The 57671-nt window shown below is 53.7% G+C and carries 48 protein-coding genes and 3 tRNA genes (2 of these 51 running past the window's edge); 20 read left to right on the top strand and 31 right to left on the bottom strand.

All coding sequences use genetic code 11. The annotated features are described in order from the left end of the window. Positions 1–846 carry the 5' portion of a beta-ketoacyl-ACP synthase I gene (fabB, locus tag O9K67_RS07555; RefSeq protein ID WP_061493879.1) on the bottom strand. Its footprint begins 369 nt before the window's first position, so 846 of the gene's 1215 nt are visible here — the first part of the coding sequence; its start codon is at positions 844–846; its stop codon lies beyond the left edge, outside the window. Between the two features lie 155 nt (positions 847–1001). On the opposite strand from fabB, the gene mnmC reads away from it, so the two are divergent. Beyond that, entirely contained in the window at positions 1002–3002 is a 2001-nt protein-coding gene (gene mnmC / locus O9K67_RS07550) for a bifunctional tRNA (5-methylaminomethyl-2-thiouridine)(34)-methyltransferase MnmD/FAD-dependent 5-carboxymethylaminomethyl-2-thiouridine(34) oxidoreductase MnmC (protein ID WP_061493878.1), read from the top strand. Between the two features lie 3 nt (positions 3003–3005). Here mnmC and O9K67_RS07545 read toward each other — a convergent pair whose 3' ends face one another. From O9K67_RS07545 to prmB, 7 genes are all read right to left on the bottom strand, one after another. After that, on the bottom strand, positions 3006–5075 hold the full coding sequence (locus O9K67_RS07545) for an ATP-binding protein (protein ID WP_071889919.1): 2070 nt from the start codon (positions 5073–5075) through the stop codon (positions 3006–3008). Between the two features lie 262 nt (positions 5076–5337). Further along, on the bottom strand, positions 5338–5616 hold the full coding sequence (locus O9K67_RS07540) for a YfcL family protein (RefSeq protein WP_061493876.1): 279 nt from the start codon (positions 5614–5616) through the stop codon (positions 5338–5340). A 27-nt stretch (positions 5617–5643) separates the two neighbouring features. Next, on the bottom strand, positions 5644–6183 hold the full coding sequence (locus O9K67_RS07535; protein ID WP_061493875.1) for an elongation factor P hydroxylase: 540 nt from the start codon (positions 6181–6183) through the stop codon (positions 5644–5646). Then, the gene (locus tag O9K67_RS07530; protein ID WP_061493874.1) at positions 6180–6992 is read right to left on the bottom strand and encodes a sulfite exporter TauE/SafE family protein; all 813 of its coding nucleotides are present in this window, start codon (positions 6990–6992) and stop codon (positions 6180–6182) included. Before O9K67_RS07530 ends, O9K67_RS07535 begins: the two co-directional genes overlap by 4 nt. Continuing rightward, positions 6992–7816 carry a penicillin-insensitive murein endopeptidase gene (mepA, locus tag O9K67_RS07525; protein WP_061493873.1) on the bottom strand — a complete coding sequence of 275 codons (825 nt, stop codon included), beginning with the start codon at positions 7814–7816 and terminating at the stop codon, positions 6992–6994. The genes O9K67_RS07530 and mepA overlap by 1 nt, the downstream gene beginning before the upstream one ends. 3 nt (positions 7817–7819) lie before the next feature. Beyond that, positions 7820–8905: a chorismate synthase gene (aroC, locus tag O9K67_RS07520; RefSeq protein WP_061493872.1), complete on the bottom strand. Its 1086-nt coding sequence runs from the start codon at positions 8903–8905 to the stop codon at positions 7820–7822. Positions 8906–8944: 39 nt separating this feature from the next. Further along, complete coding sequence (gene prmB / locus O9K67_RS07515; RefSeq protein WP_061499838.1) at positions 8945–9877, bottom strand: 50S ribosomal protein L3 N(5)-glutamine methyltransferase; 933 nt, start codon at positions 9875–9877, stop codon at positions 8945–8947. 164 nt (positions 9878–10041) lie between these two features. Between prmB and smrB the strand changes: the two genes are divergently transcribed. Then, positions 10042–10593, top strand: coding sequence for an endonuclease SmrB (gene smrB / locus O9K67_RS07510; protein ID WP_061493871.1), 552 nt, complete (start codon positions 10042–10044; stop codon positions 10591–10593). A gap of 56 nt (positions 10594–10649) precedes the next feature. Here the strand turns inward: smrB and sixA are convergent, their stop codons facing one another. The 4 genes from sixA to O9K67_RS07490 all read right to left on the bottom strand — a co-directional run bounded on the left by sixA (position 10650) and on the right by O9K67_RS07490 (position 15249). Further along, positions 10650–11135, bottom strand: coding sequence for a phosphohistidine phosphatase SixA (gene sixA / locus O9K67_RS07505; RefSeq protein WP_061493870.1), 486 nt, complete (start codon positions 11133–11135; stop codon positions 10650–10652). A 209-nt stretch (positions 11136–11344) separates the two neighbouring features. After that, positions 11345–13492, bottom strand: a complete 2148-nt coding sequence (fadJ, locus tag O9K67_RS07500) for a fatty acid oxidation complex subunit alpha FadJ (RefSeq protein ID WP_061493869.1) — start codon at positions 13490–13492, stop codon at positions 11345–11347. Then, positions 13492–14802, bottom strand: a complete 1311-nt coding sequence (fadI, locus tag O9K67_RS07495) for an acetyl-CoA C-acyltransferase FadI (protein WP_061493868.1) — start codon at positions 14800–14802, stop codon at positions 13492–13494. The genes fadJ and fadI overlap by 1 nt, the downstream gene beginning before the upstream one ends. 162 nt (positions 14803–14964) lie before the next feature. Next, positions 14965–15249, bottom strand: coding sequence for a YfcZ/YiiS family protein (locus O9K67_RS07490; RefSeq protein WP_061493867.1), 285 nt, complete (start codon positions 15247–15249; stop codon positions 14965–14967). 377 nt (positions 15250–15626) lie between these two features. On the opposite strand from O9K67_RS07490, the gene fadL reads away from it, so the two are divergent. Continuing rightward, a complete protein-coding gene (gene fadL / locus O9K67_RS07485) occupies positions 15627–16949 on the top strand; it encodes a long-chain fatty acid transporter FadL (RefSeq protein ID WP_061493866.1) in 1323 nt (440 codons plus the stop codon). 58 nt (positions 16950–17007) lie between these two features. Here fadL and mlaA read toward each other — a convergent pair whose 3' ends face one another. Further along, positions 17008–17766 (bottom strand): phospholipid-binding lipoprotein MlaA, encoded by a 759-nt coding sequence (gene mlaA / locus O9K67_RS07480; RefSeq protein WP_061493865.1) that lies wholly within the window; start codon positions 17764–17766, stop codon positions 17008–17010. 311 nt (positions 17767–18077) lie between these two features. Between mlaA and O9K67_RS07475 the strand changes: the two genes are divergently transcribed. Together O9K67_RS07475 and O9K67_RS07470 are read left to right on the top strand one after the other, a co-directional pair. Then, a complete protein-coding gene (locus O9K67_RS07475; protein WP_061493864.1) occupies positions 18078–19013 on the top strand; it encodes a formate/nitrite transporter family protein in 936 nt (311 codons plus the stop codon). Positions 19014–19094: 81 nt separating this feature from the next. Then, positions 19095–19169, top strand: a tRNA-Arg gene (locus O9K67_RS07470). A gap of 64 nt (positions 19170–19233) precedes the next feature. On the opposite strand, the gene O9K67_RS07465 is transcribed toward O9K67_RS07470, so the two are convergent. After that, positions 19234–25056: a hypothetical protein gene (locus O9K67_RS07465; RefSeq protein WP_148654697.1), complete on the bottom strand. Its 5823-nt coding sequence runs from the start codon at positions 25054–25056 to the stop codon at positions 19234–19236. A gap of 184 nt (positions 25057–25240) precedes the next feature. Then, positions 25241–26773: a histidine ammonia-lyase gene (gene hutH / locus O9K67_RS07460; RefSeq protein ID WP_061493862.1), complete on the bottom strand. Its 1533-nt coding sequence runs from the start codon at positions 26771–26773 to the stop codon at positions 25241–25243. 634 nt (positions 26774–27407) lie between these two features. Between hutH and ypdK the strand changes: the two genes are divergently transcribed. Further along, positions 27408–27479, top strand: a complete 72-nt coding sequence (gene ypdK, locus O9K67_RS07455) for a membrane protein YpdK (protein WP_134318594.1) — start codon at positions 27408–27410, stop codon at positions 27477–27479. 63 nt (positions 27480–27542) lie between these two features. On the opposite strand, the gene alaC is transcribed toward ypdK, so the two are convergent. Then, positions 27543–28784, bottom strand: a complete 1242-nt coding sequence (alaC, locus tag O9K67_RS07450; protein ID WP_061493860.1) for an alanine transaminase — start codon at positions 28782–28784, stop codon at positions 27543–27545. Positions 28785–29173: 389 nt separating this feature from the next. Between alaC and O9K67_RS07445 the strand changes: the two genes are divergently transcribed. Together O9K67_RS07445 and O9K67_RS07440 are read left to right on the top strand one after the other, a co-directional pair. Continuing rightward, positions 29174–30871 carry a sensor histidine kinase gene (locus O9K67_RS07445; RefSeq protein WP_071889917.1) on the top strand — a complete coding sequence of 566 codons (1698 nt, stop codon included), beginning with the start codon at positions 29174–29176 and terminating at the stop codon, positions 30869–30871. A 12-nt stretch (positions 30872–30883) separates the two neighbouring features. Beyond that, complete coding sequence (locus O9K67_RS07440; protein WP_061493858.1) at positions 30884–31612, top strand: LytR/AlgR family response regulator transcription factor; 729 nt, start codon at positions 30884–30886, stop codon at positions 31610–31612. Here O9K67_RS07440 and glk read toward each other — a convergent pair. Further along, positions 31609–32574, bottom strand: coding sequence for a glucokinase (gene glk / locus O9K67_RS07435; RefSeq protein ID WP_061493857.1), 966 nt, complete (start codon positions 32572–32574; stop codon positions 31609–31611). The genes O9K67_RS07440 and glk overlap by 4 nt on opposite strands. A 180-nt stretch (positions 32575–32754) precedes the next feature. On the opposite strand from glk, the gene O9K67_RS07430 reads away from it, so the two are divergent. Then, positions 32755–33990 (top strand): ion channel protein, encoded by a 1236-nt coding sequence (locus O9K67_RS07430; RefSeq protein ID WP_061493856.1) that lies wholly within the window; start codon positions 32755–32757, stop codon positions 33988–33990. Here O9K67_RS07430 and O9K67_RS07425 read toward each other — a convergent pair whose 3' ends face one another. Continuing rightward, positions 33991–35649, bottom strand: a complete 1659-nt coding sequence (locus O9K67_RS07425; RefSeq protein ID WP_061493855.1) for an alpha-keto acid decarboxylase family protein — start codon at positions 35647–35649, stop codon at positions 33991–33993. Positions 35650–35830: 181 nt separating this feature from the next. On the opposite strand from O9K67_RS07425, the gene mgrA reads away from it, so the two are divergent. Together mgrA and O9K67_RS07415 are read left to right on the top strand one after the other, a co-directional pair. Next, positions 35831–36829 carry an L-glyceraldehyde 3-phosphate reductase gene (gene mgrA, locus O9K67_RS07420; RefSeq protein WP_061493854.1) on the top strand — a complete coding sequence of 333 codons (999 nt, stop codon included), beginning with the start codon at positions 35831–35833 and terminating at the stop codon, positions 36827–36829. A gap of 123 nt (positions 36830–36952) precedes the next feature. Beyond that, positions 36953–37279: a DUF2502 domain-containing protein gene (locus O9K67_RS07415; RefSeq protein ID WP_061493853.1), complete on the top strand. Its 327-nt coding sequence runs from the start codon at positions 36953–36955 to the stop codon at positions 37277–37279. A 54-nt stretch (positions 37280–37333) separates the two neighbouring features. Here O9K67_RS07415 and O9K67_RS07410 read toward each other — a convergent pair whose 3' ends face one another. Then, the gene (locus O9K67_RS07410; protein WP_071889914.1) at positions 37334–38572 is read right to left on the bottom strand and encodes an Nramp family divalent metal transporter; all 1239 of its coding nucleotides are present in this window, start codon (positions 38570–38572) and stop codon (positions 37334–37336) included. Positions 38573–38925: 353 nt separating this feature from the next. Between O9K67_RS07410 and O9K67_RS07405 the strand changes: the two genes are divergently transcribed. Further along, on the top strand, positions 38926–40113 hold the full coding sequence (locus O9K67_RS07405) for a NupC/NupG family nucleoside CNT transporter (RefSeq protein WP_061493851.1): 1188 nt from the start codon (positions 38926–38928) through the stop codon (positions 40111–40113). A gap of 48 nt (positions 40114–40161) precedes the next feature. Here O9K67_RS07405 and O9K67_RS07400 read toward each other — a convergent pair whose 3' ends face one another. From O9K67_RS07400 to O9K67_RS07390, 3 genes are all read right to left on the bottom strand, one after another. After that, complete coding sequence (locus O9K67_RS07400; RefSeq protein ID WP_061493850.1) at positions 40162–42348, bottom strand: EAL domain-containing protein; 2187 nt, start codon at positions 42346–42348, stop codon at positions 40162–40164. Positions 42349–42555: 207 nt separating this feature from the next. Then, positions 42556–42631 (bottom strand) — tRNA-Ala (locus O9K67_RS07395). 41 nt (positions 42632–42672) lie between these two features. Next, positions 42673–42748: transfer RNA gene (locus O9K67_RS07390), tRNA-Ala, on the bottom strand. A 219-nt stretch (positions 42749–42967) separates the two neighbouring features. On the opposite strand from O9K67_RS07390, the gene O9K67_RS07385 reads away from it, so the two are divergent. Both O9K67_RS07385 and O9K67_RS07380 read left to right on the top strand, forming a co-directional pair. Further along, positions 42968–43327, top strand: a complete 360-nt coding sequence (locus O9K67_RS07385) for a YfeC-like transcriptional regulator (protein ID WP_061493849.1) — start codon at positions 42968–42970, stop codon at positions 43325–43327. A gap of 1 nt (position 43328) precedes the next feature. After that, a complete protein-coding gene (locus O9K67_RS07380; protein WP_061493848.1) occupies positions 43329–43724 on the top strand; it encodes a YfeC-like transcriptional regulator in 396 nt (131 codons plus the stop codon). Between the two features lie 42 nt (positions 43725–43766). Here the strand turns inward: O9K67_RS07380 and O9K67_RS07375 are convergent, their stop codons facing one another. Together O9K67_RS07375 and O9K67_RS07370 are read right to left on the bottom strand one after the other, a co-directional pair. Then, positions 43767–44108, bottom strand: coding sequence for a RamA family antibiotic efflux transcriptional regulator (locus O9K67_RS07375; RefSeq protein WP_061493847.1), 342 nt, complete (start codon positions 44106–44108; stop codon positions 43767–43769). A gap of 38 nt (positions 44109–44146) precedes the next feature. Next, the gene (locus tag O9K67_RS07370) at positions 44147–45262 is read right to left on the bottom strand and encodes an MBL fold metallo-hydrolase (RefSeq protein ID WP_271044649.1); all 1116 of its coding nucleotides are present in this window, start codon (positions 45260–45262) and stop codon (positions 44147–44149) included. 177 nt (positions 45263–45439) lie between these two features. Here O9K67_RS07370 and O9K67_RS07365 point away from each other — a divergent pair, with 177 nt between their 5' ends. After that, positions 45440–46030: a TetR/AcrR family transcriptional regulator gene (locus tag O9K67_RS07365; RefSeq protein ID WP_061493845.1), complete on the top strand. Its 591-nt coding sequence runs from the start codon at positions 45440–45442 to the stop codon at positions 46028–46030. Next, positions 46020–46385: an MmcQ/YjbR family DNA-binding protein gene (locus tag O9K67_RS07360; protein WP_061493844.1), complete on the top strand. Its 366-nt coding sequence runs from the start codon at positions 46020–46022 to the stop codon at positions 46383–46385. Before O9K67_RS07365 ends, O9K67_RS07360 begins: the two co-directional genes overlap by 11 nt. Here O9K67_RS07360 and O9K67_RS07355 read toward each other — a convergent pair. Then, the gene (locus tag O9K67_RS07355) at positions 46382–47254 is read right to left on the bottom strand and encodes a helix-turn-helix transcriptional regulator (protein ID WP_061499836.1); all 873 of its coding nucleotides are present in this window, start codon (positions 47252–47254) and stop codon (positions 46382–46384) included. The two genes, O9K67_RS07360 and O9K67_RS07355, sit on opposite strands and share 4 nt — an antisense overlap. 108 nt (positions 47255–47362) lie before the next feature. Between O9K67_RS07355 and O9K67_RS07350 the strand changes: the two genes are divergently transcribed. After that, on the top strand, positions 47363–48787 hold the full coding sequence (locus tag O9K67_RS07350) for an MFS transporter (RefSeq protein ID WP_061493843.1): 1425 nt from the start codon (positions 47363–47365) through the stop codon (positions 48785–48787). Positions 48788–48846: 59 nt separating this feature from the next. Continuing rightward, entirely contained in the window at positions 48847–49644 is a 798-nt protein-coding gene (locus O9K67_RS07345; RefSeq protein ID WP_061493842.1) for a PhzF family phenazine biosynthesis protein, read from the top strand. On the opposite strand, the gene O9K67_RS07340 is transcribed toward O9K67_RS07345, so the two are convergent. Beyond that, on the bottom strand, positions 49633–50502 hold the full coding sequence (locus tag O9K67_RS07340; RefSeq protein ID WP_061493841.1) for a DMT family transporter: 870 nt from the start codon (positions 50500–50502) through the stop codon (positions 49633–49635). The two genes, O9K67_RS07345 and O9K67_RS07340, sit on opposite strands and share 12 nt — an antisense overlap. Before the next feature lie 126 nt (positions 50503–50628). Further along, a complete protein-coding gene (pheP, locus tag O9K67_RS07335) occupies positions 50629–52026 on the bottom strand; it encodes a phenylalanine transporter (RefSeq protein ID WP_061493840.1) in 1398 nt (465 codons plus the stop codon). Between the two features lie 285 nt (positions 52027–52311). Here pheP and O9K67_RS07330 point away from each other — a divergent pair, with 285 nt between their 5' ends. Further along, the gene (locus tag O9K67_RS07330; RefSeq protein WP_061499834.1) at positions 52312–52698 is read left to right on the top strand and encodes a VOC family protein; all 387 of its coding nucleotides are present in this window, start codon (positions 52312–52314) and stop codon (positions 52696–52698) included. 42 nt (positions 52699–52740) lie between these two features. Here O9K67_RS07330 and O9K67_RS07325 read toward each other — a convergent pair whose 3' ends face one another. The 3 genes from O9K67_RS07325 to O9K67_RS07315 all read right to left on the bottom strand — a co-directional run bounded on the left by O9K67_RS07325 (position 52741) and on the right by O9K67_RS07315 (position 56088). Then, the gene (locus O9K67_RS07325) at positions 52741–54681 is read right to left on the bottom strand and encodes a methyl-accepting chemotaxis protein (protein ID WP_061493839.1); all 1941 of its coding nucleotides are present in this window, start codon (positions 54679–54681) and stop codon (positions 52741–52743) included. Between the two features lie 302 nt (positions 54682–54983). Beyond that, positions 54984–55244, bottom strand: a complete 261-nt coding sequence (locus O9K67_RS07320; protein WP_061493838.1) for a DUF2534 family protein — start codon at positions 55242–55244, stop codon at positions 54984–54986. A gap of 319 nt (positions 55245–55563) precedes the next feature. Further along, the gene (locus O9K67_RS07315) at positions 55564–56088 is read right to left on the bottom strand and encodes a GNAT family N-acetyltransferase (protein ID WP_061493837.1); all 525 of its coding nucleotides are present in this window, start codon (positions 56086–56088) and stop codon (positions 55564–55566) included. A gap of 96 nt (positions 56089–56184) precedes the next feature. Between O9K67_RS07315 and O9K67_RS07310 the strand changes: the two genes are divergently transcribed. Next, positions 56185–57039 carry a LysR family transcriptional regulator gene (locus tag O9K67_RS07310; protein ID WP_061493836.1) on the top strand — a complete coding sequence of 285 codons (855 nt, stop codon included), beginning with the start codon at positions 56185–56187 and terminating at the stop codon, positions 57037–57039. Positions 57040–57110: 71 nt separating this feature from the next. On the opposite strand, the gene O9K67_RS07305 is transcribed toward O9K67_RS07310, so the two are convergent. Continuing rightward, on the bottom strand, positions 57111–57671 hold the 3' portion of the coding sequence (locus O9K67_RS07305; protein ID WP_082794145.1) for a TonB-dependent siderophore receptor. The gene runs 1650 nt beyond the window's last position; the window shows 561 of its 2211 coding nt (coding positions 1651–2211); the start codon falls outside the window, past its right edge; it ends in the stop codon at positions 57111–57113.

Below are 57671 nucleotides of genomic sequence, written 5' to 3'. Positions count from 1 at the left end.
CATCTTCATGCAGCGTACTGCGCCTTCGCCTGACGGAGCCACCATGTCAGCACCATCGGACGTTGCGCCGTAACCGACGATCTCCGCATAGATATGCGCGCCGCGCGCCAGTGCGTGCTCCAGCTCTTCAACCACAACCATACCGCCGCCGCCTGCGATAACGAAACCATCGCGGTGTGCGTCATAAGTACGGGAAGCTTTGTCCGGCGTCTCGTTGTATTTTGTGGAGAGTGCGCCCATCGCGTCGAACTCACAGGCCATTTCCCAGCACAGCTCTTCACCACCGCCAGCAAAAACGATGTCCTGTTTGCCCAGTTGAATCTGCTCTACCGCATTACCAATGCAGTGCGCAGAAGTAGCACATGCAGAACTGATGGAGTAGTTCACACCGTGAATTTTAAACGGCGTTGCGAGACAAGCGGATACCGCAGACGCCATCGCTTTGGTCACCACATACGGACCGACCGCTTTCAGACCACGCGGGCTACGCATTGCGTCAGCGCCAAAGACCTGAGATTTAGAAGAACCGCCAGAACCGGCAATCAGGCCCACGCGCGGATTGTTCTGATAAACCTCTTCTTTCAGGCCAGCATCTTCAATCGCCTGCTGCATGGAGAGATAGGAATAGATAGAGGCATCGTTCATGAAACGAACCACTTTACGGTCAATCAAACCGGTCGTGTCCAGTTTAATGTTGCCCCATACGTGGCTGCGCATGCCGGAATCTTTGAATTCCTGAGAGAATGTGATCCCTGAGCGCCCTTCACGCAGAGATGCCAGGACTTCCTGCTGGTTGTTACCAATGCTGGAAACGATGCCCAGGCCAGTAATCACTGCACGTTTCATTCAATACCCCTAAGTCGCACTAATTAAGTTTCGTGTCGCAAGATAGCGTACACTTGTACGCCGAACAAGTCCGATCAGACAATTTGTGAGGAAATTTGCGCCTTTCCTTGACGACCGTTAAGATCGTGCCACTGCCTGATGGACGAGTAACTTACGTGAAACAAACCGCTATACAATCCGCCAACCTCGAATTCAACGCTGAGGGTACACCTGTTTCCCGAGATTTCGACGATGTCTACTTCTCTAATGATAACGGGCTGGAAGAGACGCGTTATGTCTTTCTCGGCGGTAACCAACTTGAACAGCGTTTTCCGGCGCATTCCCGTCCGCTGTTTATCGTGGCGGAGAGCGGGTTTGGCACCGGGCTGAATTTCCTGACCTTGTGGCAGGCATTCGCGGCCTTTCGCGTAGCACATCCCGACGCTACCCTGGAAAGATTACATTTCATCAGTTTTGAAAAATTTCCGCTGACCGCAGACGATCTGTGTAAAGCCCATGCCCACTGGCCGGAGCTTGCCCCTTGGGCAGAGCAGTTGCAAGCGCAGTGGCCGCTGCCATTTGCGGGCTGCCACCGTGTATTACTTGATGAAGGGCGCGTTACGCTGGATCTCTGGTTCGGCGATATCAACACGCTGACGGAGAAGCTGGACGATTCGTTAAACCAGCGCGTGGATGCCTGGTTCCTCGACGGTTTCGCGCCGGCGAAAAATCCGGATATGTGGACTCCGGCGCTGTTTCAGGCCATGGCGCGCCTCGCCAGACCTGGCGGCACGCTGGCGACCTTTACCTCTGCGGGTTTTGTGCGCCGCGGATTGCAAGATGCCGGGTTTACCATGCACAAGCGCAAGGGATTTGGCCGTAAACGCGAAATGTTGACCGGAGTGATGGAACAAACGCTCGCCCCCACGCCCCGCGCGCCGTGGTTTGCCCGAAGCGCTGCCCGTGCGCGCGAAGTGGCACTGATTGGCGGCGGTGTAGCCAGCGCCCTGCTCTCTCTGGCGTTGTTGCGCCGTGGCTGGCAGGTGACGCTCTACTGCGCCGACAGTGCTCCGGCAGAAGGGGCATCCGGCAACCGCCAGGGGGCGCTTTATCCGCTCCTCAGCGCGCATGACCCGGCGCTGGCACACTTCTTCCCTGCTGCTTTTACCTTTGCCCGCCGGCTTTACGACGCGTTACCACTGGCGTTTGATCACCAATGGTGCGGTGTGACGCAACTGGGTTGGGATGGAAAAAGTCAGCAGAAGATTGCGCAGATGCTGACGCTGGAATTACCGGGTGCGCTGGCCCACGGAGTGGATGCGCTAACCGTTCAGACCCTGACCGGCGTTAATACCGGCTGTGGCGGCATCACCTATCCGGCGGGCGGCTGGCTCTGCCCGGCACAGCTGACGGCAGCAGCCATCGCGCTGGCCTGTGAACAGGGTTTGCAGGTGCACTACGGGCATGACGTACAGCAGCTCACGCCTGCGGATAATGGCTGGCAACTGCATTTTCACCACGGCGAAGCACAGCAACATGCGGTGGTGGTACTGGCTAACGGGCACCGCATCAACCAGTTTGCACAGACGGAACACCTGCCTGTCTACCCGGTTGCCGGGCAGGTCAGTCATATCCCGACCACACCCGCGCTGGCTGAATTGCGTCAGGTACTCTGTTACGACGGTTATCTGACACCGCAAAATCCACTTAATCATCATCACTGTATCGGCGCCAGTTACCATCGCGGGCAGGCGCAGGCAGCGTATAGCGAAGCGGATCAACAACAGAATCGCCAGCGCTTGCTGGACTGCTTGCCACAAGCTGAGTGGGCTAAAGAGGTGGATATCTGCGCGGGTGAAGCCCGTTGCGGCGTGCGTTGCGCCACGCGTGATCATCTGCCCATGGTGGGCAATGTTGCGGATTATGAGGCAACGCTGGTGGCATACACGCAGCATACCACTGAGGCAGGAAATACCGTCAGCGCGCCCGTTTATGAGGGGCTGTTCATGTTAGGCGCACTCGGTTCGCGCGGTTTATGCAGCGCCCCGCTGGCGGCGGAAATTCTGGCATCGCAGATGAGCGATGAGCCTATCCCGCTGGACGGCGAAACGCTGGCAGCGATGAATCCGAACCGGTTATGGGTGAGAAAGTTATTAAAGGGCAAAGCGGTAAAATAAGGATTAAAGGGGCAATCGCCCCAATTTATTGAGCTCACGCCGAATGGCATGATCGATATGATGTAGCTGTATCTTATCGCTCTGTTCATCTGCAGCAAGCACAGCGGCCAGTAACGCCACATTGCAGATGCTTGCCCCCGTCAGATTGCCCCGAATAGCCAGCTCGGCAAAATCCACATCTTCAGCAAGTGCCAGTGTGGCTGGCCATATAGCCTGCCACATTTGCGTGCGCAGCGTCACATCCGGGTAGGTAAAGTGCGTGATAAAGGTGAACCGCCGACTAAAAGCCGTGTCGAGGTGCCCACGATGGTTGGTCGCAAGGATCACTAACCCAGGATAGTTTTCCAGTCGTTGCAGAAGGTAAGAGACTTCAATATTGGCATACCGATCATGGGCGTCTTTACTTTCACTGCGTTTACCGAACAACGCATCCGCCTCATCAAAGAATAATATTCCACTGTCTGTTTCTGCGAGATCAAAAACCAGCGACAGGTTTTTTTCCGTTTCCCCCACGTATTTACTGACCACCGCGGAGAGATCCACCTTTATAAGATCTGTATCGAGATGCTGCGCCAATACTTCCGCTGCCAGCGTTTTCCCGGTTCCGGGCTCGCCATAAAACAAAGCGCTTAACCCCTTTTTTCCGCCGGTTTTATGGGCAAAATGTTTGATAGTCACCCGTTCCCTCAGCCTGATGGCCGCCAGAATTTCCTCCATTTGTTTTTTAACAGACGGCGAAAGCACAATATCGTCGAACGTCCGAACAGGCGTTATACGGTGGGCCAGATTGCCGAAATTCTTACGTGACCGGTACAGCAACGTTTTTTGCAGATCGCCTGCGCCTAATAACGCATCTTTACCCCTTACCTGCCGGTAATAATTCGCTTCGGCAAGCAACAAGGAGATATCGGCTGGGCTAAAGGCGTAACGCTCTGCCAGCGTCTGCAACCGTTGGTTTTCGCTAACACTTTGCCGGGGCCACGCCATCTGCAATAACTTGCTTTTCGCCATCGCATCCGGACACGGCAAAGAAAGATGAATGCTGGGTAGAACGCGGAATAAAGGGCTTTCAGCTGTCGAATCCGTTAGTACAAAGAAAGGCAAGCGGACCTGAGGCAATAGTCGTTCAAGCACACTGATAACACTTTTTTTTGCCACCCCGGCATCAGCCCAGTGCACGCAAACCACCCCAGCATTATCCATCAGCGCGTCACGGATGATTTCCGCAACCGCCTGTTGTTGCTGTGGCTCGGCCACATTATCCAGATCGCGGATATCCAGACGCCATAACGCACGTTGGTGTTGCCACAGAATGTTGGCAAGCCCATTTTCACGCCCATCCAGCGCGCACCCGTCCAAAACAATGACCGGCGGTGTTTCTCCCACCGGTTCCAGGCATAAACAACTTATTTGTTCACTGAGAGTCACCGGGTACAACGTCATCGCATCGGTTACAACAGGCTGCGGATAAGGATAACGATACTTCGCCATCGATCCATTGCCGCAAAGAAAATGCCACACCGATTCGCTGCACATATAAAATGTGGTAGGTATTTTATTTTCATTAATTGTTGTTTTAAATAATAAAGAGAACTGGAATAGCGGTGATGATGGGTGTAATGCTGAAAGTAATAATTGATATTCCGTTTGCGCGGATGAAAACAGTTGCATGAGTAACTTATCGCTTACCCCTTCTTTTATTCCACTGTCCGGCAATGCACTATAATGCGCACTCAAACGCGGTAACAAACAGACGAGAAGAATGTCTCGCTCAAATAATGTTAAATCAAATTGTTCAATCAGTCTGTTAAGCCGCGTCGTTAAGGCCTCTCGCGAGTCCGGGAGAGGGTGAAATGCTAACCAGACAGGAACGTCGTATAGATCGTTGGAATACGCATTCTGCGCCCTGGCAGGCAAGAAAAATGGCGAAAAATATGCAGGAACCACTTCATTTCGCTGTAAATATGCCTGCTGAAAAAGCAGATCTATTCGTGACAGGCAGCGATAGAAGTCACTCTCATCGTTATTATCATCGTGTTGAGAAAATACATCAATTCCGGAATACAGAGACATAATTTCCCCTATTGGCTATCGGTGCAGGAGGCGTTTACCCTCCTGCAAAGATGACATCCGGAATAATGGATACCCGTTTCATGCGAAAAAGTACGCAAGGATAAAAAAGACTCTAGGCCCGGCCAATGATGAGTTCAACGTTGGCAACAGGAATTTAGGATATTTCATGACCGCAAAGAGGCCGACATGAAATCAACGATACGGGAGTAAACGCTGTTGTTGTAAAAAGAGGATCCCTCTCCTGCAGGAGAGGGTAAACAGCTTAATGCGCTTTCGCTTGCTGATAGAGGTTTTCCCACATGCCAAGCACCAGCGCCTGATCGCGTGGAGAAAGTTCGCCCGCCTGAATAGCGGTTTCCACACTGTGGGTCACTTTGGCGTACACCGCTTCGTGCGAATGGTCTTCACCGCTTTCGAGATCGGCCACCGCCAGCGTCAAATGCCCGCGCAGATAACCGCCAGCAAACAGCTCATCATCACTGGCGCTTTCCACCATATTGTCAATTAACGCCAGAATGCGTGATTCTAACTCCGCGATCATCTCTCTTCCTCTTTTGAAAACATGGCCTTACAGGTCTTCAGGCCACGGGAACTGTTCTGCCGCAAAAGGCGGCGTCTGATAATAGTCCTGCAATGCTTTGATAAACCGCGCCGGACGGGCAGGAATACCCTGTTCCAGATAGGTCATCACCTGCGCGTGGACGCGGCGCTGAAAAACAATACGATCCGGTTCGAAATCCCCTTCGAGGTTGTCGCAACTGACGTTAAACGGAAACCCCGCCGCCACGCAAAACAACCAGTCAAAAGCCTGGGGTTTGACTTCCACATCTTCGAACTGCCCCTGTGTCGCGGCATCGCGTCCATCCGGGCAGTACCAGTAACCGAAATCCACCAACTTGCGACGCTCCGCCCCGGCAATGCACCAGTGCGAAATCTCATGTAACGCGCTGGCGTAAAAACCGTGGGCAAAGACGATGCGGTTGTAGGGCGCATCGGCGTCTGCGGGAAGATAGATCGGTTCATCGTCGCCTTTAATCAGACGGGTATTAAAATCGTCTGCAAAGCAGCGATTAAAAATATCAATCAACTGTTGGTAGTGATGGGTCATACGTTCACCCCCATAAACCGGAGGATCTCCTGGCCGTGACTGTCATAGAGAAGTTTTGCGCTCATCACCGCCGAGACAATCACAATCATCGGGCGAATGAGCTTTTGCCCTTTACTGAGCACCAGGCGCGAGCCCATGCGCGCGCCGAGAAATTGTCCGGCCAGCATCACAAAACCGGTAGCCCATACCACTTTGCCGCCAATAATAAACAACAGCAGACCGCCGATATTGGAGGTCGCATTCAACACTTTGGCATGCGCGGTGGACTTTGCCAGGTTGTAACCTGCCAGCGTGACAAAAGCCAGCGCATAAAAAGAACCGGCTCCCGGGCCAAAAAAGCCGTCATAGAACCCAACACAACCGCCAGCCACCAGCGCAAAAGGCAGGCCGTACAGGCGACGCTGGCGGTCTTCTTCGCCCAGTTTAGGCATTAGCAGAAAGTAAAGACCGATACAGATAACCAACACGGGCAGGATCTGGCGCAGCACATCGGACTGCACGTGTTGGACTAACAATGCACCGGTCGTGGAACCGATGAAGGTCATCAGAATATTGAGTTTCTGATCGGCAATGTTCACCACTTTGCGACGAATAAAATAGAGCGTGGAGGAGATCGAACCGCCGCAGGCCTGCAACTTATTCGTCGCCAGCGCCTGTGCCGGAGACATCCCGGCTGCCAGTAGGGCGGGCACCGTTAACAGCCCGCCGCCACCGGCCAGCGCATCAATAAACCCGGCCAGTAATGCGACAAAAAAAAGCGCCACCATTAATAGCGGCGACACCAAAAACAGTTGTTGAAAGGTTTCCATTACAATGCGTGCTCATCCAGTAGAGCCTGGCAAGACGGCGGCAAAGGCGGCGGCGTCTTTTTCTCAGGCGTGGTGCTGCCGGGTTTCGCCGGTTCGAACCAACTTTGCAATTCTGCGCCACATCCATCGCCAGGCGGCGGCAGAGGTTGATCTTCACATTCCAGGCTGTCTGCCGGGCAACGCAGACGTACATGCATATGCGCACGATGCTGGAACCACGGGCGTACTTTACGTAACCAGTCACGGTCCGTACCCGCATCCAGACAGAGTTGCTGCTTGATAGCCGGGTTCACGAAGATACGCGTCACGTCGTTATCCTGCGCCGCCAGTTTGATCATACTGCTGATTTCTGGCTTCCAAAGTTCCGGCACCACCTGCTTACCATCGCGAGAGACCAGATCCAGTGCCTGCGGTTTCAGCAGTTGCGCTGCGCTCCAGCGTGCTTTCGGCAGTTGCAGGAAGATATCCACATCCAGGCCGGATTGATGGCTGGCGTGGCCGCCATTAAAGCGCCCACCGGCGGGCATCCCCATATCGCCGACCAACACAGTCCCCATTCCCAGATTGTGCACCTGATTGCTCAGGCGCTGAATAAACAACACCAGATCCGGGTGGCCGAAATAGCGGCGCTGATCGGTACGCATCACCTGATAATTATCCGCCTGTAGCGGTAACTCCTGCGCACCAACAATGCAGCCATTGGCGAATGCGCCAATAGATTGGGGGCTACCGGCAACGGGGTGAGTCAGCTTTTGCCAGGGGGTTGCCGCCGTCGCGGCGGCGCTTATCAGCAGCGCAAACAGCGCAATTGCCGTGTTGTTCATTGTTTACCAGCGTGGAATATCGGTCGTAACATCGGCGTTCTGCGCGCGCTGGCGCAGGAAGTGATCCATCAGCACAATGGCCAGCATCGCTTCCGCGATAGGCACTGCGCGAATGCCGACGCAGGGATCGTGGCGACCTTTGGTGATCATTTCCACTTCGTCGCCAAAACGGTTGATGGTACGCCCCGGTACAGTAATGCTTGATGTTGGTTTCAGCGCGATAGTGGCAATAATTTGCTGGCCGCTACTGATACCCCCCAGGATGCCACCTGCATGGTTGCTCTGGAAACCCTGTTTGGTGATTTCGTCACGGTTTTCGCTGCCGCGCAGCTTCACCACGTCAAAGCCGTCGCCGATTTCAACGCCCTTGACCGCATTAATGCTCATCAGCGCGTGGGCGATATCCGCATCCAGGCGGTCGAACACCGGCTCGCCCAGGCCTGCCGGAACGCCGTCTGCCACCACTGTCACTTTCGCGCCAATAGAGTCGCCTTCTTTCTTCAGACCACGCATCAGTTCATCCAGTGCGTCGACCTTGCCCGGCTCCGGGCAGAAAAATGGGTTCTGCTCAACCTGATCCCAGTCTTCGATCGCCAGCGGAATATCCCCCATCTGGGTCAGACACCCGCGGATAACAATGCCAAACTTCTGCGCCAGATATTTTTTAGCAATAGCACCTGCGGCAACGCGCATGGCGGTTTCACGGGCAGAGGAACGACCACCACCGCGGTAATCACGCACGCCATATTTTAGTTCGTAGGTGTAATCAGCATGCCCCGGACGGAACAGATCTTTAATCGCGCCGTAATCCTGCGAACGCTGGTCAGTATTTTCAATCAACAAACCAATGCTGGTGCCGGTGGTCACGCCTTCAAACACGCCAGAGAGAATTTTCACCTGGTCCGGCTCACGGCGTTGCGTGGTGTAACGCGATGTCCCCGGACGGCGTCTGTCCAGATCATGCTGCAAATCCGCTTCGGTCAGCGGAATACCCGGCGGTACCCCATCAACGATACAGCCCAGTGCCAGGCCATGCGATTCGCCGAAAGTGGTTACGCGAAAGAGTTGTCCAATTGTGTTTCCTGCCATCACGGCTCCGTTGTCGTTGTTTGTGTTGTTGAGCGTCGTTTAATCTTTATAAATGCTGAAATGTTCCTGCGCGGCGATAAGTTGCGCTTTCGTCAGCATAAAGACGCCGTCCCCGCCGTTATCAAACTCCAGCCAGGTAAACGGCACATCCGGATATTGTTCAATCAGATGTACCATGCTGTTACCCACTTCACAAATCAGGATGCCATTATCAGCGAGATAATCCGGCGCGCCAGCCAGGATGCGGCGTGTCAGTTTCAGCCCATCGCTACCGGAGGCCAGCCCCAATTCTGGTTCGTGGCGATATTCTGACGGCAGGTCAGACATATCTTCTTCATCCACATAAGGCGGGTTCGTCACAATCAGATCGTACTGAACTTTCGGCAGCTCGCGGAACACATCAGAGCGGATCGGCGTAACGTGATGAATCAGGCCATGCTCTTCAATATTGTGCTCGGTCACCGCCAGCGCATCCGTGGAGATGTCCACGGCGTCCACTTCCGCTTCCGGGAAGGCGTAAGCACAGGCGATAGCAATACAGCCGCTGCCGGTGCACATATCCAAGATATGCTGGGGTTGCGCATGTACCAACCCGGAAAAATGGTTGTTGATCAGCTCGCCGATGGGCGAACGCGGCACCAGCACACGCTCATCAACATAGAATTCGTGGCCGCAGAACCAGGCCTTATTGGTCAGATAGGCAACCGGAATACGCTCATTAACGCGGCGGATAACGCGCTCAACAATGCGATGACGCTCACTGGAGGTCAGGCGCGCATTGCGCATATCTTCCGGAATATCCAGCGGTAAATAGAGCGTCGGCAGCACCAGTTGCACCGCTTCATCCCACGGGTTATCCGTGCCGTGACCGTACCAGATATTGGCGGCGCTAAACCGGCTGACCGACCAGCGCAGCATGTCCTGAATGGTGTGCAGCTCATTGACTGCTTCTTCAACGAAAATTTTATCCATAGTATCCCCCAGGCCCATGCTCGCATTAAATTCGGCGGCTAGTTTGCCATGAAGACGGCGATAAATCAGCATCGTCTCGTGCAGTGGGGGGAAAAATGCATTTTGCTACACCGCAGCCGCGGTGAGTCGGGTACACTGAAGGAAAGAAGAGATGAGATGTACAGATGAAAAAGAAACCATCGCTTAGCGAGGAGGAGCAAGCGCTGTTCCGACAACTGATGACCGGGACACGTCAGCTCAAGCAGGACACAGTGATACACCGCCCGATACGCAAAAAAGTAAGCGAAGTGCCGGTGAAAAGGCTGCTTCAGGAGCAGGCCGATAACAGCCATTACTTTTCCGATGAGTTTCAGCCGCTGCTGAACACCGAAGGCCCGGTGAAATATGTCCGCGAAGATGTCAGCCATTTTGAGCTGAAGAAGATCCGCCGGGGCGATTATTCACCGGAGCTGTTTCTCGATCTGCACGGTTTAACCCAGCAGCAGGCGAAACAGGAATTGGGCGCGCTGATTGCCGCCTGCCGCCGCGAACATGTCTTTTGCGCGTGTGTGATGCACGGTCACGGCAAACATATTCTCAAGCAACAAACGCCGCTGTGGCTGGCGCAGCATCCTCACGTGATGGCATTCCATCAGGCACCGAAAGAGTACGGTGGCGATGCCGCCATCCTGGTGCTGATTGAAGTGGAAGAGTGGCAGCCGCCTGAACTTCCCTGAAGCCAGAAACGACAAGAGCCGCATTGTGCGGCTCTTGAATACCATGGTCCGGCGAATCAGATGGCTTTACGCATCTTCAGGTTGCAGGGACTCATTTGCCAGTCAAAGGTGCCTTTACCGTTCTCGTCAAGCGTAACGCAGGCGATCGCGGAAGTCGTAAACATTGGCGGTGCTTCACCCGGGCAGAGCTCGGACACCAGGTAACCCACCAGTGGCAGGTGAGAGATCACCAGCACAGAGGAGAGACCTTCGTTCGCCAGCGCCTGAAGATAAGCGCTAACAAGGCCAATGTCGCCACAAGGCGTCAGTTCCGGCAGGACATCCACGTTGTCAGGCAGGTTTACACACTCCCCCACCATTTTCAGCGTCTGTTCAGCACGTAAAAAAGGGCTGACCAGAACACGTTCAACATCCACTTTTTGACCTTTCAACCAGGTTGCCATCAGACGGGATTCGTCGCAGCCACAAGGGGTTAAGGGACGAACCGAGTCACTGGCTGCATCGAGGGCAGCGTCGCCGTGACGCATGATAAAAACTTGCATATTGCACCGCTTTTGTTAACCAGAATCATTAATAGTTCCACTGCGAAACCCTTTCGCAACGACGGGAAATATCAATGGCCGGGCATTGTGCCTGATTCATTCTCTGAATGAAACGCTGTTTTTTACCTCAATGGCGTAAGTGTAGTCAATGATTGTTTACAAAATAACCGCGAACGCCATGAGCAATAACAGATTTAAATATTTAGACCTTAACTTACAGAATCAGTTTCTTTTGCCGGACAAAAAGTCTCGCCCTGCTCCGTCATCCGTAACAGTGCTTCACAGGGGCGGAAACGTGGCCCGTATTGTATCTCCAGCCGCTGTAGCGCCACCACCACATCCCGCGCGCCGAGCCGGTCCATATAATGGAATGGCCCACCCAGAAACGGAGGGAAACCGATGCCAAACACGGCGCCGATATCGCCATCGCGCGAACTGCGGATCACCTGCTCATCAAAGCAGCGCGCTGCTTCATTAAGCATCAACATGACGCAGCGTTCCGCTATCTGTTCTGCGGGCAATTTGCCGTTGCCAGAGGTGCCGATTAAGCGGTAGATCGCCGGATCAGGTTGTTTTTTGCTTTTACGCCCTTTCACAGGGTAAAGATAGAAACCGCGGGCATTTTTTCTGCCTTTGCGATCGTCGTTCAAAATTGCACTAACAACACTTGCAGGGGCGCTAAATCGCTCTCCATAAGCGGCTTCCAACACCGGGATAATTTTCGTTCCAGTATCAATACCAACCTCGTCCAACAGTTGAATTGGCCCGACCGGGAAACCAAATTTCACTAATGCCTGATCAATCGCCTCAATACGCTCCCCTTCACTGAGCAGACGCATGGCTTCACTGATATAAGGGGCAAGAATGCGGTTAACGTAAAACCCAGCTTTATCGGCCACCACAATCGGTGTTTTCCCTTGTTTCTTTGCCAGCTTAACGGTTGTGGCAATGGTCTGTTCGTCAGTACCGGCATGGGGGATCACTTCCACCAACGGCATTTTTTCTACCGGGCTGAAAAAGTGTAATCCAATAACCTTCTGCGGGCGCTGCGCATACGCTGCAATATCACCAATTGGTATAGAAGAAGTGTTGGATGCAAAAATGGTGTGTAGTGCGCAATTCTCCTCAACTTCCCGAACCATTTGTTGTTTCAGCGCCAGGTCTTCAAATACGGCTTCAATCACCAGATCGCGATGGGCAAAACCACGGTAATCCAGCGAACCAGAAATCTTCGCCATCTGGCTGTCACGTTCCGCGGGTTTGAGATAGCGACGCCGGACTTTTTTATCCAGCTCTTGCCAGCTGTATTTCAGCGCATGATTAATGCCTTTCGCATTGATATCCTTAATGCGTACCGGCAATCCCCCTTTGCTGGCCGTCACAAAAGCGATACCTCCGCCCATCAACCCGCCGCCTAACACGCCGATGGTGCTTAACGGCCCCGGTTCAACCGCACTGCCGGGATCTTTTTTCACGTCGGTACTGGCAAAGAACAGATGACGCAGCGCCTGCGATTGCGGCGTCATCGCCAGTTGGCCAAAAGCGCGCGCTTCGGCGTCATAACCGCTACTGCGCCCGTGCGTCAGCCCGGTTTCAATCACCGATAAAATACGCGGTGCGGCAGGATAGTTCCCCTGCGTTTTTTGAGCCGTTTTCTTCGCCACCATGCGAAATAACAGCGTACGACCGAGCGGCCCGGCGAGAATGCGTTCGCGAACCGGTAAGCGGCGACTGACAGGATGCCCCTTCGTTGCCAGTTCCGCTGCAGCATCCAGCAAAATCGAGCGGGGAACAACATCATCCACCAGCCCGGCCTTTAACGCCTGGCGCGGACGAAGCTGCTTACCGGTCAGGATCATCTCCAGCGCAGTACTCACGCCCACCAACCGCGGTAAACGTTGTGTGCCACCGGAGCCAGGCAACAGGCCGAGCTGAACTTCCGGTAGACCCAGCACCGTTTTTCCGTCATCGGTACAGATACGGCGATGGCACGCCAGCGCCAGTTCAAGGCCTCCCCCCAGACAAGCACCATGAATAGCGGCAATCACCGGAATGGGCAGCGCGTGGATTTCCGCCATCATCTGCTGCCCCTGATGGGCAAGATCTTCCGCTTCTTTAGCCGTCTTACAGCGGGCAATCATGTTGATGTCCGCCCCGGCGATAAAGTTATCTGGTTTGGCGGAGATGAAAACGACGCCCCGCAGCGATTTGTTATCACGAATCTGCTTTAAAATGGCGCGGACTTCAGCGCCAAACTCCGCTTTCAGCGTGTTCATCTTTTCGTCCGGTACATCAATGGTGACAACCGCCACATTGTCGGGGCGCACGCTAAGCGTAAATGCGGATGTGAATGTCATTATTCAGCCTCCAGAACCATGGCCGCACCCAACCCACCTGCTGCACAGGCGGTCACCAGACCAAAACCGCCGCCGCGTCGGCGCAGTTCATGCAGTGTTTGGGTGATCATCCTCGCCCCGGTGGCGGCGAACGGATGCCCGTACGCAATAGAGCCGCCCAGCACGTTAAATTTGCTGTCGTCCACTTCACCTGTCGCCTGCGAGCGCCCAAGCACCTCGCGGGCAAACCGATCACTGGCCATCAGCTTCAGGTTGCTCAGGGTTTGTGCGGCAAAAGCTTCATGCATATCAAGCAAGGTTAAATCCGCCATCGTCAGCCCGGCTCTCTCCAACGCCAGCGGCGTCGCCCATGCCGGCCCCAGCAACATGTCCTGCTGTACGGCAATAGCGGTGAATGCATAGCTGCGCAGATAACCCAGCGGGGTTAAGCCCAGCTCTTTTGCGCGGGATTCGGTCATCAAGATCACCGCGGCTGCACCGTCGGTTAACGGCGTACTGTTTGCCGCCGTCACCGTGCCATGCCGACGATCAAACGCCGGACGCAGCTTTGCGTAATCCGCAAGGCTGGACTGGGCTCGCACGTTATTATCCTGCACCACGGGTTCGCGAAACGGCGGCGCGTAAGCGGTCATCACTTCATCGGCCAGTTTGCCTTCTGACCACGCCTGCGCGGCAAGCTGGTGCGAGCGATGCGCCAACGCATCCTGTTGCTCACGGGTAATCGCGTAGGTTTTCGCCATCTGCTCGGCAGTATCCCCCATGCGCAGGCCGGTGGAATACTCCGCCACAGCCGGTGGTACCGGCAGCAAATCGCGCAGGCGAAGACGGGAAAAAAGTTTCAGTTTTTGCCCAAGCGTACGGGCTTTGTTGGCATCCACCAGCGTGCGTGCCAGCGTTTTGCTGACACCAATAGGCAAGACGGAAGAGGAATCCGCACCACCGGCGATCCCGGCGCGGATAGTGCCCGCCAGCAAACTTTCCGTGACATTCGCCACGGCCTGAAAACTGGTGGCACACGCGCGACTGACGCTGTAGGCATCCGTATGGACGCTCATGCCAGTACCGAGCACGATCTCGCGGGCGATATTGGGCGCTTCCGGCATCTGAACGACCTGGCCAAAGACCAGTTGCTCAATCACCTCAGGCGGAATTTCGCTGCGCGCCAGCATCTCACCCACCACCATTTTTCCCAAATCGATAGCCGGTACACCGTGAAACACGGTCGCCTGGCGGGCAAAAGGTGTTCGTAACCCACTGACAATGGCAATGCGGTCACCCTGACGGGTAACAAGCGGTAATGCCTGACTCATAACACTCCCCTGTTAACAGCGTAATGCGCAAAGTGGTCTGACCTGATAACAGTCTTAACCAATTTTTTACATTTAGCCAATGGGGGGAGAAAAAAAGTGAGAGCTAAGGCACAGAGAAGCTTAACATAACGCTCCCGAAGAACGGGAGCGTGGAGAGAGAAATTAACGCAGACCGAGTTGGAAAATCAGGGTTTCCGCTTCACATGCGAAAACAAAGTCGATATCCAGTTGGACACCACCCGCCACTTCCGTAAAGGAAGAGGTGATCTGGCAAGGGTCGGACTCTACGCTGCGAGCTCTGGCGCTCAGCGCGGCCAGCGTTTCTTCAGCGTCGGTACGATTGCTGAACACGCGGCTGTAAGAGGCGGTGCAATCGGAGTTGTCCATAATGGTGCCAACATCCATACAGCAGCAAACCGGGGTTTCATCAGCACTGCATTTACTCATTGTTGATTTCCTCTGAATTCGCACCCAAGGTGCCAGGTAAACGATGTGATTATTTTACGCTCCGGCGAATAGCCTCTCCAGTTGTTCATTCCATGTAGGGCCATAAGTGACCGAAATCACACTTAAAAATGATCTAAAACAAAAATCATCCAATCGCCTGATTAAGACTTACCCCGTTTTTGCCACGCAGATCCCGTTTCGAAGATCACAATTGAAAAAACTTATATACAAACTTGCAACATTCCCTCTGGTCAGACCTATACTTCCGCCACTGGTCTGATTTGTCTGAAGTACCTCAGACCCTACACTTCGCGCTCCGTTACGACATGTAACATAGTTTGAATAAAAATAACTCGATTTCGAATGAGGTTATGGTCATGAGCCAGAAAACCCGTTTTACCAAGTCTGCTCTGGCAGTCGCAGTGGCAATCGTCTCTACCCAGGCCTGGTCCGCAGGCTTTCAACTCAATGAGTTTTCTTCCTCTGGCCTTGGTCGGGCCTATTCAGGTGAAGGCGCTATCGCAGATGACGCGGGCAACGCCAGCCGCAACCCTGCATTGATTATGATGTACGACCGCCCGATGTTCTCTGGCGGTGCGGTGTTTATCGACCCGGATGTCAACGTTACCGGCCGCTCTGCTATCGGGAATGATGCAAGCCAAAGCAACATTGCGCCAACCGCCTGGGTACCGAACCTGCACTTTGTTGCGCCGATTAATGAGCAGTTTGGTTGGGGCGCGTCTGTCACCTCCAATTATGGTCTGGCTACTGAATTTAACGATGGTTACACAGCCGGTTCGATGGGCGGGAAAACCGACCTTGAAACCCTGAACCTGAACCTCAGCGGTGCCTATCGCCTGAACAACCACTGGAGCTTTGGCCTCGGTTTCGATGCGGTCTATGCAAAAGCAAAAGTTGAACGCTACGCGGGCGATCTGCCACAGATGGTAGATGCGCAAACACGCGGCGTTTTTAATTTATCCCGTGCTATTCCGGCAAACACACAAATTGCGCGGCTGAAGGGTGATGAGTGGGGGTTTGGCTGGAACGCCGGTATCCTGTACGAGCTGGATAAAAATAACCGTTACGGTTTGACCTATCGTTCAGAAGTTAAAATCGACTTTGATGGCGATTATCGCAGCAATCTGCCGCTCACCGTGAATGCGCTGGCCCCTGCATTGGGTCTTAACAACCTGCCTTATGCCACAGCGGGTTCCACTATCAATGGTGCGCTGACGCTGAACCTGCCGGAGATGTGGGAACTGTCAGGTTACAACCGTATCGATCCGCAGTGGGCCATCCACTACAGCCTGACCTACACCAGCTGGAGCCAGTTCCAGGAGCTGAAAGCCACCGGCAGCAACGGTCAAACCCTGTTCTATAAAGATGAAAGCTTTAAAGACGTGTACCGCATCGCTCTGGGCACCACCTATTATATGGATGATAACTGGACCTTCCGCGCCGGTATCGCCTATGACGATAGCCCGGTTCCGGCCGATAAGCGCTCTATCTCCATTCCGGACCAGGATCGTCTGTGGCTGAGCACCGGTGCGACCTATGCATTTAACAAAGATGCCTCTGTCGACGTCGGTGTTTCGTATATGCATGGTCAGAAAGTGAAGTTCACCGAAACCCCGTATACCTTCCAGTCTAGTGGCCGGGCATGGCTGTACGGCATGAACTTTAACTACGCCTTCTGATAAGACAGCGGTAATAAAAAAGGTGAGCATTCGGCTCACCTTTTTTGTTGGCTGCGGTTTATTCCGCATCAATATCTTTCAAATCGCCCTCTATCGCCTTCGCGTTAGGGTTCTCTTGCGGCTTCAGCTTGCCACCATTGGCAATAAAATCATGACGCTGGAAGTAGGCTTCGCGCACCATAATATACGGATCGGAAGACTGGCGGAGTAAGCCATCGGAATCCAGCAGTTGCGCGCGGGTTTCAATGCCTTCCACCGTCCATTTACCGACGGACAATGGCCACGTCAGCCAGGAAAGCACCGGATAGAGCGTATCCGCTGCATCACCACCATCTTCACGCAACGTGAAACTGCCATAGAATGGCAACTGCATATAGGGACCGTAACCGATGCCATAATGGCCGAGCGTACTGCCGAAGCGGTGCGGTTCAACGCGCTGCAATTTCGGGTTAGACATGCCGGCAACGTCCATAAAGCCGCCCATCCCCAGCAAGGTGTTCAGGAAGAAACGGGTAAAGTGAACCATCCCCTGGTAGGGATCTCCCTGTAAGAAGAAGTTCGCCATGATCGCCGGCTCTTCAAGGTTGCTGGTAAAGTTGCTCAGACCGTTGCGCGCCGGTTGCGGCACATAATTACGCCACGCAACCGCGACGGGTCTGACAACGTAAGGATCCAGCACATTGAAGTTAAAGTTGTACATGGTGCGGTTGAACCCTTCAAACGGGTCTGAACGCCCCTGCGACTCTCGGGTACCGGAGCTGGCGCAGCCGACCAGCACCGTGGTAGCCAGCGCAAGCGCCGACAGGCGGAATTTCATAGGTGTCTCCCTGGAGAATATGGCCATCGGTGAATGCCATCCATAAAGGCGCAAACGCAAAATGCCCGGATTTGCGCCCGCAACATGTCACGCATTGTATCAGCGCGTCTTATGATGTCTACGCAGCGAACAGTCTTCATTTCAGCATAGCCCGCATTCAGCGGTGCGCTGCGTTGACAATTTTATACATACTTTCCCGACGACGTATCACCATTGTTGCTTTCCCCCTGTACTTTAGGACGATACCGCCACGAATCGCCACAGAAACTCGCTACGCTTAATTGCATCTGCAGAGAACAAGTGAGGTTTTAGTGGACGCAATAAAAGAAGAGAAAATCGACACGCAGAGTAAAGAGATCGCCGTCGAGAGCGACGAAAAAAAGCGTGGCGAAAAAATCGAACTGGATGAAGACAGGCTCCCCTCTCGCGCCATGGCAATTCACGAACATATTCGTCAGGATGGCGAGAAAGAGCTGGAACGCGATGCAATGGCGCTATTCTGGTCGGCTATCGCCGCCGGGCTATCAATGGGGGCATCTCTGCTAGCAAAAGGGATATTTCACGTTCAGCTTGATGGCGTACCCGGCGGTTTCTTGCTGGAAAACCTCGGTTATACCTTTGGTTTTATCATCGTCATCATGGCGCGCCAGCAGTTGTTTACCGAGAACACAGTGACAGCCGTATTGCCGGTCATGCAAAACCCCGGTTGGGTGAATTTTGGTCTGATGACGCGCTTGTGGGGCGTGGTGCTGTTGGGGAATCTTATCGGCACGGCGATTGCGGCCTGGGCATTTGAGCATATGCCGATTTTTGATGAACAGACGCGCGATGCTTTTGTCAAAATCGGCATGGATGTGATGAAAAACACGCCGGGCGAAATGTTCTCCAACGCGATTATTTCCGGCTGGATCATCGCCACCATGGTGTGGATGTTTCCTTCAGCTGGCGCGGCGAAGATTGTGGTAATCATTCTGATGACCTGGCTTATTGCACTGGCGGATACCACGCATATTGTGGTGGGGGCGGTGGAAATTTTTTATCTGGTTTTTAACGGCACACTGCACTGGAGCGAGTTTATCTGGCCTTTCGCGCTACCGACGCTCGCCGGAAATATTTGCGGCGGGACCTTTATTTTCGCCCTGCTCAGCCATGCGCAAATCCGCAACGATATGATCAACGCTCGTAAGGCTGAGGCGAAAGCCAGGGCCGAAGAGGAAAAGCACCAGAACAAGGGTGCGGAAAAATAAGCATAAACGGTGACAGTTTAATCACTTGGCGGCCTGCGCGCTTAACGTGGCGCGCAAATGACGTTATACTCCAGCCGCCCTGTCCCCTTAGTTAAATGGATATAACGAGCCCCTCCTAAGGGCTAATTGCAGGTTCGATTCCTGCAGGGGACACCAGAGCATCCTTTTATTGCTTAAATCTTCACGTTATTTGCTCTCCCGGCTGATTATCACAAGCGCGTCAGGCATCCGGTGTGATGGCCTGTGTCGTGTTCATTGCCTGTGTCGTGTTCGTCCCGGCGGAATCGGTCAGTTCAAGACCGAATTTTTTAATCTCTTCATCGGTGAAGATACCGGCAACGCTAAAGTCGAGCGCTTGCGCAAGCTGTGTGGCTGTCAAATTGTCCACCAGTTCTTTCATAAAGGCATCCTCTTCATCAACTGAACGGCGTGTTCTGCTACCGGTTGCCAATGTAATCGCCCAGTGTCCGGTCTTCTCATCGCCAACCCACTTGAATTTGAAACTACTGAGCAGTTCATTAATCAGTACGACCAATGAGTCTGCATTGTTCATTTTGGTATAAGCCCGCTCCATAGCCAGAAATAGCGCTCGGGCCTGCGCTATTGCGCGGTCCAGGGTATTTAATGGCGGAAGTTCATTGACCAGATACTCGGCAGATGTTTGTGCTGTACGGCCTAATGTTGCATGCGGACTGAATGATTCCCATCTTGATTCACCGAATCTAAAATGATGCTGTTTTAAATTGGGGAATTTTTTTCCTAAGTCGGCAATATAGGCATAGTCCTCAGACCCAATGGCATGATGGGTCATCTCATGAAGAAGCGTGTTTTTAATCCCTTTCTCTTCTAATACCGTGGGGAAAACTAACATAATGCGTGCAGAAGGATCCCGCTCATAAACAAAAGCCACCGTTTGCGATATATCACCCTCACTTGCTGTAACGGGTACAACACGGCTGAGCTTGGTCTCTTTCACATGATAATGTGCTTGTTGGTAAAGCCGACTCGATAATTCATCAAGCCGTTGATAAGCTTCCCCAAGGATCGTAGCATCGGGCGTATTTAAATACCTGGCCAGCACTACGAGGATCGCATCACGCAATTCTGGCGATGCTTTTGCTTGTCCAAGCAGTGCGGAAAGTTGATCCGCCCGGGTATATGTCTTATTAAACGCCGTTTCAACTTTATCAATATTTTTCGAGGGTATAAATCTCCCCCACCATTTTTTACCCACATTTGCTTTATAGGTTATAAAATCAGGCGCAGCTATTTGGAAGCCACTATTTTGTAATTCGTAGTTATAAAAATTTGTCAGGTTCTTGATTTTAGTGGGATCTCTGAGATTGAGCGCCAGATCTTGCATGATCGGCCTGAATTTGGTTATATCCGGACCGATCTCTTTCAATAAAGCGGCATATTTCATAATGAGATCGCCTTGCGATAAATTAACCGGTACATCTGCAAAAAACGGCAGGCTCTTCAGAGAAGACTGTAACTCCGGATTTTCTTTTAACGCTTGTCGGATAGAAGCAGAAAGCGATGTTTCTGCTTCCGCACCTTTTTCCACGCCAAGCGTTTTCTCAAAAAATTCCTGCATATCATCGAAATCCAACCCCGTGCTTTTCACGCTATTTTTGTATTCTTGCGAGGTATAAATCAGTACCCCATCCACGGGATAATCTTTTAGTGGGAGACTACCCGCCGCTTCCGTCATAGGCTCAAACTCTTCAAATAACTCTGAAAAATCAGCATCATTTTTGACATCATAATAGCCAGTCACATCATCAGTCTGCTTACTTTTCTTAATCACTGTTTGGAGCCATTCATTCTCATCAAAATAAATATATGAGAATTCATTATTATCGGAAAACATCTGTACCACCACCCGATCATTACCTCTTCTCCCTTGCACAAAATATTGGTTTATCACTTCATCCGTAGTGCTTCCTTTTTTCCATCGGGTGAGGATACGGATATCAGATTTAAATCCCAATTCGCGCATTTTACTGATCACTTTTTTGGCAGTTTTTGATTGCTTCAGCAAGCCCTCCCCCGCAATGTTGTTTGCCGCAGCGCCAGCCCCGGTATCCGTCTGCTGTTTCGATGATCCGGCAGCAGCGTCTGTTTTGTCAGACGGTTTCGTTTTCACAGAGGGGCGTGCCGTGTCCGACGCTTTTAACGTCTCGACGACCTTATCGAGATCGCTGCGCGCTTCTTTGCTGATCGTCGTCACCGTATCCGGTACTTTGCGCAGACGCCGGATACCGGTTTTGGTCATTACTTGTACCAGCTTTTCCTTCACTACCCGGTACAAGTCGGGCAGCGTTTCCTTCACCGCCGTATTCCCCAGACGCGCCAGCCGCCGGGTGCCTTTCACCACGCCGCCTATTGCAGGCCCAGCCAGATTGCCCCCCAGCTCAAACGCCGCCGCCATCACCATCGAACGGATATACAGCTCACGCTCTTCCTCATCATCTGCCAGCGACGCAAGCACAGCCGTTGGCACAACCTCTCCCAGCAGGGTGACCGCCAGAGATGCCGCTACCCATGGCAGAGCAGGGCCGCCCAGCATTACGCCACCGACCATAAGCAGCACCCCGGAGAGAATGGCCAGCGTATTAATCAATTCGAATGCAACGGCCCGTTTATGCTCCGCAGACGAGTAAATAAGATCGTCGTAAAGGTCGACAAGATCCTTGCGATGCATATCGATAAGCTTGTCGAAGAGCACATCCGGCGTTTTTGCATAGGTGATAAAAGGTGGGTAGTAATCAGATGAAGATACTTCGGAGGTCATGTCCATAGAGTATGCTGGTGCATCATAGTGCTCTGCGCGATAGTCATAACTGTCGTCCACTTTCGCCAGCGCCTTCCCCGTCCGGATCGTCCGGTGTTTCTCCATAAAGGCCTTTATCGCGGGGTATTTTTCAATCACCACGCCAGGGGAAACCTTTCTCCCTCTCCCTTCCTTATGTACTTTGCCGGCAAATCCAGGCCACGGCACTTCACAATAATCATTGTTCCACAGTGACAGTAGCACGCCGATTTTCTTTTGCTTGGGAACGAGAGAAGGTGAAACCGGAATAAAAATCACATCAGCAAGGGTGACACCATGCCACTCCACGCTTTCCGCTTTGGTCTCGCCTTTGAGAAAACTTTCAACCGCATCGATATAGCGCTGATGGTACTCTCCCTGGGAAGCCTTCGATACGCGGTTTTTTCTGTCGATATACGCCAGTGCCGCTCGATCCAACATAAACTTATAGGCTTTCCTGGCCTTTTGTCCGCCCTCGGGGTTGTTCAGGTCAAACTCATCCTGAATTCGCCAGTCAGCAAAATCCCCCATATTGCCCAGACGTTCCTTCAGCGCACTGGGAAACGAGGAGGGCCATTCAATCACATCGTCGGTATAGGATGTTCCGTAATCTCTGCGCGGCACCCCCCTGGCAATGTCGACCAGCGTGTAGCTGCGGGAAGGAATAGTGGTGGTCAGTTTCCCCTTTACATCCATGCCGACCCCGGCTTTGAGTACAACCGGACGGGAAGTGATTATTGACTGATCGGACCATTTATCTTCCAGCCCATACATCTCCAACGACTCCCGGACAAAGGCCGTCATATAGCGATCCGGGTGGAGGATGTTTTCCCCCAAAAAGTCGGTCAAATCTGCTATCCGCCGATCCAATATCGTTTTCAGCTTATCCAGCATATATTTATCGGCACTGAAACGCTCAGGCATCGGTTCGGCCTGTTCGGCTTGCTGGCGGATGTTTTCCCAGTCCACTCCGGTAAGCAACGCGTGTTCCGTCGATACGGTTGTATTGCCCACAGTCGCAGGCTGCGAGGTTGCCGTTTCACTGGTGTGCCGCGCCTCCATTGCCCACAACAGCGGCAACGCCTCCACTATCGACTCATTATATAACTCGAAATATTTCGACTGGGTTTGCTCATTCCAAAGAAGGAAAATGTGCTCTTTAATTATCTTGTTCAACTCCTCATCCAGCACGGCAAAATCATAAGCGGCAACCATATCGTCGTTTTCAAGCGCATGTAGCAGGCGTTTGACTGTCAGGATACTCCACGCGGTATAGAGCGTGACCAGGTCCACATGACCTGTATCGTCCCGAATAAGGTCCACCAGGCTTATCAGCATGATTTTGAGATACTGCGGAAATGTCCCGGAAAATCGGGATCGATCAATAAGATCGACATAAGACAGGCTGTATTGCCCAAAGAACACTTCCGATGCCGGTATATCCGTGCTGAATGACAATGACGTATTTTTCATGATATCTGTCGACGGTCTGTCAGCACTGTAGGTAGCCAACCGCGCGGTACGCTCCGCGAGTTTTTTACTTTTGGCAGCATATTCCTTCAGTTCGCCCGCATCCATCGCGTTACCTTCCCAGTCATCGTTCAGCCTGTTGGTCAGCGTTTCAAGGCGCTGCACAAGTACTTCCTCATCTCTGGCCTCCTCCACATTCATATGAAGCAGCCCCATGCCCCAGTCATACAGCGCTCTGCGGTAAAGCTGAAGGTAATAACGTCCCAGATGTAGCCAGCGTTCATCGGGCAGTTCTGCAGACTTCGCGCCTGAATGCGGATCGTAGATGCTCGCAATGGACTCCTCTTCAATCTCCTGCTGAAATTCTTGCCTGAAGGTCCCGACCTGCAATTCATCCATTCTTGTGAACCACGCATCTGCGAGCGGGAAGCTCTCTCTGGGCACATACAGACTGCCCCGATCACCCGGTTTGGGGCCTTCGCTCAGCATCAAAAATATCGATTTTTCTAAGGTGCCATTCTTGGCTGCTTTATATTCTTCAGCCCAGTATGCACTGCGTAACGAGGGGTCTGCTGTCGCGTTGGCTGGTACAGTCATGTTTGCTGATGCGGTCGCGTTGGCTGGCGCTGTTGCCTCCGTTGTCACGAACGGATCTACCAGTATCTTTTTCACTCTGATACCACGCGAAACCTGGGGCTCCGCCATCAGATGTGACCTTTTAACGCGAGATTTCGCAGCCAGGGAGGCTTCCTCTGCCATCACGGTCGTGCTTTCCGGCTGCTGGCTGGCACTATCCGTGCTGCTGAATGCAGATGAGGCAATGTTATCTTCCACCAGTTCCGCGACTATCGCTTCCAGCTCTGCAATATCACCAGGGCTGAAGGGTGATACGGCCTCAATCGGCGAAGCCGCGTTTCGTTCAGGAAAGAGCGAGTTAATCAACTCCCGCTCGTCCTCAGTTAACATCCCGGTCAGTTCAGCCAGACGTTCATAAGCAGAGGCATTTTCATCATTACTGCGACCAAACATCGAATACCAGGCGTATGATAGCCCTGCCAGCAGAGCGGAAGCGCCAACTGCTTGCGCAGCCCCTCGCGGGGAGATCTGCGATGCTGCAGCAGCCATGAGCAGGCCGGTTGTACGGGTCATATCGGCAATACGATCGCTTATACCCGGCCGTGCTGCCTGAGTGGCTACCCCCGCTCCGCCCAGCATCGTCATGGCGATATACGTCGGTGCAGCGCGATCGCCGGCAGACGCAGTGCCAGGTGCCAGCGACGTATCGTATGTTGATGGGGTATAGGTCGTTTCCTCCTCCGGCTTCGCTATCACCTCTGCTTCTGCCTCTGGAGCTGGCTCACGCACTTTCGCTTCTGCCTCCGACAGCGATTTTCGCGTCGCCGGCCCCGCTTTTACAACACCGGTCTCCTGCTGACGGGTTCGCGCCCTCTCCACCGGGATCCCGGTTCCCAGAACATTCAGCACATACAACATCAGTGTTAAGCGCTCAGCCAGATTTCGTGCGCGAAAGACAGGCAATGGCGGCAGGGGCGCTGCTGCAGCTTCCGCTGCCAGTCGGGCGTCCCGCTCATCAAATTCGTAGCGGATCCAATCCTCCACCGAAGCGAATCCTGGGATCCCCAAAGTGCGTTCGGCTATGGCGCGCCTGCCACGGTTATGCCTCCTTTCGCCTCGTTTCTTCGGATGTGCATATTTCGCTCTTTTGACTTTTTCAAAGGGAGGGGCATGTCTGGGCATCACGCTTTCCTCATGATTGAGGGTGAGTGAAAGAGAAATGGCCGGAAATATATAAAATTAAAAATAGCAATAGTCAGACAACAACTACTGGTCTGTTCCGCGAATTGGGATATTTCATTAAGGTTAATGCACAGGACCCGGAGCCAGGGAAATTCCCCCTGGCCGGTTGCAGAAACAGCGGTGATCAAATCTGACTGGGTAGCACAGCCGGCAGCAGTGGCATCAAACGCCGCGCAGCCAGAAGCGCCGTGGCCTTTTCGATGTCGGGTGCGAAAAACCGGTCTTTTTCGTAGTGCGAAACCTGCTCGCGCAGCAGGTGGCGCGCCTGTTCCAGCAGTGGACTACTGGTTAACCCTTCGCGCATATCCAACCCCTGGCAGGCGGCCAGCCACTCCACCGCAATCACACCACGCGTGTTAGCGGCCATCTCCCATAAGCGGCGGCCGGCAGCTGGAGCCATCGACACGTGATCTTCCTGATTTGCTGAGGTCGGCAAACTGTCCACACTATGCGGATGCGCTAACGCTTTATTTTCGCTCGCCAGCGCGGCAGCGGTGACCTGTGCAATCATAAAACCGGAGTTCACGCCGCCGTTTTTCACAAGAAATGGCGGTAACTGCGACATGTGACTGTCCATCAGTAACGCTATGCGCCGCTCCGCTAATGCGCCCATTTCCGCAAGCGCCAGCGCAATATTATCCGCCGCCATCGCCACCGGTTCCGCATGGAAGTTGCCACCTGATATCACCTCATTTTCCGCCGCAAACACCAGCGGGTTGTCCGACACCGCATTCGCTTCCGTCAGCAGAACGTCCGCCGCGTTACGCAACTGCGTCAGGCACGCGCCCATCACCTGCGGCTGGCAGCGCAACGAATAGGGATCCTGCACTTTATTGCAGTTGTGATGCGACTGCGAAATGGCGCTATCGTCGGTCAGCACGTGGCGATAAAGCGCCGCAGCGTCAATCTGCCCGCCTTGGCCGCGCACCTCGTGAATACGGGCGTCAAACGGGCGACGCGAGCCCAGTGCCGCTTCTGTGGTCAATGCCCCACACACTATTGCAGCAGCAAACAGATCTTCCGCTTCAAACAGCCCGCGCAACGCGAATGCCGTAGAGGTCTGCGTGCCATTGAGCAGCGCCAGCCCCTCTTTCGCCGCCAGCGTTAGCGGTGTGAGTCCGGCGTGTTTCAACGCCTCAACAGACGGTAACCATTCGCCCTGCCAGCGCGCTTTACCTTCGCCGAGCAGCGTCAACGACATATGGGCAAGCGGTGCCAGATCCCCGGATGCGCCTACCGAACCTTTCGCCGGGATCCACGGATAAACGCCCGCATTGACCATTGCCACCAGCATCTGGATCACCGGCAAACGGATACCAGAAAAACCACGCGCCAGGCTGTTAATTTTTAACACCATGATCAGTCGCACCATGGCGTCGTCCAGCGGCTCACCCACTCCCGCAGCATGGGAAAGCACCAGTGAACGCTGGAGGTTTTCCAGATCTTCGGTAGCGATACGCGTCTGCGCCAGCAAACCAAAACCGGTATTAATGCCATAGGCTGTACGCCCCTGCGCCATGATGGCATTCACACACGCCACGCTGTTATCAATGGCGGCAAACGCGCTGTCATCCAGCGTAAGATGAAGCGGGTGGCTGTAAATATCACGCAGTTGCGCCAGTGTCAGTTGGCCGGGAATAAGGGTGAGATTCTTCATGCCTGGTAAAGTCCCTGAGTTGCTGCGTTTTCAGGCTGCGTGCGGCACTCCTGAAAACACGGTGAGTATATAAACACATATACTTGTCTATACAAATACACGCAAGTCATGATTTAACATAAAAGATACAATTTTTTTATAGTGCGCCAGTAATCACGGTTTCGTGGTGACACACCCGTAGACACAAAAATCACTGCACAAATATGCCCAGGCAGACGGGTGTTTATGCATTTTTTTGCATGTCGCTTTTATTGCGTTTTTAAGACACAAAAATCCGCTTTGGCGAAGAGTGTGAACTGACTCAAAAAATTAGCCTTATAAATCAGGCGGAAATGAAGCGTTTCAGCATGGATTTTCTCCTTCGCTGAAGCACAATTTATTTAGCAGTGAAATTAATGTGTCGCCAAACCCCGACACAGCCTAACTTACTAAAATTAAATAAAAAAACCCTCTTGTAAGGGCAAAAAATTAAGCGTACATTAGCCTCGTTTGGTGAGGAATCACCCAAGATTCTGAGATGGAGCTGTGGCCGAAAGGGAGAAAATTCTCATTTTCGTTTTGGCGTAGTTTCACCTCTCTATACTCAGTCCTGATAGGTCATGAATGCATACATAATGTATGCGGAGCGATGAACGTGAAATATTTCTTTATGGGCATTTCGATGATGGTCATTGTTTGGGCCGGCACATTCGCCCTGATGATCTAACCTGAGCTTATTGATGCAGAAAAGAAAAAGGAGCCTTTCGGCTCCTTTTTTTATTGATTCGGTTTAAGGTTCAATATCTTCCGTTGTGGTTTTGGGCGCTGCCGCAAGCAGGCCATCAGCGCGGAACATGCTTTTAATACCCCGTACCGCCTGCCGAATACGATCGCGGTTCTCAATCAGCGCGAAACGCACGTGAGTATCGCCGTAATCACCAAAACCAATCCCCGGCGACACACAGACTTTGGCGTCTTTCAGCAACTTCTTGGCAAATTCCAGCGACCCCATTGCTGCATACGGCTCCGGTATTTTCGCCCATACGTACATGGACGCTTTCGGCATCTCAACCATCCAGCCGGCTTCATGCAAGCCTTTCACCAGTACATCGCGGCGGCGCTTGTACTGCGCGGCAATGTCGCGCACGCACTGCTGATCCCCTTCCAGCGCCGCGATTGCCGCGACCTGCAACGGCGTAAACGTACCGTAGTCATGGTAACTTTTGATACGCGCCAGCGCGTTAACCAGCACCGGATTGCCGACCATAAAGCCAATACGCCAGCCCGCCATATTGTAGCTTTTCGACAGGGTAAAGAATTCGACCGCGACGTCGCGCGCGCCGGGCACCTGCATGATCGACGGCGCTTTCCAGCCATCATAAACAATGTCGGCGTAAGCCAGATCGTGCACGACCAGTACATCGTAGCGTTTTGCCAGCGCCACCACTTTCTCGAAGAACTCTAACTCTACACACTGCGCCGTAGGGTTGGACGGGAACCCGAGGATCATCATCTTCGGCTTCGGGTAACTTTCGCGGATTGCACGTTCCAGTTCGTTGAAGAAATCGACCCCTTCTACCAGCGGTACAGAACGCACCTGCGCGCCCGCGATCACCGCGCCATAGATATGGATGGGGTAGCTTGGGTTTGGTACCAGTACCGTATCGCCATGATCCAACGTTGCCAGCATTAAATGCGCCAGCCCCTCTTTCGAGCCAATCGTCACAATGGCTTCGGTTTCCGGATCGATATCCACCTGATAGCGATCCTGATACCAGCGGGAAATCGCCCGACGCAGACGCGGAATACCGCGCGAAGTCGAGTAACCGTGTGTATCCGGACGCTGCGCCACAGTACAGAGTTTCTCGACAATGTGGGGGGGAGTCGGACCGTCCGGATTCCCCATGCTGAAATCAATGATGTCTTCGCCGCGCCGACGCGCAGCCATTTTCAGTTCAGCAGTGATATTAAAAACATAAGGGGGAAGACGATCGATACGCGTAAAACGGCGTTCAGGACTGAAGTCAGCCATAGATTCCTCGGGATAACGTGAGCGCCCGGACCGTCCGAGCGACGTCGCCGCGATTGCGGCGTGCTAAGAACATAGCCCGAAAAATTTCCTGCTGTCGAGAGGAAAAGGAAAAAATAATGTTCTGACAAAAAAGGGGAACCCCAAAAAACCACCCTGAGTGCAAGACCATCCCTTTATTACCGAATCAAACAAATATTTTAACAACATGATATCAATAAAATTACTCTACATTTTCATCAAATCTCCGTCTTCGCTCACATGCTTTCGACGCTAATTAATCCCCTTTTGAAATAGTGGTTTTTCCTCATTCACTCAATGAATGTCCCGGCTGGTCATCCGGGCCGCAGTTTTTTATCATAGCTTTTTGACGCCTTTCACATGAGTTTCCCGTGCACGAAATATTCGACATGCTGTTGGCGGTTTTCGATCGCGCGGCGTTGATGCTGATCTGCCTGTTTTTCCTGATCCGTATCCGCCTGTTTCGCGAGCTGCTGCATAAAACCGCCCACTCCTTCAAAGAGTTACTGGGCGTAACCGCCATCTTCTCCATGTTCGCACTGTTCAGTACCTGGTCCGGTGTCCCTGTGGAAGGTTCGCTGGTCAACGTGCGTATTATTGCGGTGATGTCCGGCGGCATTCTGTTTGGTCCGTGGGTCGGTATCATTACCGGCGTGATTGCAGGCGTACATCGCTATTTGATTGATATTGGCGGGGTTACGGCGATCCCCTGCTTTATCACCAGTATTATTGCCGGGATCATGTCCGGGGTGATTAACCGCAAGATCCCGAAAGCGCAACACTGGCGCGTGGGGATTATCGGCGGCATGATCTGTGAAAGCCTCACCATGATGCTGGTGGTGGTATGGGCGCCTTCCACCGCGCTCGGCCTCGATATTGTCTCCAAAATCGGCGTACCAATGATCCTGGGCAGTGTCTGTATCGGGTTTATTGTGCTGCTGGTACAGAGTGTTGAAGGGGAAAAAGAGGCCATGGCAGGACGTCAGGCAAAACTGGCACTGGATATCGCCAATAAAACACTGCCGCTGTTCCGTAACGTTAACAGCGAATCCCTGCGCCAGGTGTGCGATATCATTCGTCGTGATATCGACGCCGACGCGGTCGCGATTACCAACGTCGACCATGTTCTGGCTTATGTTGGCGTCGGGGAAAATAATTACCGCGACAGTGATGACATCATCAGCCCCACCACGCATCAGGCGATCAACACCGGCGAAATTATCATTAAAAACAATGATGAGGCGCACCGCACGCCAGAGATTCACTCCATGCTGGTGATCCCGCTGCGTGAACAAGGCATCGTCACCGGGACGCTGAAAATCTACTACTGCCACGCACACCAAATCACGTCGTCGCTACAGGAGATGGCCGTCGGGTTATCACAAATTATCTCCACCCAACTGGAGGTGTCCCGCGCCGAACAGTTGCGTGAAATGGCAAATAAGGCAGAACTACGTGCATTGCAGAGCAAAATTAACCCGCACTTCCTCTTTAATGCCCTGAATGCTATCTCGTCATCCATTCGTCTTAATCCGGATACCGCCCGGCAATTGATCTTCAATTTGTCGCGTTATTTACGCTATAACATTGAATTAAAAGATGATGAGCAGATAGATATCAAAAAAGAGCTCTACCAGATTAAAGATTACATTGCGATTGAACAGGCGCGCTTTGGCGACAAACTGACCGTCATTTACGACATTGATGAAGAGATCGGGTGCGAAATCCCCAGCTTGTTGATCCAGCCACTGGTAGAAAACGCTATCGTGCATGGCATTCAGCCCTGTAAAGGCAAAGGGGTAGTGACCATTAGCGTAGAAGAGTGCGGCAACCGCGTGCGTATTGCCGTGCGTGATACCGGAAATGGCATATCGCCGGAGATGATCGCCCGCGTAGAAGCCGATGAAATGCCCGGCAATAAAATCGGTCTGCTGAATGTTCACCAACGAGTAAAACTGCTGTACGGCGAAGGGTTACATATCCGCCGCCTGACGCCGGGGACGGAAATCGCGTTTTACGTGCCACGCCAGTCGACGCCCGCGCCCTCGATTGCCGCGCTGTTGCCTTAACGGGAGATGTGAATGAAAGTCATCATTGTTGAAGATGAAATCCTGGCGCAACAGGAGCTAAGCTGGCTGATTAAAGCGCACAGTCAGATGGAGATTGTCGGCACGTTTGACGACGGTCTCGACGTACTGAAGTACCTGCAACACAATAAAGTCGACGCCATTTTTCTCGATATCAACATTCCCTCGCTGGACGGTGTATTGCTGGCGCAGAACATCAGCCAGTTCGCCCACAAACCCTTTATCGTGTTTATTACCGCCTGGAAAGAGCATGCGGTCGAAGCCTTCGAACTGGAAGCGTTTGACTACATCCTTAAACCTTATCAGGAGTCACGTATTATCAGCATGTTGCAAAAGCTGGAACATGCGTGGCAACAACACACTGGCGCGACTACAAACCCGCAGCCACGGGAAAACGCGACCATCAATCTGGTGAAAGACGAACGCATTATCGTCACCAGCATTCATGATATCTATTATGCGGAAGCACATGAGAAGATGACCTTCGTCTACACGAAGCGGGAGTCTTACGTGATGCCGATGAATATCACCGAATTTTGCAGCAAACTGCCAGCGGCGCATTTCTTCCGTTGCCACCGCTCCTACTGCGTCAATCTGGATAAGATCCGCGAAATAGAGCCATGGTTTAACAATACCTATATTTTGCGGCTGCGCGACCTGGAGTTTCAGGTGCCCGTCAGCCGCAGTAAGGTAAAAGAGTTTCGGCAGTTAATGGCGATCTAGAGATAGTAGCCCAGTGTCTGGCGCAGGTGCGCGCCTGCGCCTAACAGCCCCGGATTGTCGTGGACGATAAGATAAACCGGAATATCCTCGACGTAGGATTTAAAACGGCCTTTATCTTCAAAGCCGCCGCGAAAACCGGAAGCGGTAAAGAAATCGAGGAAGCGCGGTACAATCCCGCCGGCAATGTAGACGCCGCCAAAGGTGCCAAGGTTCAGCGCCAGGTTGCCGCCGAAGCGCCCCATAATGACGCAGAATAGTGACAGTGCGCGGCGACAATCGATGCAGCTATCCGCCAGCGCGCGCTCGGTTACATCTTTCGGTTGCAGATTTTCCGGCAAACGCCCGTCGGATTTCACAATTGCGCGGTAGAGGTTCACAAGCCCGGGGCCGGACAGCACACGCTCGGCGGAGACATGACCAATCTCACTGCGCAGCTCTTCAAGGATAATCCCTTCTTCTTCGCTGTTGGGCGCAAAATCCACATGACCGCCCTCGCCCGGCAAGCTCACCCAGCGTTTATCCACATGCACCAGGTGCGCGACGCCAAGGCCGGTGCCCGCACCGTAAACGGCGATCGGCTTGCCTTCCACCGGCTTAGCGCCGCCAAACTGGATCAGATGCTCTTGTTTCAGCATCGGGATCGCCATCGACACAGCCGTAAAATCGTTAATGATTTCCAGATGGGCGAAGCCAAGGTTTTTCTTCATTTCTGCGATGGAAAAAGCCCAGGTGTGGTTGGTCATCGCTACCCAGTCACCGGTGATCGGGCAGGCAATGGCGATACACCCGTCCTCCACGCTCACGCCGTGCTCCTCAAGGTATACACGTACCACAGCTTCCAGGCTTGGGTAGTCGAGGCCGGAGTAGGTCTTGGCCCGGGAGATGACGCCGCTGTCGACATCGCATAACGCTAAGCGCGCGTTAGTGCCGCCTACGTCTCCCACTAAAGCATATTTTGTCATTCTTTTACGGCTCCGCTAAAGTCAGAATAAATCTTTGGCACACTGTAAATTCAAGGCGCTTTAACGACAATGACCATAACACGAGTGCCCCAGGATTATCGATCTTCGTCACAGATTAACTTCGTGGTTTCGGCTCTGTTAGCAGCCACTGCGACACTCTTCCGGTAAAAGGACATAAGCATGCTCCATCCGCGAGCCAGAACCCTGTTATTGCTGGCGCTGCCAGCACTGACGATTGGCGTAGCCTCAAGCCTCGTACTCCTGCTGGTGATGAAAATCGCCGCAGTCTTACAATCCATTTTATGGTTCGGCATTCCCTGGCGGCTGGGAGTCGATCCGGACTCTCCCGGCTGGATCCTGCTGATGTTGACACTGACGGGTGTGGCCGTTGGGTTGGTGATCCGCTTTAGCACGGGTCATGGCGGCCCTGATCCGGCGACCGAGCCGTTGATCAGCGCGCCGGTTGCCGTCAATGCGCTGCCGGGTCTGGTGCTGGCATTGATCCTTGGGCTGGCGGGCGGCGTCAGCCTCGGGCCTGAACACCCGGTGATGGTGCTGAATATTGCGCTGGCGGTGGCGATTGGCGCGCGCGCATTTCCGCGAGTCGCCCCACTGGACTGGACGATTTTGGCCTCTGCGGGCACACTTGGCGCACTGTTTGGTACCCCGGTTGCAGCAGCGCTGATCTTTTCACAAACGCTGACCGCCAGTAATGATGTACCGCTATGGGATCGTCTGTTCGCCCCACTGATGGCCGCTGCTGCTGGCGCGCTGACCACCACGGTGCTGTCGCATCCCCATTTCACTCTACCGATTCCCCATTATCCGCAGTTGCACATTGTCGATATCATCAGCGGTGCGGTCGTCACCATGCTCGCCATCGCGCTGGGGATGGTTGCGGTCTGGTGTTTACCCCGCCTGCATCAGCTTATGCAGCGGCTAAAAAATCCGGTGCTTGCGCTGGGCATTGGTGGGTTTCTGCTCGGTATTCTTGGCATCATGGGCGGTAATATCACCCTGTTTAAGGGGCTGGATGAGATGCAGCAACTGGCCTTTGCGCAGACATTCACCGTCAGCGATTATCTGCTGTTTGCGGTGATAAAACTGGCGGCGCTGGTGGTAGCAACAGCGTGCGGGTTCCGCGGTGGGCGTATTTTCCCGGCGGTGTTCGTCGGGGTGGCGCTAGGTCTGATGTTGCACCAACATGTGGACGCGGTACCAGCGGCGGTTACCGTCTCCTGTGCAGTGCTTGGTCTGGTGCTGGTGGTCACGCGGGATGGCTGGTTAAGCCTGTTTCTTGCCGCTGTCGTTGTGCCGGACACGACACTGCTGCCATTGTTATGCATCGTGATGCTTCCTGCCTGGCTGTTGCTGGCCGGGAAGCCAATGATGGTTGCTCCCCGGCGGGACAAATGATCACTGGTTGTTGCGCGCTTCAAGCGAGCGGGTGACGTCACGCAACAAATCAGGGAGATCTGTCTTCGGCAGCATGACTTCAATCAGCGCGAGGCGGTGATGATGGGCGGCAGCTTCCAGTGCCTCGGCCAGTTGTACCGTTTCGCTGACCCGCCAGCACTCAGCCTGACAATCATGGCTAAGTGCATGCGGAATATGCGTCCAGTTCCAGCGAGCAATGTCGTTATAACGCTGCTGCGCGCCATGAATGGCACGTTCCACCGTATACCCATCATTATTCAGCAATATAATGATGGGCCGCAGACCGTCGCGTAGCATCGACCCCAGTTCCTGAATGGTTAACTGAGCCGCACCATCGCCGCTGAGCAAAATCACCCGCCGTTCCGGGCACGCTGTTTGCGCGCCAAACGCGGCGGGCAGACAAAAACCGATCGATCCCCATAACGGTTGTACCAAAAAATCGACTTCCGCAGGCAAGCGCAAATCCGCTGCGCCAAACGCCGCGGTTCCCTGATCGGCCAGGAGGATATCGCCAGGACGGATAATATCTTGCAGTGTTTGCCAGAGTGCTGACTGATCCAGCGTCCCCTGATGAACGCGGGGCGGCACGTCAGTGTGATTAACCTGCTTAGGCGGGTTGCGCGGAAGATGGCGGCACACCGAGATCAGGGTATTCACCGCATCGCGCATCGACACGCCGCTGAACCAGGTTTCCCCTACCCGCGCGGCGAACGGCTGAATGTCGATAGTCCGTTCCCGTGGCAACTGCTGGCTAAACCCGGCGGTCAGCGTATCGGTGAAACGAGCGCCCACACAAATCACCGTGTCCGCCCCTTCTATGGCTTCGCGTACTGTTGGCGGGCTTGCGGCACCGCTGTAAGTGCCCACAAACCCGGGTTGTGTTTCATCAAATAGCCCTTTCCCCATCAGCATCGTGGCATGGGGGACGGGGAAATCACGCATCCAGCATTGCAACATTTTCTGTACGCCGAAGCGACGAGCAAGAAAATCCGCCAGTAGCGCAACGCGTGGACTGCCCGAAATCAGCGCCTGTGCATGACGGCGAAACGCATCAAGGCGCGTTTCGTCGGATTGCATTACCGGGGAAGTGATAGTGGTTACAGGCGGTGTCGCTGCCATTTTGGCGACATCAGCCGGTAACATCAGGTAACCGGGACGTGACTCTGTCAGCATGGTGCTGATAACCCGGTCGATTTCATAGCAGGCATTTTGCGCCGTTAAAATGGCGCGCGCGGCAGTAACCGGTTCGCTCATCCGCCAGAAGTGGCGAAAATCCCCGTCGCCGAGTGTATGGTGCAGTAATTCGCCACGTTGCTGCACTGCGCTACACGGTGCGCCAACGATATGCAGCACCGGTACATACTCAGCAAAACTGCCAGCAATGCCGTTAATGGCGCTTAATTCCCCCACGCCAAAGGTGGTAAGCAAAGCGCCAGCCCCCCGGCAACGCCCGTAGCCGTCGGCGGCATAGGCAGCGTTAAGTTCGTTGGCGCAGCCAACCCAGTGGACCGCCGGATGTTGAATGACGTGATCAAGAAATTGCAGGTTATAGTCGCCCGGCACGCCGAACAAATGGTGAATGCCACAGCCAGCGAGCCTGTCCAGCAGATAGTCGGCAACAGAGTAATCAGTTTGCATGACATTGATCCTTCCAGACTTTAGTTCTTCACTGAGTATTGAAGAACTGTGATGAGAGTCCAGGATACGCGCCATATCAGGGGTGGAAAGCAAGCTTTACGATAACGCCCGGTGTAATCTCATTGGTCCGGCGATGTAAACGCATACACTGAAGGCATGATGACTTCACAGGGGCAACGGCATGGTTTATCAGGCAGATTCCGCACGTTACGAAAAAATGGTCTACTCGCGCTGTGGTGATAGTGGGCTTAAACTCCCGGCGATTTCATTCGGGCTGTGGCATAACTTTGGCGACGCCACGCTGTTGGAAAACAGTCGGCAATTACTGCGGCACGCATTCGATCTTGGCATTACCCATTTCGATCTGGCTAACAATTACGGGCCGCCCCCCGGATCCGCAGAGAGCAATTTCGGCCGCATTTTGCGGGAAGATTTCCTCCCCTGGCGCGACGAGCTGATTATCTCCAGTAAAGCGGGATACACCATGTGGGATGGCCCCTATGGCGACTGGGGTTCGCGCAAATACCTGATCGCCAGCCTTGATCAAAGCCTGCGCCGGATGGGGCTCGAATATGTGGATATCTTCTACCACCATCGTCCGGACCCGGAAACGCCGCTGAAAGAGACCATGCGCGCACTGGATCATATTGTGCGCCAGGGTAAAGCGCTGTACGTCGGGTTGTCTAACTACCCGGCAGCATTGGCGCGTGAAGCTATCGACATTCTCAACGACCTGGGCACACCGTGTCTGATCCACCAACCTAAATACTCTATGTTTGAACGGTGGGTGGAAACCGAACTGCTGGATGCGTTGCAGCAAAAAGGCGTCGGCTGCATTGCCTTCTCTCCGCTCGCGGGTGGGCAATTAACGGACCGCTATCTGCATGGTATCCCGGCGGATTCCCGTGCTGCCAGCGGCAGTCGTTTTCTTAATCCGGATCAGCTTACTGATGAAAAGCTGGCGACAGTACACGCGCTAAATGCTGTGGCTCAACGGCGAGGACAGAAACTGTCGCAGATGGCACTGGCCTGGGTGCTACGCGGCGGCAAAGTGACCTCGGTGCTGATTGGTGCCAGCAAGATCGGGCAACTGGACGATGCCGTTGGCATGCTGACCAATCGGGATTTCAGCGCAGCAGAATGTAAGGAAATCGACGCTATTCTCAGCGGTGCAAAATAACGCTTTTTTAGCAAAAAGTGCTGCTATTCATGATTTAGGAGTTCCGCCAATAATACGGGGTTTTACCGCCCCGTAAGATTGTTGTAACAGGCCGTTTCGGCCCCGATCGTGAAGGAGAAGAGTATGTTCAGGTCACTGATTCTGGCAGCAGTGTTAATGGCTTCAGCGCCCCTGGTCGCTAATGCTGGCGAAATCACCCTGTTGCCATCTGTAAAATTACAAATTGGCGATCGCGATAATTACGGTAACTACTGGGACGGCGGCCGCTGGCGCGACCGTGACTACTGGGGTCGCAACTATGAATGGCGCGGCAACCACTGGTATAAACACGACCGCGGATGGCATCGCGGTTGGGATAAACGCGACGCCTATGAACGCGGCTACCGTGAAGGCTGGAACGATCGCGATGACCACCGTGGACCTCGAGGCGGTCGCTGGCATCATCATTAATACGAAAAAGGAGCGCATGCGCTCCTTTTTTTGTGGTGATGGGTAAACAGGATGTTATAAACCTGCCGCAGTTCCCACTAACAACCAGCCATTTAAACTGACCACCAGTATCACAATCACCCAGCCGGTACGCTTAATCAGCGATGTATTCACCAGTTCCCCCATCAGCGCGCGATTGCTGGTGAATATCAGCAGCGGCACCAACGCCAGCGCAATACCGAAGCTCAGCAACACCTGGCTCATCACCAGAATTTGCGTCGGATCCAGCCCCAGCCAGATAACAATAAACGAGGGCATCATGGTGATAGTGCGGCGAACCCATAGCGGAATGTGGAAACGCACAAACCCTTGCATCACCACCTGCCCCGCCAGCGTACCAACCACCGTTGAAGAGAGGCCTGCCGCCACCAGACTCAGACCAAAAATGGTGGCGGCTGCGTGACTCAATAATGGCTCCAGCGTGAGGTAAGCCTGATCCAAATCGGCAATCCCCGTATGCCCGTTAAAATGGAAAGCCGCGGCAGCGGTGGCCATCATGGCCAGATTCACAAAACCGGCGATGGTCATGGCAATCCCCACATCCCATTTGGTGGCTGAATAACGCTGGCGCTGGGTTCCCTGGTGCAAATGCTGCGTCAGGGAAGAGTGCAGATAAATCACATGCGGCATAATGGTTGCCCCCAACACCCCGGCAGCGAGAAAGACGGCATCTGTTCCAGGTAAGCTGGGAATCACAATCCCTTTCGTCAGCTCTGCCAGCCGCGGCTGAGAAAACACCAGTTCGACAATGTATGCCGCTGCAACAAACAGCAACAACCCGCCGATCACCTTCTCTAACGGTTTTTGCCCGCGTCGTTGCAGCATCAAAATGAGAAAGGTAGCAACCCCGGTCAGCACCGCGCCTTGCAATAACGAAACACCGAGGATCATTTTAAAACCGATAGCGGCGCCAATAAATTCCGCGAGGTCAGTGGCCATGGCGATAATTTCCGCCTGTACCCAGTAAAACCAGACCACCGGGCGTGGATAGTGATCGCGGATCTGCTCAGCCAGGTTTTTGCCAGTGGCGATACCGAGTTTGGCCGAGAGCAACTGAATCAGCATCGCCATTAAGTTGGCCCATACAACGACCCACAAGAGCTGATAGCCGAAACTTGCCCCCGCCTGAATATTGGTGGCAAAGTTGCCGGGATCGATATAGCCAATCGCCGCAATGAACGCCGGTCCCATTAACGCGAACCTTAGCTTGCGCGCTGCCCGCCCACTGCTATTCTCAACGCGACTACTGTTCATTTTATGCCCTTAAATATAGCCTTTGCTATGTTTCATGCTATCAAAATGAGAATGATTATCAAGTTCATTTAGATGGATTTACCTGATTTCTCTGATAGCCAGAAACGATAGAAGGGCTGGATGTCCAGTATGGTGACGGCGGCAACGGGATCTGCCGCAGCGTTATGTTAAGAGTTTAGCATCAAGGCGCAACTTTTCACCCACTTACTTAACATAGCAGAAATGTATGATGGATCACTAATTTTGAGTCTGGTCACAGGTCATTAATATAGTGTGTGTTTGATCTCGTTTTCTTTTAGCTTGTTACATAGAATGTGCAAGAAATTTCTACCCGTCTCATATTTGGAGCAAATATGTCCCGCGTTCTGCACTTTGTCCTGGCGCTTGCTGTTGTGGCGCTGCTTGCCTTGCTCGTAAGCAGCGATCGCAAGAAAATCCGCATCCGCTTTGTTATTCAATTGCTGGTTATTGAAGTTTTACTGGCCTGGTTCTTCCTGAACTCAGATATCGGCCTGGGCTTCGTGAAAGGCTTCTCCGAAATGTTTGAAAAACTGCTCGGTTTCGCCAACGAAGGTACCAACTTCGTATTCGGTAAAATGAATGACGAAGGCCTGGCGTTCTTCTTCCTGAAAGTGCTGTGCCCGATTGTCTTTATTTCCGCGCTTATCGGTATTCTGCAACACATTCGCGTGCTGCCGATTATTATCCGCGCCATCGGTACGGTGCTGTCGAAAGTGAACGGCATGGGCAAACTGGAGTCATTTAACGCCGTCAGCTCCCTGATTCTGGGTCAGTCCGAGAACTTTATTGCCTATAAAGATATCCTCGGCAAAATGTCTCGTAACCGTATGTACACCATGGCGGCAACGGCCATGTCGACAGTGTCAATGTCCATCGTTGGCGCTTACATGACCATGTTGCAGCCGAAATATGTTGTTGCGGCGCTGGTACTGAACATGTTCAGTACCTTTATCGTGCTGTCGCTGATCAACCCCTACCGTGTGGAAGAGAGCGAAGAAAATCTGCAGATGGCGAGACTGCATGAAGGTCAGAGCTTCTTTGAAATGCTGGGCGAATACATTCTGGCGGGCTTCAAAGTGGCGATTATCGTTGCGGCGATGCTGATTGGCTTTATCGCGCTGATTTCCGGTCTGAACGCGCTGTTCGCTGCGATTTTTGGTATCTCTTTCCAGGGCATTCTGGGCTATATCTTCTACCCCATCGCCTGGGTGCTGGGTGTACCGGCCCATGAAGCGCTGCAAGTGGCGAGCATCATGGCAACCAAACTGGTGTCCAATGAATTCGTGGCGATGATGGATCTGCAGAAAATCGCGGCCAACCTCTCTCCGCGTGCGGAAGGTATCCTCTCTGTGTTCCTGGTCTCCTTCGCTAACTTCTCTTCTATCGGTATTATCGCCGGTGCGATTAAGGGCCTGAACGAAGAGCAAGGCAACGTGGTTTCCCGCTTTGGTCTGAAACTGGTTTACGGCTCTACGCTGGTGAGTGTGCTGTCTGCTGCGATTGCGGCACTGGTGATCTGATTGCCGGATGGCCTTGAATATTGAAAACCGGGGATAGCCCCGGTTTTTTTATCTCTCCGCCAGCAGTTGCGGTTTCCCTAATAAGTAACCTTGCAAATAATCGACCCCGGCTTGCAACAGCAGTGCGCGCTGGGCTTCGTTTTCCACATACTCCGCCACCACTGTCAGCGACTTCCCTTTCGCCACCTCGCAGATGGCTTTCACGATCATCACATCCTGAGGATCGTTCAGAATATCCCGCACGAAACAACCGTCTATCTTGATGATATCCGCCTGCAAGCGCTTCAGACGTTCAAAGTTCGCATAGCCGGTACCAAAATCGTCGATAGCAATTTTGAAACCGGCTTCGCGCAATCGTTGAATGTTGTGAATACTCACTTCAGAGTGCGAGAGCGCCTGCTCTTCGGTGATCTCAATGATCACCGCCTGCGGCGACACGGCATAGCGGTCAAAGAGAGAAAGAAGCTGCGCAACAAAATCGTTCTGCATTAGCGTTAACGGCATCAGATTAACCGAAAAGCGCGCGCCACCATGTGGGCCAGGATGCTGCTGCATCCATTGTAGTAAGCGATCCACCACTTGCATATCAAAACGGGTGCTCAAATTGAACTGCGCAATCACCGGGATAAACTGGTCCGGCGTTAGCAACTCGCCATCACAGACCAGCCGGCTGAGGATCTCCTGATATCCGATACCTTGCGCATTAACGATAGGCTGACCATAAAGCACGGTGCCGTTGTTATCCAGCGCCCGCTTCACTTTGTTGAGCAGCAGGACCCGATCGGTGGTCTGGTCGGTCACCTCTTGCAGACTATTGGTGAGCGCCAGTACCTGCTGCCCCAGGGAGGCCTGTTCCGAAAGCCAGCTTAACTGCCCCAGCGTGTGATGCAGCTCTTTCCCTGAAGCCTGTAATTCTCCCCACGAGATACCAAACTCAATATCCAGCGCAGTGGCGTTCCAGTAGATACGACGGCTATTAAGATAACGCACCATATGTTGCAAACGCCCGGCGATGTCTGGCCCGTTCAGTTTTAACAGCAGTTCATTTCCGGGAAGCTGAAAGAGGGTTTCTCCCTCCTGCAGTAAGGGTTGCAGCTCACGCGTTACGCTGCGTTTTACATGCACGCGCATCATCATGCCAAAATGGCGACTCAGGAATTCCACATTCTGCATATGCAAGCAGCAGACAATGCAGGAGGGCTGCGCGTCGAGCATTTTTTCCAGTGCGCGCAGGTTGGGCAAGCCGGTTAAAGGATCGGTCATTGCCTGGGCCTGCCAGCGCCCTTTCAGCCATTCGCTATGGGTATAAATGCGCATCATATACAGCATAGAAATGGTGAAACAAATCAATACCGACATCACAAACGCCAGCGAATAGTCGGAATGCACGCCGTGCAGAAAGCTGTCGTTATACACCATCAGCGCGAATGCAGCGCATCCCCAACACAACATCAAAAGTGGATGGCTTAACCTGCTGATGCCAAAAGTAAAGAGAATAAACAGAACCGGCACCAGGTAGCCCGCAATATACTCGGACTGATAAGGGAGACAGAGGGTAATAACCATGGCGATCAGCGCTGCGATCCAGAAAAGGGTAAACAGACGCTTCTCTGCTGAAAGCCAGGGTTTAATACTCTGTCGCCAGAATGTGCGGAAAAAATGAGGATTAATCATCATCCTTAGCGGAAAATATATAATCATCGTGAATATTAGTGATGCAACAATCAGGCTCTGAATATCAATAATGGAATAAATAACGGAACTGGAATTAAAAAATCCCGACAAATGAATTGGATAGTTAAACCAGATACCCGCAATATACATTGAACATTTTATGCCGAGCGGAGCAATAAACCCCAACCATAAAATACGGATCCCCATATCTTTATTCGGGATGCCATGACGCCAACGCGAACCGAGCCGCCAGCGGACGACCGCGCAGGCCAGCAGCACAGGGAATGTCAGGCAAAATAACAGCACCGCCGCCTCTATTCCCGGTAAATGCAGAACGCTCTCGTTTATCAATGCGAAACCGAGAATAACAGGCACAACACCATGCCGCCCAAAAAGTAAAATAATGGCCAGCATAACACTTAACGGCAACCAGGCCAGATAAATATCGCTGGCATTGACCACCGTTTTCGGCGAAATAATACGGGAAACAGGGACGGCGATCAGACAAAGAATTAATGCCAAAAGGAATTTTCGCACATAACTGTCATTTCGGTTCTTCATTAAAATAATGCGCAAACTCCTGGCCGGGAAAAGGGTAAGTAGCCGGATAATAGATTTATTCGTTTTATGGATCAAGTTACCAGGCCAATAAACACTCTTAGTCTTTTCTGAGGTTAACCACCTAAGAGTTGTTACAACAGCCTGAGTGCAATTGACAGAAGCTCAGAAACGAAAAAACCCCCGCGTAAACGCGAGGGTTTGAGATTTTGGTGGAGCTAAGCGGGATCGAACCGCTGACCTCTTGCATGCCATGCAAGCGCTCTCCCAGCTGAGCTATAGCCCCACAATGTTTCTTTACGCGCCAAATCCGTTGGGTGCGGAATTTGGTGGAGCTAAGCGGGATCGAACCGCTGACCTCTTGCATGCCATGCAAGCGCTCTCCCAGCTGAGCTATAGCCCCATTGCGTAAAGCGTGTCGTGTTGACGGGCGGCATAATATGAATTCCCTTGCCAGGTGTCAACGGCAAAATCTCTCCGCCTTATTCAATCGCTGAAAAAGCATGCAAATGAAAGACATTGCGCGCCTGGTCGCAACCAGTAGTTAAACCTGTCACATTTTCCTGTTAAATGGTGCTATAACATAAGTCATTAATTACCCTTACAACCACTCGGGAATTACATGCTCAAGGAACGAATGACCCCAGACGAGTTGGCAAGCCTCACCGGTTACAGCCGCCAGACAATCAATAAATGGGTGCGCAAAGAGGGATGGGTAACGTCCCCCAAACCTGGCGTACAAGGCGGAAAAGCCCGCCTGGTCCATGTGAACGAACAGGTTCGCGCTTTTATTCTCAGTGCCCAACGTCCGGAAGAACACACCGTTTCCGGCGCTATGTCGCACGACACATCCCTCGAAATGTTGCTTATCACGCTGGTGAAAGAGATGACCGACACCGAGCAAAAGCAATTCTCCTCTCTGTTAATACGTGACGGTATTACCGGGTTATTACAACGCCTGGGTATCCGCGAACAGAAATAAGATGATGAAACTAGCCAGCAAAATGACCACCGAAGAGTTAGCGGATTTTATCGGCGTCGCAAAGCAGACCGTGAATCGCTGGATCCGTGAACAAGGTTGGCAAACCGAAAATTTACCCGGTGTAAAAGGTGGGCGCGCCAGACTTATCCATATCAATAAAGATGTACGCAACTTTATTATGAAAACGCCCACCATGCGCCAGCGAACCACCTCCTATTCCATCGCCGAGCCTTCTGTACCGTATGGCGCAGCAGAAAGCACCCCACTGCGGGAAATCATGAAGGTTCTGAATAATATGACCCCCGACGAGCAGCACCAGCTTGCGCTATTACTGGCGCGTGAAGGCATTTGCGGTTTCTTACACCGGCTGGGTATTGCGCAAACCGTGGAGGAGTAAAAAAAACCGGCTCAAAGTAGCCGGTTTTTTTATCACTGACCATCAGTGCGTGTGCTGATGATTCTCACGCCGGTAAGCTCCCGGTGGCAGATTGAACGTGCGGGTAAAAATACGCGTGAAGGTTTGCTGCGAATCAAAGCCATATTTCAGACAAATGTCGTAAACCCTCTGATCGGTATCGCGTAAATCCCGGGCTGCAAGCGAGAGTTTACGCTCGCGAATATAACGCCCTAAACTCTCTCCTTTGTACTGCAAGAAAAGCCGCTGCAAATGCCATTTGGAATAGCCCGCATGCGCTGCAATATCATCAATACGTAATGGTTGATGGAGATTGTCGTCGATCCACTCGACGATGGTGTCGATAACCTGAGCGGAAATAGTCATACTGCGCTCCCCCTCTGCTCTTCGATTAGTAAACGGGTTTATTCCCACCAGGCGCGAAAGCGTTGCGCGCTGTCAGCTGCAAACACAGGCTCGCCCAGTCTCGGTGTCAGTAAGCGATAACTTTTGCCAAGGCTCGCTGCCGCCAGCCGTTTGTAGGGATCATCCCAGGTATGTTTTGCCAACACAAAACGCCCCGCGTGGCCCGGCAGAACCGCACGTGCATTAAGCTCCTGCGCCGCTTGTGCGGCCTCTTCCGGCATCATATGTATGTACTTCCAATCCTCGTCATACTGGCCGTTTTCCATAATGGCGACGTCCACTGCGCCAAAGTGTTCGCCTATGGCTTTAAAATGCGGGCCATAGCCGGTATCCCCGCTGTAGTAGACCTTGCGTTCCGGTGTCACGAACATAAAGCTTGCCCACAGCGTCTGGTTACGCTTCAGACCACGTCCGGAGAAGTGTCGCGCAGGCAGCACATGCACGGTGAGATCATCACTGATGGCCACTTTCTGCTGCCAGTCCGCTTCCTCAATAATTGCCGGATCCATCCCCCAGTAACGCAGGTGAGACCCCACGCCAAGCGGCGTCACCACGCGTTTAATTTTGGGCATCAGCGCTTTGATGGTGGCGTAATCCAGATGGTCGTAATGGTCATGAGAAATAATCAGCAGATCGATTTCCGGCATGCTTTGTGCCGTCCACGCCTCATTGCCTGCAAACGCTTTATTGAGGAACGAAAACGGTGCTGCATAGTCGCTCAGAACCGGATCGATAAGAATGCGTTTACCCGCCAGTTGCAGATACCAGGAGGAGTGTCCCATCCACACCAGGGTATCCTCTGCCAAGGGCAGACTGGCAAGATCGGTGTGCACTATCGGTAAGGGTTGTTGCGGGCGCGCGTTTTCGCGTTTAGTCACTAAAAAGTCCCACCACGCGGCCAGCATATTTTTCTTTCCGGTAAAGCCCGGCGTAGGCAACGTGTTCTGGAATTTGCCATCGTGATAATTCGGCGATTTTTCGACTGCCGTCAGTTGCTCACCCTGCGGCAACTGACCAAAACCGGCACTCAGAACAAACGGTAAACTTGCGGCGGACGCAACGAGCATAACAAGAACCACGCTGAGAATGAGACGCTTCATATCCTTACCCGACAAAATCGATCCTTTCCCTGGATACGACGCTGGTTAAACTTGATTATGAGTGAGTAAGCACTCATTATAGAGAGGAGCAATAAACCGTCAAGATGATTTTTTTTATTTGACATCCGACGTTGCAGCGTTACAGAGGGCGTGTTTCAATCGTGGTTTTTATAGCGTGAGAGGAAAAGTGGAGTGGCTCGTCCAAAGAGTGAAGACAAAAAAATGGCGTTACTGGAAGCGGCAACCAAAGCGATTGCAGAGTCAGGGATCGCGGCCTCAACCGCGTTAATAGCCCGTAATGCGGGCGTCGCTGAAGGCACGCTGTTTCGCTACTTCGCCACCAAGGACGATTTGCTGAATGCGCTTTACCTGCACCTGAAAACCGATCTCTGCGGTACCATGCTCGACAACCTCGATCGCACCATCAGCGATCCGAAAGAGCATACGCACTCTATCTGGAACAGTTATATCGACTGGGGCATTCGCCACCCTTGCGGGCACCAGGCTGTACGCCAGATCGCGGTGAGCGAAAAACTCACCCCGGAAACCAAACAACAGGTGACAGACATCTTCCCGGAACTCCATGAACTTTGTCATCGTTCGGTGCTGCCCATCTTTTTAGACGGCGAGTTTGCCCCCTTCGGCGATGCCATCTTCCTGTCGATGGCGGATACCACCATTACCTTTGCCGGCCGCGACCCTTCCCGCATGAAAGAGATCAAACGCCTCGGTTTTGAAGCGATGTGGCGCGCACTGGCGTCAGAGGAAAAAGATGGACAGTAAAACCCTGCAGGCCACTGCCCATCGCCTTGCACTGGCGTTGCCCTTTACCGAGCACTGCTGGCCTTTCGGCCCGGAGCATGATGTGTTCAAAGTGTGCGGTAAGATTTTTATGATGACCACCACCGCCCACGGCAGGCCGATGGTGACGATGAAGGCGGAGCCGCAAATGTCGCTGCTCAACCAGCAAATTTACCCCAGCATTGAGCCGGGATACCACATGAACAAGAAACACTGGATTTCGGTGTTTGCCGGTGAGGAGATCGACGAGTCGCTGCTCGCCTCGCTGATTCAGGCCTCATGGGATCGAGTAGTGGACGGCTTACCGCGTAAAGATCAAAAACGTCTGCGCCCTTAAGCGTTTGCCGCCAGCCATTTCAGCGCGTGTTCGCCCTGTTCATCCACCGGCAGGTAGACCAGCAGGCGCGAACCATTACGCGGCGCAGAAAACCAGTACATCTGCTGAAGCGTAAACTCACCCAGTTGCGGATGAACAAACTGCTTCAGTTTATTTTCCACTCCGCGCACATCCAGATATTTGTGCCACAAGGCTTCAAACTCAGCGGAGGCCGCACAAAAGCGCGCCAGTTTGGTTTCCCACAATGGGTCGCCACGGTGTTCCGCCATTGCCGCGCGAAAATAGGCGACAAAGGTTTGCAACACGCTTTCATGCTGACCCAGACGGCTACGCCACTGCGGATGGGTCAGATAGAGGTAAATACAGTTGCGGTCTTCTTCCGCCATTTCGCCGAAATTCACGCCCATCAGGCGCTCAAAAGCGACGTTCCACGCGACAATATCAAAGTTGGTTTTCTGAATACTGGCAGGCTGTGGCAACAGGCTATCCAGCAAACGACGCGTCCCTTCGCTGATCCCTTCGCACTGCGGCGCGTTGAGCGCCTCTGCTGGCGTCAGTCCTGCCAGTAAAAACAGATGTCGCGTTTCCGTCGGCGAGCACTGCAATGCGCTGGCGACCGCCTGCAAGACACTGGCGGAAGGGTTCATCTCTCTGCCCTGCTCCAGCCAGGTGTACCAGGTGACACCCACATCAGCCAGTAACGCAACCTCTTCCCGGCGCAGGCCCGGCGTACGACGACGTCCGCTGCGCGGCAATCCCAGCCGCTGCGGATCCAGACTTTCCCGGCGCGCACGCAAAAATGCGCCCAGTTGTTTACGGTTCTCTTCCTGAACCGTCAGTACGGGTTGCCGTTCCGCCATTAACGTCATAAACACCTCCAGCATGGTAGTGCCAGTACCAGTATGGGTAAGAACTGGTACCCGTGTATTCAATCAGCGATGCTACGTCTATCTGATGAATGACGCAATGGAGTTACCATGAATACGTCTGCTGTTTCACCTGGCCGGGCCGGTCTGATCCTGCTGTTAACAGGGCAGATGCTGCCACTTATCGACACCTCCATTACCAACGTGGCGCTCGACTCCATTACGCTGTCGCTGCATACCTCCGCCACCCAGTTAGCGTTGATTGTGGCGCTATATGGCGTCGCCTTTGCGGTTTGTCTGGCCATGGGGAGCAAACTGGGCGACAACCTTGGGCGCAGGCGCGTGTTCTTATGGGGCGTGACGCTGTTCGGTATTGCGTCTCTCTTGTGCGGGCTGGCGGATTCCATCTCTGCGCTCCTGGCGGCCCGCACGCTGCAAGGCATGGGCGCGGCGCTGATCGTGCCACAGATCCTCGCCACGTTGCATGTCACGTTAAAAGGCACCGCGCATGCCCGCGCCATCAGCCTGTACGGTGGCATTGGCGGCGTCGCCTTTATTATCGGTCAGATGGGCGGGGGCTGGCTGGTTTCGGCGGATATCGCCGGACTGGGCTGGCGCAACGCCTTTTTTATCAATGTGCCGATTTGCCTGTTGGTGCTGGCGCTCAGCCACCGCTATATCCCGGAAACCCGCAATGAAACACGCTCGCGTATCGACTGGCATGGCACGATCGCACTGGCGCTGATCCTCTGCTGCCTGCTGTTCCCGCTGGCGCTCGGTCCGGAGTTACACTGGCCATGGCCCACGCAGGTCGCATTGCTGGCACTTTTCCCACTGGTTTTGTGGATGCGCGCCAGCGCACTGCAACAACAGCGTGCTGGCCTGACGCCCCTGCTGCCGCCGCGACTGCTTAAACTGCACAGCATCCGTTTTGGTTTATTGATCGCCCTTCTCTTCTTTAGCGCCTGGTCCGGGTTTATGTTTTGCATGGCGCTCACTTTGCAGGCTGGCATGGGGATGACGCCATCGCACTCCGGCAACAGTTTTGTTGCCCTTGGCATCGCCTATTTTGTCTCAGCCTGGTATGCCCCCAAACTGATTGCGCGTTACAGCATGCGAACGATTCTGCTCACCGGGTTAGCGGTTCAGGTCGCCGGGTTACTGGCTCTGATAGCAACCTTGCAGCTTTCCGGCCAATGGGTGGGCGCACTGGCACTGGCCCCCTCTACGGTGTTGATTGGTTACGGTCAGGCGTTGATTGTGAACAGTTTCTATCGCATTGGTATGCGCGATCTCACCGCCAGTGACGCTGGCGCAGGCAGCGCGCTGCTCAGCACATTGCAGCAGGCGACGTTAGGGCTTGGGCCTGCACTGCTCGGTGGATTGTTTTTGCATCTCGTCGGGCAGTCGCACGGCAATTACAGTACTGCGATGAGCGGTTTTCTGGCAACGGAAGTGTTGATGATGCTCATGCTGGCCGTGGCGGCTATTGGTGCGCGCCGCCAGTTAGCGCCGCACTGCCCGGCGAACTCATAACTACCCGCTCCGCTGAAAACAGGATAATGTTATATCTTTGTTATTAAAGGGAGCACACGGTGAAACTCGATATCTACCAGGTGGACGCGTTCAGTGCGCGTCCTTTTTCCGGCAACCCGGCAGCGGTTTGTATTACGCCGCATGGACTGGATGCTGCGTTAATGCAGCAAATTGCCGACGAAATGGCGGTGTCAGAGACAGCATTCTTCAACCTTGCAGATAACAACCTGCGCTGGTTTACACCGCTGGCGGAAGTGGAACTCTGTGGGCATGCCACACTTGCGACAGCACATGTGCTGCATCAGACCGGGCGACTTGCGGCAGGGGCAACGGTCACCTTTCAAACCCTTTCCGGCCCGCTGTCAGCAAGCGTGGTTCGCCGCGGTATTCAGCTTGATTTCCCACTGCTAACCCCGCAAATGGATAGTGCTCCGCCGCAGGCTTTACTGAATGCGCTTGGGCTTTCATCCGCCCAGGTCTGCGATTACGGTACCTTTGGCGCAAAACAACTGGTCGTGGTGAGCGACGCGCAAAGTGTGCGCACGCTGAGCGTCGATTTTCAGGCGCTCCGCGCCCTGTCTGGTCGTGGCGTGGTGGTCACTGCTCCCGGCGAGGGTGAGTACGATCTGCTGTCGCGCTATTTTGCTCCATGGGTGGGGGTCGATGAAGATCCGGTCACCGGCTCCGCGCACTGTGCCCTGGCGGCATACTGGTCGGCCCGGTTGGGTAAGCGCTCGCTTACCGCTTACCAGGCCTCGCGTCGCGGCGGTGTACTGACTCTGGAGCAAACAGCGAATGACCGCGTGTTGATGACCGGCGCGGCGCATACCGTCCTGGCTGGCACACTACAACTTTGACGGCAGCCGCGCGACCATACGCCAGCGGAACCAAATCTGTGCCAGCAGGATCAACACCCCGCCGATAATTTTTTGCAGCGGCAAACGCTCACCGTACCACAAGGACGCGGCAATGACCGTCAGCAGCGGCTCCAGCACCATAATGATGGCAGCACTGGCGACGGCAGCGTATTTCTGACCTTGCAACTGCAGCGCAAAACGCAGACTGGTGGCAATAAAAATACTCGCCACCAGCCACATCCCGGTGGCGGCCGTCAGGGGTTGTGTCCACGCCTCAAACAACGCGGAAATCGCTAACCCGGCAATGCCGGTTACCGCCAGTTGCACGGCGGTCAGCGGCAACAGCGGCACTTCTCTGGCGCAGCGGCTGGTGTAACAGAAGTTAATTGACTGCACGAACGCAGTGAGCAGAAACCAGCCCTGGCTGGGGTGAAACGTAATCGGCGTATGCAGGCTAAGTAGTGCAAGGCCGATAATCGCCACCGGCAAACACTCCCAGTACGCTCGCGCGGGACGGGTATTCATCATCGCCCACGCCACCAGCGGCACAAACAGCATCGACAGGCTCATGATAAATGCCCCTTCGCCCAACGATGGCGTGGTCGACACTGACCAAATCCACAAGCAGAGGTTAAGCGCCATCCAGAAACCGCTGATCAACACCTGGCGCAGTTTCGCCAGCGGAATGCGTTGTTTAAGGCAGAAAGGCAGCAGCACCAGCGCCGCGCCAAAAAAACGCAGGCCGAGAAAAGCAAAAACCGGCATGCCGGAAATCGCCTCACGCGAAAAAATCCAGCCACAGGCGGCGATAAGGGTGGTGAGAACCAGTAACAGGTCGGCTTGTCGTTGCCGGGTCATGCCATAACTCCTGAAGCCATAAAAACGCCAGCGCGAACGGCTGGCGACATCATTGTATGCATCATGCCTGAAAAATCAGGCACTGGCCTGGAAAATTCCCGCCAGGTGAGGCGGGAACAGAGAGGATTAGGCGCGGGTACCTGAACGACGCAGCAGTTTAAAAGCCGCGAAAAGAAACAGGATCCACAGCGGCAACAGCACCGCCGACAAGCGCATATCCTCAATGGTGTACATCAGCACCAGGATCAGCAACATGAAACCGATACACAGATAGTTTCCCGCTGGAAAGAGCAGTGCTTTGAACTGCGGATCGCGCCCTTTGCGCCGCATGGCGGCACGAAACTTCAGGTGCGCCAGCGAGATCATGATCCAGTTCAGCAGCAGCGTCGCCACCACCAGCGCCATCAGCATACCAAACGCTTTCTGCGGCAGCAGGTAGTTCACCAGCACCACGAATGAGGTGATAGCGCCGGAGAGAAACAGGGAATTCACCGGCACACCGCGACGGCTCACGCGCGTCAGAAAGGCGGGAGCATTCCCCTGCACCGAGAGGCCAAACAGCATGCGGCTGTTGGAGTAAACACCGCTGTTATAAACCGACAGCGACGCCACAAGAATGACGAAATTAAGCGCAGATGCTACCAGGTTACTGTCCAAATCATGAAAAATCATCACAAAAGGACTGCTATTCGCTTTGACATCAATCCAAGGATAGAGCGCCAGCAACACCACCAGCGACCCGATATAAAACAGCAGAATACGGTACACCACCTGGTTGACTGCTTTGGGAATGGTGGTATGCGGCTCGCTGGCTTCCGCCGCAGTAATACCGATCAGCTCAAGCCCACCGAAGGAGAACATAATCACCGCCAGCGACAGGATCAAACCGTGCCAACCGGTGGCGAAGAAGCCGTTATAGCGCCAGAGGTTATCAATGCTGGCGCGCTCACCGCCGTGGCCGGAGAACAGCATCCACAGGCCAAAACCAATCATACCGATGATCGCCAGCACTTTGATCAGGGCAAACCAGAACTCTGTTTCGCCATACAGACGCACGTTAACCAGGTTAACCGCATTGATGATGACAAAGAAAGCAGCAGCCCAGACCCAGGTCGGCACCTCCGGGAACCAGTACTGCATATAGATCCCGGCGGCGGTCAGTTCCGCCATGCCCACCAGCACAAACATCGCCCAGTAGTTCCAGCCGGAAAGGAAACCGGCGAACGGCCCCCAATATTTGAATGCAAAATGGGAAAACGAGCCGGATACTGGCTCTTCCACCACCATTTCGCCAAGCTGGCGCATAATCAGAAAGGCGATAATCCCGGCAATGCCATAGCCCAACAATACTGCCGGTCCGGCCATCTGAATAGCCGGGCCAATGCCAAGAAATAATCCGGTGCCAATCGCGCCGCCCAGCGCAATTAACTGAATATGACGATTCTTCAAACCCCGTTGTAATGTCGGCGCTGTTTCCGACGCGGCATCGGTGATATTACCCGCTGCCTGAGACGCGTTTTTCACGTCCTTCCCCTTTGTGTTTTATTGAAGGGGCACCTTTTAACATCTCAGGTCAGGCCTGGCAAGAAATGGCGCTGCCGCCCCGTCATGCAAGAACGAAAATTCCGCTGAGGTTGAGTTGTTGGCGAACCACTGCAGGTGTCAGTCGAGAAAACTTGCACAACCGAGCAAATAAAAACTACTATTAATAGCCACAATTGAACACAATCAAGCAAAATCGAGCAATCAATGCTGTTCGGCCAGCCGCAACGTTTGTCACCGCGGTTATCACGTTTTGGGAGGGAGATCTTGAACATTGCACACGTGGCGCTTTGGACGCGCCATATCGAAGCGCAGCGTACATTCTGGCGCGACTTTTTTTCCGCCACCAGCAACGAGAAATATGTCAGTAAAAATCGTGCCGGTTTCGAATCCTACTTTATCTCGCTGGCGCACGGTCCCACCATCGAACTGATGGCGCTGCCTGAACTGGCGAACGCACCGGCAAATCCGGAATTCGTCGGCTGGGCGCATATTGCTATCGCCGTGGGTAATGTCGAACAGGTGGATAAGATGGCGCAAAAAGCCCACCAGCAAGGGCGGCTGGCAAGCCCGGCCCGTTGGACTGGCGATGGGTTCTATGAAGCGGTGATCACCGACCCGGATGGCAACAGGATCGAACTGGTCGCCGAATAATGAGCAACAGGGAGCCCGGCAATCCGGACTCCCTGCACTGCCTTACACGTGCAAGCGGAACTGCTGCACGCTCTGCGCCAGCTGTTCGGCCTGTTCTTCCAGCGACGTCGCCGCGGCGGTCATCTGCTGAACCAGGGAGGCGTTCTGTTGCGTTACGCCATCCATCTCGTTCACCGCGATAGTGACCTGACCAATGCCTTTGGCCTGCTCATCCGAGGCACTCACGATCTCACTGATGATCGACTGCACGGAGTTCACCGCCTGCGTCATCTCCTGCATGGTTTTACCGGCATCGTTCACCAGTTGTACCCCGGCTTCTACCCGCTTACTGGACTCCTCAATCAGCGCGCCGATATCTTTGACCGCATCGGCGCTGCGCTGCGCCAGGTTACGTACTTCAGACGCCACCACAGCAAATCCACGGCCCTGTTCACCCGCGCGCGCCGCTTCAACGGCAGCGTTAAGCGCCAGGATGTTGGTCTGGAAAGCAATGCTGTTAATGATTGCCGTGATGTCGCCGATTTTCTTCGCACTGTCGTCGATTTGCGCCATGGTATCCACCACCTGACCGACCAGCGCTTCACCGCGGCTGGCGATTTTGGTGGCGTTAGCGGTGAGCGCCGTCGCATTGTGCGCGTTTTCGGCGTTATGTTTCACCGTGGCGCTGAACTGCTCCATGCTGGCTGCCGTCTGCTCCAGCGCCGCGGCTTGCTGCTCGGTGCGTGAAGAGAGGTTAATATTACCGCTGACAATCTCGCCCGCCCCCTGACGTACTGAATCGCTGGCGTCTTTAATTTTCCCGACAATACTTCGCAGTTGATCCTGCATGGTGTGCAGTGCATAAAACAGGCTGCTGCGGTCACCCGGTTTAACCTCGATGAGGTTATCAAGCTTGCCGTCAGCGACCGCCAGCGCAATGTTGGCACCTTCCGCCGGCTCACCGCCAATGGGTTTGAGCACTTTGCGGCTAAAGACCAGCCCCAGCAACACACTGACCAGCAGGATGCTGATCACGCCGAGAATAACGGCATTCATCAGTTGACGGTTCGCTGCCGCCATGACCTGACTGACCGGCGCGACCACACCCAGATACCAGCTATCCGTCCCCTCGCCCAGCGAAACAGGCTGCCAGGTGATTAACGTTTTTTCACCGAGGATAGGATCGTCCTGTTCCACCACCTCACTGCTGTAGTTATCGGTCTTACCGGGGTAAGGCTTACTGGTCAGTTTCTTATCCGGGTAGGAAATGACTTTACCCGCTGTCGAGAGCAGCACCGCATAGCCGCCCCCTTCCCAGGGTTTAATCTCGTTCACTTTCTGCTGCAAAGAGGCCAGCGAAATATCGGACGTCACCACTGCATGCAGCTTGCCATCTCTGATGATCGGCGCGGCAACAGAGGTTAACAAGGTTGGCACGCCGTTATAGGCATAGCTATAGGGTTCAATCAATGTATCTTTTTGGCTCTTCTGCGGCAGCAGGTAGTAATCTCCCTGGCCTGGCGTAAAGATCGATGTCAGCGGATGCAAGTTGTACTCGCCGGACTGACCATGATCGACAAAGAAGGCATAGCGCCCTTTTGGCGCCTGACCCGGTTTATCCGCGAATTCCGCATCCCGTCCGTCGTAGGCGTTTTCTTCGAAAATGACCGAAATAGAAAGATAGTCAGGATTGTCATGCAGTGCCGATTCCAGCAGTTTGTCTGCCACTTTACGATCGGTAATGCCGGCTTCCGGAAGGGCAATCATGCTGTGGCCCAGGTTATGCGCCACGTCGCGCGCATAGCTCAGTTGCTGCTGGATTTTCAACGCTTCGCTTTGCGCGATTTTTTGCAGATATTTTTCTGCGAGACTTTTTTGTTCACTGCTGGACTGCCAGCTCAGAACGCCGATGGTCACAACGAAACCAAGGGTGATGGTGATGGCGCCCGTCAGCAGCATTTGCGCGCGGGTGCTCATTTTTTTGGACGCTAATTGTTTGGCCATTACCGCTCTCCTGGAGTCAGCCTGCTACATCATCATGGTCCTTTCAACATGGGCTCCCTTGTAAAAGGGCTATCGGCGTCAGTTTTTTGATCTTTAATTGTTAACAAGACCATTTTACTGGCGTAAAAACGCGCACCATTTCCCAAAATCAGCAGGCTGACAGCGGAGAAAGGTGTAGTGAGAGTTAACAAATCGGCAACTAAAAATTAAATCAGTGTTTTATGCTGCAAGAGAAGTGAGGAACTATTTTTAAAGGCTGTGAGCATGCAAACAGCCCTGACTTATCGCCAGGGCGAGACAATTTAACCGCGATCGTCTTTTGGGCCGAGGAAGTAAAAACCAAACGGCAGCGAACCGATAATGGTGAACATCAGACTGTAAATGGCAACCCAGGCGCCCTGCATAATGAACATTGAGGTCGTCCACTGCGCCATCGGCAGATTGTACTGATCTTCCACCCCCTGGAAGGTCACTTTCGAAATGACGCTCACCGCAATCAGAAAGACGATAACGACCGCAACGATGAACTTTTTCCCCTCGCGGGTACGCAGTTTTTCCAGCATATACCCCTCCTGTTATGTGGCATTTCCGTGCCGCGAGTGTAACCGATCTGCTGTTTAATTGTTGTGAATTATTCAAATAACTCGTGCAAATTCCGGGAAACGATAACCGGTTAACAACCGCATATACTGCGGCTTTACAGCATCAATAAGGAGAAAACAACGCGTAAGGACATCCCGATACGCTGTTTTTCCGTTTCACTTTTTGTGTTGTGCAAATCCGCTAATGACTGGCGCGTCCTGCTGCTAAAGCGCTTAACTGGGTAGGCGAACATTTTGCTGAGCGCGCCCCCTCTGCGTTACTGAAAATGCCCGTTTCGCCTTAGATCGTCTGTGGCAACGTATTATCGCCCTCCCCCAACGGGCGCTGCATCAACACCGTATCCAGCCAGCGCCCGTGTTTCATGCCCACACTTTTCAGCGTGCCGATGACGGTAAACCCGGCGCGCGCATGCAGCCGCAATGATCCTTCATTTTCGCTATTACCAATGTTGGCGATCAGTTGTCGGTAACCGTGCTGTTCCGCCCAGGCCACCGCCTGCGACAGTAAGGCTATCCCGGCCCCCTGCTGGAGAAACGTGTCATCCACATAGACCGAATCTTCCAGCGTGTACTGGTAGGCATGCCGTTCGCGGTAACGCGAAAGATAGCAGTAGCCCCGTACGCGCCCTTCATGCACGGCGACATACCACGGCAGCCCGGCATGACGCGTTTTCTCGAGCCTCTGGCGCATCTCTGCTCTGGCCGGCGGCTCGGTTTCAAACGAGGCGACCCCGCAGGTCACATGATGCGCGTAAATTTGTGTGATCGCGCTTAGGTGTTGTTCTTGTGCTTCAATAATGTCCATAATCCAGCTCCCGTCAGGCGTGTTCACCACGCTACCTGTAATGCGGCAAAACAGGCACCGGGTTGTACTTATCACCCCTATAAGGAAAAGTTTGCGATGTCCCATTTCAGCCTCGACCAACTCGCTACTTACAAGCTGGTGATCGCCCGGGGAAGTTTTACCGGAGCGGCGGAAGTGCTGGGGATTTCGCAACCGGCTGTCAGCCTGCAAATACGCCAACTGGAGCAGGCGCTGCAAACCCGCCTGATTGAGCGCTCCGGGCGCGGTATCCGCCCAACGGCGGCGGGCGAGACCTTTCTTGCACACTGCGCGCACATTGAGAATGCCGTCACCACGGCGATCCAGTCCGTTGCCATCTATCAGCAGGCCATTAGCGGTCACGTGACGATTGGCACAGGCGCAACGACCTGTATTCACTTGTTGCCTCCGGTACTGCAACAACTGCGCGAGGACTTTCCGTTGCTGACCGTGGGCGTTCGTACCGGCAACACCAGCGATATTCTCCGCGCCGTCGAGGAGAACCGGGTGGATATCGGGCTGGTGACCATGCCAGCCAGCGGTCGCAACCTTGCCATCTCGCCGCTGTTTAACGAATCCTTTGTCGCCATCACCGCAGAAGGACAGCCCCGGCAGGCATTACCGCTGATTGTGTTTGAGTCCGGTAGCAGTACCCGCCAACTGATTGATGAATGGCTGCTGGACAAGGGTGAGCATGCCGCGCCGGTCATGGAGCTCGGCAGTATTGAGGCCATTAAACGCATGGTGCGCGCCGGGCTGGGTTACAGCATCGTGCCGGACGTCGCGGTACAAACTGAGGAAGACCGTCTGGGTTTACGTGTCACACCATTACAGCCGCCTTTACAACGCACACTGGCGCTGGTGATGCGCCAGGACAAAGTGGTAACGCGCGGAATGACGGAAGTGCTCAACGGTTTAAAAAGGCGGGTATAACACCCGCCCCTGATTCAGCAATCGTCGAGGCCGGATACGCGCAGCGCCATGCGGCGCAATACCCCGCAGGCTTAGAAGTCGTAGCTCATCGACACTTTCAGCGCCCGCGCCTCACCTTGATAAATATAGGTGCCGTTGTCTTCGACGCTGGCCCAGTATTTCTCGTTGGTGACGTTATCCACGCCGACGCGCCAGACCATTTCGTTCTTCTCTGCATTCAGGTGCATGCGATAACGCATGCCCAGATCGAGCGTGGTATAGCTGTCAAGTTTCTTGGTGTTGGCATTGTTGGCATACTGCGAACCGGTGTAGTTCACTCTCGCGGTCGCTGTCAGGCCATCAATCGGTTTGATGTCATACTCCGCACCGAGCACGCCATAGAATTTCGCCACACCGATGGGCCGGTTGCCCTGGTTGATGCCATCTTTGGTTTTGGTCAGCTCGGCATCCAGCCAGGTGGCACTGCCGTTCAGACGCAACCCGAGCACCGGCTCGCCGAACACATTCAGCTCAACGCCACGGTTACGCTGCTCGCCATCCAGCGCGTAAATATTGGTGGTGCTGTCCTGAATCCCCACCGGCTTTTTGATGTCAAACAGCGCCAGCGTGCCGCCGATGCGGCCAAAGTCCGT

Origin of the sequence: Kosakonia oryzendophytica (assembly GCF_027886705.1) — a bacterium.
GTDB classification, from domain to species: domain Bacteria; phylum Pseudomonadota; class Gammaproteobacteria; order Enterobacterales; family Enterobacteriaceae; genus Kosakonia; species Kosakonia oryzendophytica.
Note: the sequence above shows the minus strand (reverse complement) of the source record. Positions and strands in the feature narration are given on the sequence as shown.

Bases quoted from the DNA above. Each gene is read 5' to 3' on its own strand.
- O9K67_RS07355 (WP_061499836.1), bottom strand. From the start codon at position 47,254: ATGACGTTAATGGCGGAACGGCAACCCGTACTGACGGTTCAGGAAGAG.
- fadL (WP_061493866.1), top strand. From the start codon at position 15,627: ATGAGCCAGAAAACCCGTTTTACCAAGTCTGCTCTGGCAGTCGCAGTG.
- O9K67_RS07440 (WP_061493858.1), top strand. From the start codon at position 30,884: ATGAAAGTCATCATTGTTGAAGATGAAATCCTGGCGCAACAGGAGCTA.
- alaC (WP_061493860.1), bottom strand. From the start codon at position 28,784: ATGGCTGACTTCAGTCCTGAACGCCGTTTTACGCGTATCGATCGTCTT.
- fadJ (WP_061493869.1), bottom strand. From the start codon at position 13,492: ATGACATTCACATCCGCATTTACGCTTAGCGTGCGCCCCGACAATGTG.
- O9K67_RS07425 (WP_061493855.1), bottom strand. From the start codon at position 35,649: ATGCAAACTGATTACTCTGTTGCCGACTATCTGCTGGACAGGCTCGCT.
- O9K67_RS07350 (WP_061493843.1), top strand. From the start codon at position 47,363: ATGAATACGTCTGCTGTTTCACCTGGCCGGGCCGGTCTGATCCTGCTG.
- O9K67_RS07415 (WP_061493853.1), top strand. From the start codon at position 36,953: ATGTTCAGGTCACTGATTCTGGCAGCAGTGTTAATGGCTTCAGCGCCC.
- O9K67_RS07465 (WP_148654697.1), bottom strand. From the start codon at position 25,056: ATGCCCAGACATGCCCCTCCCTTTGAAAAAGTCAAAAGAGCGAAATAT.
- aroC (WP_061493872.1), bottom strand. From the start codon at position 8,905: ATGGCAGGAAACACAATTGGACAACTCTTTCGCGTAACCACTTTCGGC.
- O9K67_RS07360 (WP_061493844.1), top strand. From the start codon at position 46,020: ATGGACAGTAAAACCCTGCAGGCCACTGCCCATCGCCTTGCACTGGCG.
- mgrA (WP_061493854.1), top strand. From the start codon at position 35,831: ATGGTTTATCAGGCAGATTCCGCACGTTACGAAAAAATGGTCTACTCG.
- fadI (WP_061493868.1), bottom strand. From the start codon at position 14,802: ATGAGTCAGGCATTACCGCTTGTTACCCGTCAGGGTGACCGCATTGCC.
- O9K67_RS07315 (WP_061493837.1), bottom strand. From the start codon at position 56,088: ATGGACATTATTGAAGCACAAGAACAACACCTAAGCGCGATCACACAA.
- mepA (WP_061493873.1), bottom strand. From the start codon at position 7,816: ATGAACAACACGGCAATTGCGCTGTTTGCGCTGCTGATAAGCGCCGCC.
- O9K67_RS07540 (WP_061493876.1), bottom strand. From the start codon at position 5,616: ATGATCGCGGAGTTAGAATCACGCATTCTGGCGTTAATTGACAATATG.
- O9K67_RS07430 (WP_061493856.1), top strand. From the start codon at position 32,755: ATGCTCCATCCGCGAGCCAGAACCCTGTTATTGCTGGCGCTGCCAGCA.
- O9K67_RS07380 (WP_061493848.1), top strand. From the start codon at position 43,329: ATGATGAAACTAGCCAGCAAAATGACCACCGAAGAGTTAGCGGATTTT.
- mlaA (WP_061493865.1), bottom strand. From the start codon at position 17,766: ATGAAATTCCGCCTGTCGGCGCTTGCGCTGGCTACCACGGTGCTGGTC.
- O9K67_RS07405 (WP_061493851.1), top strand. From the start codon at position 38,926: ATGTCCCGCGTTCTGCACTTTGTCCTGGCGCTTGCTGTTGTGGCGCTG.
- O9K67_RS07490 (WP_061493867.1), bottom strand. From the start codon at position 15,249: ATGAGTAAATGCAGTGCTGATGAAACCCCGGTTTGCTGCTGTATGGAT.
- O9K67_RS07410 (WP_071889914.1), bottom strand. From the start codon at position 38,572: ATGAACAGTAGTCGCGTTGAGAATAGCAGTGGGCGGGCAGCGCGCAAG.
- O9K67_RS07535 (WP_061493875.1), bottom strand. From the start codon at position 6,183: ATGACCCATCACTACCAACAGTTGATTGATATTTTTAATCGCTGCTTT.
- O9K67_RS07310 (WP_061493836.1), top strand. From the start codon at position 56,185: ATGTCCCATTTCAGCCTCGACCAACTCGCTACTTACAAGCTGGTGATC.
- O9K67_RS07530 (WP_061493874.1), bottom strand. From the start codon at position 6,992: ATGGAAACCTTTCAACAACTGTTTTTGGTGTCGCCGCTATTAATGGTG.
- O9K67_RS07340 (WP_061493841.1), bottom strand. From the start codon at position 50,502: ATGACCCGGCAACGACAAGCCGACCTGTTACTGGTTCTCACCACCCTT.
- O9K67_RS07400 (WP_061493850.1), bottom strand. From the start codon at position 42,348: ATGAAGAACCGAAATGACAGTTATGTGCGAAAATTCCTTTTGGCATTA.
- O9K67_RS07385 (WP_061493849.1), top strand. From the start codon at position 42,968: ATGCTCAAGGAACGAATGACCCCAGACGAGTTGGCAAGCCTCACCGGT.
- O9K67_RS07375 (WP_061493847.1), bottom strand. From the start codon at position 44,108: ATGACTATTTCCGCTCAGGTTATCGACACCATCGTCGAGTGGATCGAC.
- sixA (WP_061493870.1), bottom strand. From the start codon at position 11,135: ATGCAAGTTTTTATCATGCGTCACGGCGACGCTGCCCTCGATGCAGCC.
- O9K67_RS07325 (WP_061493839.1), bottom strand. From the start codon at position 54,681: ATGGCCAAACAATTAGCGTCCAAAAAAATGAGCACCCGCGCGCAAATG.
- smrB (WP_061493871.1), top strand. From the start codon at position 10,042: ATGAAAAAGAAACCATCGCTTAGCGAGGAGGAGCAAGCGCTGTTCCGA.
- O9K67_RS07320 (WP_061493838.1), bottom strand. From the start codon at position 55,244: ATGCTGGAAAAACTGCGTACCCGCGAGGGGAAAAAGTTCATCGTTGCG.
- glk (WP_061493857.1), bottom strand. From the start codon at position 32,574: ATGACAAAATATGCTTTAGTGGGAGACGTAGGCGGCACTAACGCGCGC.
- O9K67_RS07545 (WP_071889919.1), bottom strand. From the start codon at position 5,075: ATGTCTCTGTATTCCGGAATTGATGTATTTTCTCAACACGATGATAAT.
- hutH (WP_061493862.1), bottom strand. From the start codon at position 26,773: ATGAAGAATCTCACCCTTATTCCCGGCCAACTGACACTGGCGCAACTG.
- prmB (WP_061499838.1), bottom strand. From the start codon at position 9,877: ATGGATAAAATTTTCGTTGAAGAAGCAGTCAATGAGCTGCACACCATT.